The organism is Kitasatospora sp. MAA19 (assembly GCF_029894125.1).
Classification (GTDB): Bacteria; Actinomycetota; Actinomycetes; order Streptomycetales; family Streptomycetaceae; genus Kitasatospora.
The window spans coordinates 55,417-113,087 of sequence record NZ_JARXYZ010000023.1 but is presented as its reverse complement, the minus strand read 5'-3'; the positions used below and the strand labels follow the sequence as shown (position 1 = coordinate 113,087).

45 protein-coding genes (2 of these 45 only partly in view) are annotated in these 57,671 nt (G+C 74.8%); 14 read left to right on the top strand and 31 right to left on the bottom strand.

All coding sequences use genetic code 11. The features are described from left to right. From P3T27_RS28740 to P3T27_RS28665, 16 genes are all read right to left on the bottom strand, one after another. Positions 1 to 480: the 5' portion of a phage tail protein I gene (locus P3T27_RS28740; protein ID WP_280683645.1), read on the bottom strand. The gene continues 84 nt to the left of window position 1, outside the view; the window shows 480 of its 564 coding nt (coding positions 1-480); it begins with the start codon at positions 478 to 480; its stop codon lies off the left edge, out of view. A gap of 154 nt (positions 481 to 634) precedes the next feature. Beyond that, on the bottom strand, positions 635 to 2,599 hold the full coding sequence (locus P3T27_RS28735; RefSeq protein WP_280683643.1) for a putative baseplate assembly protein: 1,965 nt from the start codon (positions 2,597 to 2,599) through the stop codon (positions 635 to 637). Next, positions 2,599 to 3,036, bottom strand: coding sequence for a GPW/gp25 family protein (locus P3T27_RS28730; RefSeq protein ID WP_280683641.1), 438 nt, complete (start codon positions 3,034 to 3,036; stop codon positions 2,599 to 2,601). Before P3T27_RS28730 ends, P3T27_RS28735 begins: the two co-directional genes overlap by 1 nt. Positions 3,037 to 3,145: 109 nt before the next feature. Beyond that, a complete protein-coding gene (locus P3T27_RS28725; protein WP_280683639.1) occupies positions 3,146 to 3,457 on the bottom strand; it encodes a PAAR domain-containing protein in 312 nt (103 codons plus the stop codon). 57 nt (positions 3,458 to 3,514) lie between these two features. Then, entirely contained in the window at positions 3,515 to 5,296 is a 1,782-nt protein-coding gene (locus P3T27_RS28720; RefSeq protein ID WP_280683638.1) for a VgrG-related protein, read from the bottom strand. Beyond that, positions 5,293 to 6,015: a LysM peptidoglycan-binding domain-containing protein gene (locus tag P3T27_RS28715; RefSeq protein ID WP_280683636.1), complete on the bottom strand. Its 723-nt coding sequence runs from the start codon at positions 6,013 to 6,015 to the stop codon at positions 5,293 to 5,295. The genes P3T27_RS28720 and P3T27_RS28715 overlap by 4 nt, the downstream gene beginning before the upstream one ends. A 58-nt stretch (positions 6,016 to 6,073) precedes the next feature. Continuing rightward, the gene (locus tag P3T27_RS28710) at positions 6,074 to 6,499 is read right to left on the bottom strand and encodes a phage tail protein (RefSeq protein ID WP_280683634.1); all 426 of its coding nucleotides are present in this window, start codon (positions 6,497 to 6,499) and stop codon (positions 6,074 to 6,076) included. A 38-nt stretch (positions 6,500 to 6,537) separates the two neighbouring features. Beyond that, the gene (locus P3T27_RS28705) at positions 6,538 to 6,909 is read right to left on the bottom strand and encodes a hypothetical protein (RefSeq protein ID WP_280683633.1); all 372 of its coding nucleotides are present in this window, start codon (positions 6,907 to 6,909) and stop codon (positions 6,538 to 6,540) included. A gap of 3,356 nt (positions 6,910 to 10,265) precedes the next feature. Continuing rightward, positions 10,266 to 10,424, bottom strand: coding sequence for a DUF6760 family protein (locus P3T27_RS28700; RefSeq protein ID WP_348534143.1), 159 nt, complete (start codon positions 10,422 to 10,424; stop codon positions 10,266 to 10,268). Further along, positions 10,421 to 10,903 carry a hypothetical protein gene (locus tag P3T27_RS28695; protein WP_280683631.1) on the bottom strand — a complete coding sequence of 161 codons (483 nt, stop codon included), beginning with the start codon at positions 10,901 to 10,903 and terminating at the stop codon, positions 10,421 to 10,423. The genes P3T27_RS28700 and P3T27_RS28695 overlap by 4 nt, the downstream gene beginning before the upstream one ends. Then, positions 10,900 to 11,340, bottom strand: coding sequence for a phage tail protein (locus P3T27_RS28690; protein ID WP_280683629.1), 441 nt, complete (start codon positions 11,338 to 11,340; stop codon positions 10,900 to 10,902). Before P3T27_RS28690 ends, P3T27_RS28695 begins: the two co-directional genes overlap by 4 nt. A gap of 65 nt (positions 11,341 to 11,405) precedes the next feature. Continuing rightward, positions 11,406 to 12,947, bottom strand: a complete 1,542-nt coding sequence (locus tag P3T27_RS28685) for a phage tail sheath family protein (RefSeq protein ID WP_280683628.1) — start codon at positions 12,945 to 12,947, stop codon at positions 11,406 to 11,408. 205 nt (positions 12,948 to 13,152) lie between these two features. Next, complete coding sequence (locus P3T27_RS28680; protein ID WP_280683626.1) at positions 13,153 to 15,261, bottom strand: ATP-binding protein; 2,109 nt, start codon at positions 15,259 to 15,261, stop codon at positions 13,153 to 13,155. Further along, the gene (locus P3T27_RS28675; RefSeq protein ID WP_280683624.1) at positions 15,258 to 15,968 is read right to left on the bottom strand and encodes a DUF4255 domain-containing protein; all 711 of its coding nucleotides are present in this window, start codon (positions 15,966 to 15,968) and stop codon (positions 15,258 to 15,260) included. The genes P3T27_RS28680 and P3T27_RS28675 overlap by 4 nt, the downstream gene beginning before the upstream one ends. Further along, positions 15,965 to 19,213: a hypothetical protein gene (locus P3T27_RS28670; RefSeq protein WP_280683622.1), complete on the bottom strand. Its 3,249-nt coding sequence runs from the start codon at positions 19,211 to 19,213 to the stop codon at positions 15,965 to 15,967. The genes P3T27_RS28675 and P3T27_RS28670 overlap by 4 nt, the downstream gene beginning before the upstream one ends. 141 nt (positions 19,214 to 19,354) lie before the next feature. Continuing rightward, on the bottom strand, positions 19,355 to 20,080 hold the full coding sequence (locus tag P3T27_RS28665; RefSeq protein ID WP_280683620.1) for a LuxR C-terminal-related transcriptional regulator: 726 nt from the start codon (positions 20,078 to 20,080) through the stop codon (positions 19,355 to 19,357). A 219-nt stretch (positions 20,081 to 20,299) separates the two neighbouring features. Between P3T27_RS28665 and P3T27_RS28660 the strand changes: the two genes are divergently transcribed. Continuing rightward, a complete protein-coding gene (locus tag P3T27_RS28660; protein ID WP_280683617.1) occupies positions 20,300 to 21,652 on the top strand; it encodes a hydrolytic protein in 1,353 nt (450 codons plus the stop codon). A gap of 316 nt (positions 21,653 to 21,968) precedes the next feature. Here P3T27_RS28660 and P3T27_RS28655 read toward each other — a convergent pair whose 3' ends face one another. After that, positions 21,969 to 22,568 (bottom strand): TetR family transcriptional regulator C-terminal domain-containing protein, encoded by a 600-nt coding sequence (locus tag P3T27_RS28655; RefSeq protein ID WP_280683611.1) that lies wholly within the window; start codon positions 22,566 to 22,568, stop codon positions 21,969 to 21,971. Positions 22,569 to 22,654: 86 nt separating this feature from the next. Between P3T27_RS28655 and P3T27_RS28650 the strand changes: the two genes are divergently transcribed. After that, positions 22,655 to 24,160: a carboxylesterase family protein gene (locus P3T27_RS28650; protein WP_280683609.1), complete on the top strand. Its 1,506-nt coding sequence runs from the start codon at positions 22,655 to 22,657 to the stop codon at positions 24,158 to 24,160. A gap of 73 nt (positions 24,161 to 24,233) precedes the next feature. Here P3T27_RS28650 and P3T27_RS28645 read toward each other — a convergent pair whose 3' ends face one another. Continuing rightward, positions 24,234 to 25,808 (bottom strand): adenosine deaminase, encoded by a 1,575-nt coding sequence (locus P3T27_RS28645; protein WP_280683607.1) that lies wholly within the window; start codon positions 25,806 to 25,808, stop codon positions 24,234 to 24,236. A 143-nt stretch (positions 25,809 to 25,951) separates the two neighbouring features. Continuing rightward, on the bottom strand, positions 25,952 to 26,623 hold the full coding sequence (locus P3T27_RS28640) for a type 1 glutamine amidotransferase domain-containing protein (protein ID WP_280683605.1): 672 nt from the start codon (positions 26,621 to 26,623) through the stop codon (positions 25,952 to 25,954). Between the two features lie 174 nt (positions 26,624 to 26,797). On the opposite strand from P3T27_RS28640, the gene P3T27_RS28635 reads away from it, so the two are divergent. Beyond that, a complete protein-coding gene (locus P3T27_RS28635; RefSeq protein ID WP_280683603.1) occupies positions 26,798 to 27,712 on the top strand; it encodes a LysR family transcriptional regulator in 915 nt (304 codons plus the stop codon). A gap of 34 nt (positions 27,713 to 27,746) precedes the next feature. On the opposite strand, the gene P3T27_RS28630 is transcribed toward P3T27_RS28635, so the two are convergent. The 4 genes from P3T27_RS28630 to P3T27_RS28615 form a co-directional block, all read right to left on the bottom strand. Then, on the bottom strand, positions 27,747 to 28,580 hold the full coding sequence (locus P3T27_RS28630; RefSeq protein ID WP_280683601.1) for an ABC transporter permease subunit: 834 nt from the start codon (positions 28,578 to 28,580) through the stop codon (positions 27,747 to 27,749). Further along, the gene (locus tag P3T27_RS28625) at positions 28,577 to 29,569 is read right to left on the bottom strand and encodes an ABC transporter ATP-binding protein (RefSeq protein WP_280683599.1); all 993 of its coding nucleotides are present in this window, start codon (positions 29,567 to 29,569) and stop codon (positions 28,577 to 28,579) included. The genes P3T27_RS28630 and P3T27_RS28625 overlap by 4 nt, the downstream gene beginning before the upstream one ends. Positions 29,570 to 29,717: 148 nt before the next feature. Then, positions 29,718 to 30,956 carry a styrene monooxygenase/indole monooxygenase family protein gene (locus P3T27_RS28620; protein WP_280683597.1) on the bottom strand — a complete coding sequence of 413 codons (1,239 nt, stop codon included), beginning with the start codon at positions 30,954 to 30,956 and terminating at the stop codon, positions 29,718 to 29,720. Between the two features lie 137 nt (positions 30,957 to 31,093). Further along, positions 31,094 to 31,846, bottom strand: coding sequence for an alpha/beta fold hydrolase (locus P3T27_RS28615; RefSeq protein ID WP_280683596.1), 753 nt, complete (start codon positions 31,844 to 31,846; stop codon positions 31,094 to 31,096). Between the two features lie 255 nt (positions 31,847 to 32,101). On the opposite strand from P3T27_RS28615, the gene P3T27_RS28610 reads away from it, so the two are divergent. After that, the gene (locus P3T27_RS28610; RefSeq protein WP_280683594.1) at positions 32,102 to 33,052 is read left to right on the top strand and encodes an SDR family NAD(P)-dependent oxidoreductase; all 951 of its coding nucleotides are present in this window, start codon (positions 32,102 to 32,104) and stop codon (positions 33,050 to 33,052) included. 146 nt (positions 33,053 to 33,198) lie between these two features. Here P3T27_RS28610 and P3T27_RS28605 read toward each other — a convergent pair whose 3' ends face one another. Then, a complete protein-coding gene (locus tag P3T27_RS28605; protein WP_280683592.1) occupies positions 33,199 to 33,861 on the bottom strand; it encodes an AAA family ATPase in 663 nt (220 codons plus the stop codon). Positions 33,862 to 33,996: 135 nt separating this feature from the next. Between P3T27_RS28605 and P3T27_RS28600 the strand changes: the two genes are divergently transcribed. Both P3T27_RS28600 and P3T27_RS28595 read left to right on the top strand, forming a co-directional pair. Further along, on the top strand, positions 33,997 to 35,556 hold the full coding sequence (locus P3T27_RS28600) for an AMP-binding protein (protein ID WP_280683590.1): 1,560 nt from the start codon (positions 33,997 to 33,999) through the stop codon (positions 35,554 to 35,556). Between the two features lie 139 nt (positions 35,557 to 35,695). After that, positions 35,696 to 35,884: a hypothetical protein gene (locus P3T27_RS28595; RefSeq protein WP_280683588.1), complete on the top strand. Its 189-nt coding sequence runs from the start codon at positions 35,696 to 35,698 to the stop codon at positions 35,882 to 35,884. Positions 35,885 to 35,948: 64 nt separating this feature from the next. Here P3T27_RS28595 and P3T27_RS28590 read toward each other — a convergent pair whose 3' ends face one another. From P3T27_RS28590 to P3T27_RS28580, 3 genes are all read right to left on the bottom strand, one after another. Next, complete coding sequence (locus P3T27_RS28590) at positions 35,949 to 36,938, bottom strand: ABC transporter ATP-binding protein (RefSeq protein ID WP_280683586.1); 990 nt, start codon at positions 36,936 to 36,938, stop codon at positions 35,949 to 35,951. Positions 36,939 to 37,044: 106 nt separating this feature from the next. Then, positions 37,045 to 39,849 (bottom strand): FtsX-like permease family protein, encoded by a 2,805-nt coding sequence (locus P3T27_RS28585; RefSeq protein WP_280683584.1) that lies wholly within the window; start codon positions 39,847 to 39,849, stop codon positions 37,045 to 37,047. Continuing rightward, positions 39,846 to 43,184 (bottom strand): FtsX-like permease family protein, encoded by a 3,339-nt coding sequence (locus P3T27_RS28580; RefSeq protein ID WP_280683582.1) that lies wholly within the window; start codon positions 43,182 to 43,184, stop codon positions 39,846 to 39,848. The genes P3T27_RS28585 and P3T27_RS28580 overlap by 4 nt, the downstream gene beginning before the upstream one ends. A gap of 390 nt (positions 43,185 to 43,574) precedes the next feature. Here P3T27_RS28580 and P3T27_RS28575 point away from each other — a divergent pair, with 390 nt between their 5' ends. Next, the gene (locus P3T27_RS28575; RefSeq protein ID WP_280683580.1) at positions 43,575 to 44,303 is read left to right on the top strand and encodes an ABC transporter ATP-binding protein; all 729 of its coding nucleotides are present in this window, start codon (positions 43,575 to 43,577) and stop codon (positions 44,301 to 44,303) included. Positions 44,304 to 44,399: 96 nt separating this feature from the next. Here P3T27_RS28575 and P3T27_RS28570 read toward each other — a convergent pair whose 3' ends face one another. From P3T27_RS28570 to P3T27_RS28555, 4 genes are all read right to left on the bottom strand, one after another. After that, positions 44,400 to 44,675 (bottom strand): hypothetical protein, encoded by a 276-nt coding sequence (locus P3T27_RS28570; RefSeq protein ID WP_280683578.1) that lies wholly within the window; start codon positions 44,673 to 44,675, stop codon positions 44,400 to 44,402. Next, positions 44,672 to 44,968 carry a hypothetical protein gene (locus P3T27_RS28565; RefSeq protein WP_280683576.1) on the bottom strand — a complete coding sequence of 99 codons (297 nt, stop codon included), beginning with the start codon at positions 44,966 to 44,968 and terminating at the stop codon, positions 44,672 to 44,674. The genes P3T27_RS28570 and P3T27_RS28565 overlap by 4 nt, the downstream gene beginning before the upstream one ends. Positions 44,969 to 45,425: 457 nt before the next feature. Beyond that, entirely contained in the window at positions 45,426 to 47,048 is a 1,623-nt protein-coding gene (locus tag P3T27_RS28560) for an alpha/beta hydrolase (RefSeq protein ID WP_280683574.1), read from the bottom strand. Between the two features lie 213 nt (positions 47,049 to 47,261). Beyond that, entirely contained in the window at positions 47,262 to 47,876 is a 615-nt protein-coding gene (locus tag P3T27_RS28555; RefSeq protein WP_280683572.1) for a TetR family transcriptional regulator C-terminal domain-containing protein, read from the bottom strand. Between the two features lie 137 nt (positions 47,877 to 48,013). Between P3T27_RS28555 and P3T27_RS28550 the strand changes: the two genes are divergently transcribed. The 7 genes from P3T27_RS28550 to P3T27_RS28520 form a co-directional block, all read left to right on the top strand. After that, complete coding sequence (locus tag P3T27_RS28550) at positions 48,014 to 49,204, top strand: FAD-dependent monooxygenase (RefSeq protein WP_280683570.1); 1,191 nt, start codon at positions 48,014 to 48,016, stop codon at positions 49,202 to 49,204. Positions 49,205 to 49,342: 138 nt separating this feature from the next. Next, on the top strand, positions 49,343 to 49,864 hold the full coding sequence (locus tag P3T27_RS28545; protein ID WP_280683569.1) for a MarR family transcriptional regulator: 522 nt from the start codon (positions 49,343 to 49,345) through the stop codon (positions 49,862 to 49,864). A gap of 146 nt (positions 49,865 to 50,010) precedes the next feature. Continuing rightward, positions 50,011 to 50,493 carry a hypothetical protein gene (locus P3T27_RS28540; RefSeq protein WP_280683567.1) on the top strand — a complete coding sequence of 161 codons (483 nt, stop codon included), beginning with the start codon at positions 50,011 to 50,013 and terminating at the stop codon, positions 50,491 to 50,493. Beyond that, complete coding sequence (locus tag P3T27_RS28535) at positions 50,490 to 51,356, top strand: NmrA family NAD(P)-binding protein (RefSeq protein WP_280683565.1); 867 nt, start codon at positions 50,490 to 50,492, stop codon at positions 51,354 to 51,356. Before P3T27_RS28540 ends, P3T27_RS28535 begins: the two co-directional genes overlap by 4 nt. Positions 51,357 to 51,761: 405 nt before the next feature. Next, on the top strand, positions 51,762 to 55,649 hold the full coding sequence (locus P3T27_RS28530) for a Pls/PosA family non-ribosomal peptide synthetase (protein WP_280683563.1): 3,888 nt from the start codon (positions 51,762 to 51,764) through the stop codon (positions 55,647 to 55,649). Then, entirely contained in the window at positions 55,631 to 57,010 is a 1,380-nt protein-coding gene (locus P3T27_RS28525; RefSeq protein ID WP_280683561.1) for a M1 family metallopeptidase, read from the top strand. The genes P3T27_RS28530 and P3T27_RS28525 overlap by 19 nt, the downstream gene beginning before the upstream one ends. 176 nt (positions 57,011 to 57,186) lie before the next feature. Then, positions 57,187 to 57,671 carry the 5' portion of a serine hydrolase domain-containing protein gene (locus tag P3T27_RS28520; protein ID WP_280683560.1) on the top strand. The gene runs 895 nt beyond the window's last position, so only the first 485 of its 1,380 coding nucleotides appear in the window; its start codon is at positions 57,187 to 57,189; the stop codon falls past the right edge of the window.

The window sequence follows — 57,671 nt, the reverse complement described above, 5'->3', positions numbered from 1 at the left end:
CAGTACCTGCTCCTCGTCCACCGCCGGGGTGCGCTCGGGCCAGACCCGTACCAGCAGTTCCCCGGAAGGCGCGGGTGGCAGCGCGGCGTCCGGGGTGGTCGACCAGGCCACCCCGCCGCCGTCCACGATCTCCACACCGACGCCGAGGATCAGCCACAGCCGTTCCCGGAGCCCGCGCCGGGTGCCCCGCCACCGGTGCAGCTCCACCGCGCGCTCGACCACGCTGCGGCGCACCTCCTCCGGCCAGGCCGGGTCGGCCTCCACGGCGACCCAGGATGCCAGCCAGCCGAGGAAGTCGGCCGGGGCCAGCCGTGGTTGGAAGTAGGCGGGCAGGTTGTCCAGGGTGGCGAAGACCGGGGCGAGGACGGTGTCCAGCCCGGCGGTGAACCGCTGGGCGAAGTCGTCCTCGGCGTAGAGCGCGGGCAGCCACTCGCCGATCGGATGGGGGCTGGGCAGCCCGGGGACGGCGCCTCTGCTCATGCGTCCGCCCCGCCAAGCCCGGCAGCGGCGTCCGCCCGCCCCCACCACTTCACGACGAACCCGCGCCCCTCGACCACGCGCCCGCACCACTCCATGCCGAACCCACACCACTCCACGACGAACCCGCCCCGCCCGCCCATCGCACCCCGCCCGCTCATCGCACCTCTCCCGGAGGCAGCGTGGCGACCACGACCTGGTGCTGGTGGGAGAAGACCAGCGCGTCCGGGGCGACGTCGACCCGCTCGGCGGGCGCACCCCGGCGCCCGGTGATCGGGTCCGCCGGGAAGAGCCGCAGCTCCTCCACCGCCGTGACCCCGGCCACCTGCTGGAGCACCGCGAACATCTCCCCGTACTGCACGGCCCGGCCGAACGGCCAGCCCGAGCCGTCGGCGCCGCCGCCGCGCAACGGGTTGAGGTACCGGAACAGCGCCGCGAGCGCCGCCTCGCGGACCCGGTCGGCGTCCGGGGAGTTGGTCGCGAGCCGGGCGACCACCGTCACCCCCTGGTAGGCGGGGGGTTGGACGACGAGCCGGGTGCCGACGAGCCGCCGCTCGTCGAGGGCCGCCGCGATGGCGGACAGCATCTGCTCGCCGGGGATCAGCTGCTCGAACCGCAGGCGGTCACCCTCGTCCGCGACCGCGTCGGGGACCACCAGCACGCGCACGGCGCCCGCCTCCCCGGCGACGGCCGGCGCGCAGCGGACCCGGGCTGCGGAGGGCGCGGCCTGCCGGGCGATCAGCTCGAAGTCCTCGGCCGTGACGGCCCGTTCCTGGAGCCGCAGCAGGTGGGGGGCGCGCAGCTTGGCGTTGTCCACCGTCTCGCCGTCGACCCCGCCCCTGGCCGCCTCGCGGTTGTCGACCCGGGCCACGTACGGGACCGAGCTGCGCAGCACCGTGATCGTGCTCCGGGCGACGTTTCCGGCGGTGCCGCCGCCCGTGCGGTAGCGCGGCACGCGCAGTTGCGCCCCCTTGGGCGGGACGGCGCCGAAGGCGCGCAGGCTGCCGTCGGGCTCCCGGACGGCGGGCGGGAAGGCGAACTCGCCGGTGGTCGCGTCGATCACGACGTGCCGGTCGGTCGGTGCCGAGTCGCCGAAGTGCTCGACGGTCGTCCACCGTTCCCAGCCGTCCCCGCCCGAGACCTCGACCACCGGGGCCCCGCCGTCGAGCAGGACGGGCGGCCTGGCGAGCCGGAAGCGCTGGCCCGCGACGCCCTCCGAGGTACCGAGCGGTGCGTCGGTCACGGTCTGGGCGTGGACGACGGTCGCGGTGCCGCCGATCGTGAACACCTCCGCGCGGCGGATCGTGGGGGACTCCGCGTAGAACGGCTGGCCCGGCTCCGGCTCGGCCACCCGGCAGCGCAGCCAGCCCGCCCGGCGCCCGGCGACCACCGAGGCGACCTGCCCGGCGGGCACGAACACCACGACCTCACCGGGCCGGTTGAGGCCGCCGGTGGTGTCGGGGCCGGTCTCGCAGGCGATCCACCGCGCGCCGTCCCACACCTCCCACGCCAGTGGGGGCTGCCGCGGGTCGACGCCGACGCCCTCGACCCGGCTGTCCAGCCGGACGACGAGGATGCACCGCGGCACCACGGCCGGCAGCGCGAACATCATGGCGTCCCCGACCTGGGGGCGCGCCTGGAAGCAGGGCACGTCCACGCCGTCGGCCAGTCGGGACGTGGCGTCGCTCTGCTCCCCCGCGGCGGAGACGGTGACCAGCCGGTCGAGGGAGCTGGGGACCACCGGCAGGTCCTCGGCGGTGGAGAACACCACCGCCTCCTCGGTCTCGGTCCGCAGCGTGGACACCTCGGTGCCCGCCCGCAGGAGAACGGTCTCGGGCTGCGGGGCCGACAGCCAGAAGTCGACCTCCGCGGTCGCCGCGGCCGGCGGGAAGAGCCGGACGCCGAGCAGGTCGAGGAAGGCGGAGTAGTTCTTCTCCGGTACCCGGTTCAGCCGGTAGAGCAGCTGGTCCACCATGTACGCGAAGGTCTCGATGAGGGTGACCCCGGGGTCGGACACGTTGTGGTCGGTCCACTCCGGGGCCCGCTGCTGGACGTACCGCTTGGCCTCGTCGACGAGTTGCTGGAAGCGGCGGTCGTCCAGGTTCGGGGAGGGCAGCGCCATCAGTTCTCTCCCCCGTACGAGGCGTCCACGGTCTCCGGGGCGTCCGGCGAGCTCGGGATGGTGTAGAAGGGGAAGACGAGGTTCCGGCGGTCGTTGGTGGACCGCACGGTGTAGTGGATGTCGATGTAGAGCGTGCCGTCGTCGACGGTGTCGAAGGCGACCACGACGTCGTCGACCTCGATGCGGGGCTCCCAGCGCTCCAGCGCGGTGCGCACCTCGCGCGCGATCCGGCCGGCGGTGCTGCCGTCACTCGGTGCGAACACGTACTCGTGGATGCCGCAGCCGAACTCCGGACGCATCGGCCGCTCGCCGGGGGCCGTGCCGAGGATGAGCCGGATGGCCTCCTCGATCTCCCGGTCCCGATCGACCATGCCGATGCCGCCGGTGGCGTTCACCCGGAGCGGGAAGGCCCAGCCACGGCCGATGAAGCCGCTCATGCGCCCACCTCGCTGCGCTCGCCGCACTCGGCGGTCGCTTCGCGGGACACGCCCCTGACGAGGGACCCGCCCCTGTCGATGGACACGCCCCTGTCGATGGTCCGCTCGCTCACGCGACCCCTCCGATCAGCACGTTGAACGCGCCGGTGACGATCTTCGCGCCGCAGGCCGTCTGGTCCCCCACGCGCGCCGCGGGCAGCCCCCCGATCAGGACCAGACCCCCGGCCGCCGCCTTGGGGCTGGGCATGACGACGTTGGCGGGCCCGAGTTCCACGTGCGGAACGCACACGTGCAGGCTGCCGGTGACGGCGGCCGGGCGGCCGCCGATCAGCACGGTCTCCGCCGCGAGGGCGCCTGGCGGCGGGGTGGTGATGGCACCGCCGTCGCTGGTGGTGTCGCCCATCCGGGCTGCGGGGGGCATCTTCGTTCTCCGATCGGGTGGTTCGAGGGGTCCGGGTGCGGATGCGGTGACGGTGGTTCAGTTGATGCGTACGAGGGCCGCCTTGAGCACCGCGAGCGCGCCGCCGTCCACGGTGACCTCCGTGCGGCCGGTGACGTTCACCGATGCCCCGCGCAGGTTCACCGCTCCGGTACCGGCGTCGAGGGTGATGCCGGAGGAGGAGAGGCGCACCGAACTCGCCGCCGCCGCACCGGCCGCGCCGAAGACGGTCAGGACGATCTCGCCGCGCTGCTCGTCCAGCCTGACCTCCAACTTCCGGTCCCCGCTGGCCAACCGGACGCCGGACTGGCCGCCCGGCACGTCCAGCAGCTCCAGGCGGTGGCCCGAACGGGAGACCAGCGAGCGGCGGTTGACCTTCCCGCCGGCCGCGTCGACCAGCGGGACCTCGTGCGGCGAGGGTTTGTCGACGCCGTTGTAGAGGCCGCCCAGCACGTACGGGCTGTCCAGGCAGCCCTGCTCGAAGCCGACCAGCACCTCGTCGTTCACCTCCGGACTGAACACGCCGCCGCCTCCCTGCCCGCCCCACTGGACGGTGCGCACCCAGTCGGAGACGTAGGTGTCGTCCAGCCACGGGAACTTCAGCCGCACCCCGCCGCGCTCGGCGCCGCCCGGCTCCCGGACGTCGGTGACCACCGCGATGGCCAGACCGGGCATCCGCGGCCCGCGCGGGGGCGCGCCGCCCCCGCTGACCAGCCCCGCGAGGGAGCGGTCCGGCGCCGCGCTGACCACCACGGTGGTCCGGTAGCCGCGGTACGGCTCGATCAGGTGGCGCACCGCGGTGGCGGTGTAGCGACCGGAGAAGGCGGCGCCGACGTTGCCCAGCGCGACCGGAGTGCCCGCCCGCAGCCTCGGGTTGCCCTCGGCGACCACCTCCAACTCGCCGAATCCGGCGGCCACCGAGGAGGCGACCGACCCGGCCGCGGCCGTCGCCTCCGCCTGCGTGCGGTACGGGGTGTCGGTGACGGTCATCCGTGCCGGTCCGGCGAAGGCCGCGCCCACCACCGACGGGCTGAGCCCCGGCAGCACCGTCCGGCTGGTCACCGACGGCTCCGTGGCGACCAGGGCGTTCTTGGTGACGACGTTCCAGCCGCGCACCTCGACCGTGTCCGCCCCGCCGCCGCCCGTCAGCACGCCGCGCAGCTCCAGCAGGTTGCGGCCGTACTCCAGCACCATCGGGTTCTGCGGGGCGGGCGTCGAGGGGGCCGGGGCGGAGGAGGCCGGCTCGGGCTTGACGAACTCCAGCAGCCCGTCGTCGTCCACGCGCACCTGCGCACCGCTCTCCTGCGCCAGGTACTGGAGGAACTCCCAGTCCGACACGTTGGCCTGCGACAGCTGCTGGTGGACGACGGGGAACGCGTCGACCCGGCCGCAGCCGAGCCCCGCGCCCGCGGCGACCTGACGGACGATGTCCGCCGTCGACATGTTGCGGAACCCCTTCACCCGGCGCCCGCGCATCAGCCGGTGGGTGACCGCGGACGCCCGGACCACGGTGAACGAACCGGTGGTGTCCACGTCCAGCTCCAGCGCGGTCACCTCGCCGGTGAACAGCCGCACCTGCGCCTGGCCCTGCACCGTCACCACGGAGACCCGCAGCCGGGTGCCGATGGTGACCCCGGTCGCGGAGAGGAAGGTGTGGTCCGCGTCGCGGAACGACAGCACGGCGGTGTCGGGCAGGCCGACGCTCTCCTCGATGTCGCAGGAGACCAGCTGGGTCGCCCAGACCGGCGGCAGCGGCCCGGGCGCCTCGATGATCGGGTCCGCGGCGAAGGAGCGGCCGCCGCGTGCCTCGGGGGTGCTCATGGCCGTCCGCCTCGGGTGAGTTCGTCGAGCGCCGGAACGATCAGTTCCGTCCCGGGGACGAGCACCATCGGGTCGTCGATGTCGTTGGCCTCGGCGATGGTGCGCCAGGCCGTCGCGTCGCCGTACTCGCGCCAGGCGAGCAGCGCCAGGCTGTCGCCCGCGATCACCCGGTGGGTGCTGCGCGCCTCCATCGAACCGGAGGTCGGGTTCTGGCCCGGCGGGTCGACGCTGGCCTCGTCGATGGAGAACGAGCAGGTGGCCCGCAGCGGCTTGCCGTCGACGTCGAAGAGCGAGTAGGTGACCTGGAGATCGCTCATCACCCCGTTGAAGGACGTCGTCTTCGACGTGCCCCAGTCCAGCCGGATCCACGGGCTCGCCGGCTTCTTGCGCGCCAGGCTGGCCGGAGTGGGGACACAGGCCGTCATCAGCTGCTCCACCGCCCGTTCCACGGAGTTGTCGTGCTTGGCCGTCGCATCGAGGAACACCTCCAGGGAGAGCGAGCGGGGCCCGCTGCCGACGAACTCGGGCAGCGCGGACTCGCTGGCCATCCGGGACGGGGTGCGGCGCCACTCCGAGGACTTCCGCAGCACCAGGGTCGACGGGTTGAACTGGAGCGGAAGCCTCGCGATCACCCCGCCGGGTTGGGCGCCGACCGTCGCCGGGGGCTCCATGATGGCCAGTTGGGCCCGGGTGACACTCGCGGGAACCGCTGAGGACATCCCGCACCTCCTTCCGTTGGTCGTCCGAAGCGTGGTCTGGGTCGGGTACCGCGCGCCGTCATGACGGACGCAGGCCGGCGTGGGCGATCTCCAGGGACTCCATGGCCGCCTGCGAGTTCATCGGGTCGAAGGACGGGCCCTGCCACCGCACGGGGACGATGCCGAGCACCTGCCAGCTGACGATGCGGCTCAAGTCGGGCCGCAGGGCGACGATCTCGCCGTCCTTGGGCTCGACCCGCCGCACGATCTCGTCCAGCCAGCGCGCGATCTTGGCGGTGTCCGCCGTGACCGCGCGGGTGAGCGTGATGTTCGACCAGGTGATGCGGCCCGGCAGTTGCCAGGAGAAGCCGTTGTTGCCGCCCTCCGCGTACTGGTGGATCTCGACCTCGGCGCCCAGCCCCGAGCAGGTCGTGAACTCCCCCAGGTCGTTGCCGCCGATCGTGAGCTTGAAGAACACGCTCGTCGCGAAGATGTTGTCGGTCATTCCTGCCTCCGTCGCCTGCCCGCCCCTGCCGTACGCGCTCAGCGGCGGCCGTCGTACGGCCGCCCGGCGCGTTCCCTTCCTCTGCGCAGTTCGGCGCGCAGCAGCCGTCCGACGGGTTCGATCAGGCGTCGGGCCAGTTCGTCGAGGTCGGTCCCGTCCGGCGATCCGTGGCCCGCCTGCGAGGGCGGGGCCGGGGGCGGGACGGTGATCGGGGGCGGGGCGGCCCTGGTCTGGACGGCCGGCTGGGAGCGGGCCGGTACGGCGGTCAACGGCACCCCGGACAGGCCCGCCTGCTCCGCCACCCGCTGCAGCACCCGCGCCGTCTCGGCCGACGGCCCCGGCGACGCGGCCGGCCGGGGAGGCGTGCCCGCGCCGCCCTGGGGCTGCGCGACCCACGACACGGTGCGCACCGGCGGCTCCCCGCCCGCCCCGGGCGCGCCGAGGCCGCCCGGTGCGCCGCCCGACGTCCAGCTTCCACCGCTCGGCGGCGGCATCGTCGGGGAGGCGGGCACGGACGCGGGCGGGCCGGCGACCGGCAGCCGCTGGACCGCCGGGGCCGCCGACGGTCCCGGCGGCGCGAGACGCACCAGCGGCACGTTCGAGGCGCGACCGCCGGGCCCAGCGGACACGGCCACGGCATCGCCGCCGACCGCCGGGGCCGAAGGCGCCGGGCGCTCCCCGCGTCGCGCGCGCCCGGCGGGAGCCGTGGCAGACGCCGGAGCGCCTTCGGACAGCGCAGGTCGGACGACCGGGACCGCCGGGCCGGAGGCCGAAGCAGGGCCGTCGGCAGCGGAACGCTGCACGCTCGCGGCCTGCCCGGCCCGGGCGGCGGTCACCACCGGCGTGCCACCGTCGACCGCGACGGCCGGGGCGGCGACCGGCAGCACCGGGGACTCCCCCCTCGGTACCCGCCCGGCGGAGACCACCGCAGGCGCCGCGGCACCTCGGGCCTCCGCCGCACGGGCGTCTGGGTCCACGGGACTCGGACCGCCGGACACGGCTCGCTGCACCTCCGGGGCGCGACCGCCGCGTGATCCGGGCGCCGGAGCGGCCGGAGTCACGGCGGCGGCGGGTGACCCGGGGGTCCCTGCCGGGCGCGCGAGGACCACGGCAGGCACCGAAGCGGCCCCGGGCGGCGCAGGCCGCGTACCCGACGCCTCCGGAGGCGGGCCGGCGGCCGTCGACCGCTGCACACTGGGACGCCCCGTCGGCGCAGCACCGCGCTCCGACGACGACCGCGCACCGGGCCCCGTCACACCGTCCGGGCCGACGGGCGTCGACGGCTGCGCCCCCGGCTCGACCGAGCCAGGACCACCGGACGCCGGGCGCCGCACAGGAGCACCGCCGTCCTGCGATGACCGCGACGCCGCACCACGCGGGCCGTCGGTCGTCGACCGCTGCACACTCGGACGCACCTCAGCAGCACCGTCACGGGCGGACGATCGCGACGCCACCGCACGCGGGCCCACGGCCGCCGACCGCTGCACGCTCCCGCGTCCCTCCTCGGAAACACCGCCACGCGGGCCCACGGCCGCCGACCGCTGCACGCTCGCGCGCCCCTCAGCAGAACCGCCACGGACGGTCGCCTCCGCCGCCGGGCCCGCCGAGCGCGCGACATCGGGTCGGCGCGCCGGTTCGCGCCGCGGGAGCCGTAGGACGGCGGCAGCCCGGCTCCGCCAGGTCGCGGGGGCGACGGGGGCCACAGGCTCCACGGCCGACGGGCCGTCGGCGCGCGCGGGCGGGTCCTGCCGCCAGGCGGCCCTGACCACGGGTGGGGCGGGCGCGGGGCCGGGTGCAGCGCCGGCGCGCGACACGGGAGCCGTCGCCGGTGTGACGAGCGCGGACGTCATGCTGCGCTCGCCGAGCAGGCCCCGGGTGCGGTGGCCGGGCGCGGCCGCCGTGCGGGCGGCGGTGCCGCCGATCGGCGCGCGCAGCACGACCAGCGGGCCGTGGCCGTCCGGCGACGCGGCGGGCCGCGCGCTCGCGCCACCGCCGGTGCCCCCGGGGCGCCGGGCGGCGCCCTGCGGTGCCGGGGCGGCGGATGGCTGCGGCACGGCGGCGGGCCCGGGCGTGCCGGAGCCGCCCTGCCCGCTCGCGTCCGCGCCTCGTGCGCCTGCGGCCGACGTCGCGGCCGGCGCCGAAGTCGGGACTGCGTCGCGCCGGGGACCGGATCGGCCCGCGTCGACCGCACGCTGGACCGCCGCTGTACCCGACCCGGCGCCGCCGCTGCGCGGGGCGCCTTCCGGGCCCGGCGCCGCCCCGCTCCGATCGGTCGGCTGCGGCGGTGCGGCGGACGTGGGAGCCGCGGGTGCGCCGGAGTCCGGGGCGGTGCCGCCCGGGGTCCTCGCCGCCGGGGCCGTGGTCCGCTGAACGGGTCCGCGCCGGCTGTCGGCCGCACGGGTGCCGGGCGAGCCGCTCGCCGTCGGCGGCAGCGCGGCGAGCGGTGCGCCCAGGCCGCCGTGGGTGCGCGCGGAGGACGATCCGGCGCCTGACCGGGTGGCGCGCTGGGTACGGGGGGCCGCCGTGGGCGGCGTGGCGGACGGGCCACCGCCCGGCTGGGCGGCGCGCTGCACGGCGGCGGTGTCGCGGGGGCCGGGCTCCGGGCGAGCCGGCCTCCCCGGTGCGGACGGCCCCGCAGCGTCGGGCCCGCCCGCCGTCGGACCGGTCGGCTGCGCGGGCGAGGCGACGATCGGCATCGGCCCGTCCGCGGGGCCTGCCGTGTCGTCGGTGTTGAGCCGCGGCGAGGCGCTGGTGGGCAGCGAGGTCAGCGGGGCGCCGAGGACCGGTCGGCCCGGTGCCGCGCCGCCGGTCGCAGCGCGCTGCACGGCCGTGCCCGGCTGCGCCACCGTGCCGGACGGCCGGGCCTGGGCACCGGTCCGTTGCACCGAGGCAGGCTCGGAGGTCCTGGAAGTCGTGGAGGTCTCGGAGGTCCTGGAAGTCTTGGAGGTCTCGGAGGTTCTCGGGGTCTCGGACGTCTTGGGGCTCTCCGACGGCCGGGCGCCGACGCCCGGTTCCACTGCCGACCCGGACGCCCCGGGGGCGTCGGAAGATCCCGCCGAGCGTCCTACCGGACGCTCCGCCGCGCGTTGCTCCGAGCGGGGCGGGATCACGGCCACCGCGCGCGTGGGCAGCGACCGGGGGCGCGGCGCCACCGTCAGCGGCGCCCCGACCCGGCGCGGCAGCACCGGCCGGTCCTGCCCGGCGGACGACCCCGCAGCTCCCTCGGCGGCCGCGGGAAGCGCCGGAGCGCCGCCGTCCCCGGTGGCCGCCGACCGTACGGGCAGCCGTCGGGGTGTGGCGCCGGACCGCTGGACCTGCCGTACCTCCCCGCGCCCGACCGCCACCTCCGGCCCGTCCGCGAGCGGTTGCGCGGCAGGCTCCGGCGCGGCCGCGGGCCCCGCCGCCACGGCGTACCGCAGCGCAGGCCCGTCCGCCCCGCCGACGGCCGCCGGGCCGAGGGGCCGGGCGACCGCCCGCAGGATTCCCGCCGGGGCCGACGGCAGCACCGCGTGGCCGAGCGCGCCGGACAGCGAGGGGTTCTGCCAGGAGGCGAGCCGGGACCGGAACCGCAGGCCGTCGCTGACCCCGGTCGCCGGGCCCGCGAGGGTCGGGGCCAGCGGCGCGACCGCGCGCCAGCCGCCGTCCGGGGCGGGCGCGTCGGCCTGGGGCACGTCAGACCGGGGCACGTCGGACCGGGGCGCGGGGGCGGCCTCGCCCTCGTCGCCCGTCCGCCGGCGCCCGAACCTGCTCCGGATCCCCATGCCGCTCACCCGCCTTCGTTGACGCGGGTGTTGATCCGCGCGATCTCCCGTACCCACTCGCGGCGTTCGTGGTGGGACAGGTCGAGGATGTCCTCCCGCTGCCAGTGGAAGTGGTAGGCGATGTACGCGACCTCCTCATACAGCCGGGCGGTCGCGTACGTCACCATTCCCCCAGGCGCCCACCAGCGAGGTCGACTTCGAAGGAGCCCTCGCAGTGCGGGCAGGTCACCGCGGCGCGGGTGTGGCCCTCGCTGTTGATCCGCTGGTAGAAGTCCTGGAGGAACGCGACGTCGGTGGCGTACATGCGCTCGACGACGCCGGCGTGCACGTCGGTGATGGTGCCGAGCCGGGTGATCACATGGCTGAGCAGCACCACGCTCAGGTACGCCGGGTTCTCCTTGACCCGCAGATCGATCTGGGGCATGAGTTCGTCCCGCGCGGTGGCCAGGCGCATGGCGCCGTGCCGGTGCAGGGTGCCCTCGTCGTCGAGGTACCCGCGCGGGAGCTCGAACTCGAACTCCGTGTGCAGCCCGTGCCCCTGGGGGCCCCGACCCCGCTGCGGCGCGGAGGCCTGCGGGGTCGGGGCCGGGGCGGGTGCCGGGGCCTGCTCCAGGAGTTCGTCAAGGCTGATCCGTCGCCTCATTCGACGGTGATCTCCTCGAACACGATGGTCACCGTCTCCGTCGCGGGGCTGGATTCACCGGCGGTGAGGGTGGGGCCCTCCCACCGGCTGGCCCAGGCGTTCATCAGCTGGATCCGCCGGAGCGTGGCACCGGTGGTGTCCTTGACCTCGATGGTGAGGTTCTGCCGCGCGGTGTTGATCGCACCGTTGTTGAGCGTCTCGTTGATCCACTTGGTGAACGCCCCGCTCTTGTCGAGGCCGCGGGTGATCGTCACCTCGCCCGGCAGTCGCGCGCCGGGCTGCTTGCGGACGATCAGCTTGCCCTGCTGGGTCACCTGCTTGTACTCGACGACGTCCTGGTCAACGGTCAGGTTGCTGACCTCCTTGACCGACTCGACGTTGTAGCCGCCGAGTTGGACGCCGAATATATGTGTGGAGAGCGGATCGCCTTCAGCCATGACTCCCTGTCACCTTCCCTTCCGGTCTGTGCTGGCCTGCTGGTCACTCGTGGACGAGGCGCGTGTCACTCGTTGACGAGGCTGGTGCTGTCGGAGAACTGGGAGAGCCGGAACACCACGAACTCGGCGGGCTTCACCGGAGCGACCCCGATCTCGCACACCACCTGTCCGAGGTCGATGGACTCCTGCGGGTTGTTCTCACGGTCGCACTTGACGTAGAAGGCCTCCGCGGCCGTGCTGCCGAACAGCGCCCCGCGCCGCCACTCCTCGGTCAGGAACGCGGTGATGTTGCGGCGGATGCTGGACCAGAGGCGGTCGTCGTTGGGCTCGAACACCACCCACTGGGTCCCCAGGAGGATCGACTCCTCCAGGTAGTTGAACAGCCGTCGGACGTTGAGGTAGCGCCACGCCGGGTCCGAGGAGAGGGTCCGGGCACCCCAGATCCGGATGCCGCGCCCGGGGAAGGCCCGCACGCAGTTGACGCCGATCGGGTTCAGCAGGTCCTGCTCGCCCTTGCTGAGACGGATCTCCAGGTCCACCGCGCCGCGGATGACCTCGTTGGCCGGCGCCTTGTGCACGCCGCGCTCGGCGTCACTGCGCGCCCACACCCCGGCGACGTGCCCGCTCGGGGGGACCATCGAGTTGCGGCCGGTCGCCGGGTCGAACACCTTGATCCACGGGTAGTACAGGGTCGCGTAGCGGGAGTCGTAACCCGCCTCCTCGTTGCGCCAGTTGCGCACCTGCTGGGCGTTCAGCCCGGGCGGGGCGTCCAGGACGGCGATCCGGTCACCCATCTGCTCGCAGTGCGACATCACCGCGAGCTGGACGGTCCTGACCCCCTCGGCGTCGATGTCCCCGCGCTCGAAGGCGCTCATCAGGTCGGGCACCGCGACCATGGTGATCTCGTCGATCGCCTCCAGGCCGGCGAAGCCGGTCCGGGCCGAGGCGTCGCCCACGTACTCGGCGGGGTCCAGCCGCGTCGCGGGGGCCACCGGCCCGGCCGCGGGGGCGGCGGCGAGGGTGAGGGTCTGCCGCTCGGGGCGGCTCGGCGCGGTGCCGGGCTGCTCGCCGACCGCGACGAGCTTGGACTCCCGCAGCTGGGTGACGACGTAGCCCTTGGTGTTCTTGCGGGTCGAGACCTCGTACGTCTCGGCGACCTCGGTGCCCTTGCGGACCACCAGCCGGAACCGGTCGTCGGGGACGTTCTCCCCCTCGGCGTCGGCGATCTCGACGGACACGTCGCCGCCCGCGGCGGGCAGGGCCGAGTACAGGAAGCCCGCGACCGCGGTGGGCGCGGGCGCCGGTCGGACGGCCGCCGGCCTGCCGCCGCCCGTCGCGCCGCCTTCGCGGCCGATCCGGACGACGTAGACGGCGCCGCCGCCGTTGGCGAAGAAGCCGTAGACGGCGTGCGGCAGGTAGGTGCCTTCGGTGAAGCCGCCGAACTGCTGGACGTACTGGTCCCAGTTGGTCACCAGGGTGGGCTCGTGGAAGGGGCCGGTCTCGGCGAAGCCGACCAGAGCGGCGACGGCTGTGCCGACGCCCTCGATCGGCCGGGCACCGGACTGGACCTCCTCCACGTACACGCCCGGTGTGAGGTACGACGGCATGCTCGCTCCTTCGGGGTGGCCGATCAATCACCACCGAGTCTGCTGCCGGGACCACCCCCCGCGACATGTCCCCGGGTCCTGACCAGGGGCAGGCTCGCTGCCCCGACGGGCACTCCGCAGGGAACGACCGGTCCTCGGCGTCAGCCCCGGCCCGCGTTCCACCGAGCGTGTCCGACCGTTCGGGCCGGGCCTGCGACGCGCATGGTCAGACCCGCCCGGCGGCGCTCGACCACGGCCCGAACTCGCTCTCCAGGACCAGGCGGCCGAGCTTGCGGTACTCCTGCTTGATCGCGGACACCAGCTGCGCCATGCCCAGCGGCCGGCCCGTCTCGGCCGCCAGGTACGCCGCCGTCACCGCGCACGCCCGGATGGAGCCGCCGGCGAGTTCGAAGTGCCGCGCGCAGAAGGCCAGGTCGAGGTCCTCGTCGCGGGGGATCCGCGGGCCCAGGCAGCGGTCCCACAGGGCATGCCGCTGCTCCTCGTCCGGCACGGGGAACTCCGCGATGACGTCCAGCCGCCGGGTGAAGGCCTCGTCGAGGTTGGCGCGCAGATTGGTCGTCAGCACCGCGATCCCGTCGAAGGACTCCATGCGCTGCAGCAGGTACGCCGACTCCACGTTGGCGTGCCGGTCGTGGGCGTCCTTGACCTGCGACCGCTTGCCGAAGATCGCGTCGGCCTCGTCGAACAGCAGGACGCCGTTCACCTGCGAGGCCTCGGTGAAGATCCGTTCCAGGTTCTTCTCCGTCTCGCCGATGTACTTGTCCACGACGGTGGACAGGTCCACGACGTACAGCTCCATGCCGAGTTCCGCGGCGACCACCTCGGCCGACATGGTCTTTCCGGTGCCCGACTCCCCGGCGAACAGCGCGATCACCCCGCGTCCGCGCCCTCCGCCCGGCCGCATCCGCCACTGGCCGAGCACCTGGTCGCGATGCCGGGCTCTCAGCACCAGTTCGTGCAGTTGGCGCGCGGTGGGCTCGGGCAGCACCAGGTCGTCCCACCCGACGGCGGGCTCGATCCGGCGGGCCAGGCGGGCGAGCCCCGCACCGTTCTGCGCCCGGACGGCGGCCCGCAGGTCGTCGGCGGTCACCGGGCGGTGCTCGGCCGCGGCCGTCCTGGTCGCCACACCGGCGGCCCTGGTCACCTGGTCCTCGTCGAGCTGGTACGGGGCGACCGCCTCGGCCAGGTCGTGGCTCAGCGCACCCTCGTCCGGCGCGCCCTCGTCCGGCCCGCCCGTCGCCGTCCGCAGCGCGTGCGCCCAGCGTTCGGCGCGCTGTCCCGGGTCCAGCGGCGGGGCGACCAGCACCACCGGGCTCTCCCGCGCCCAGACCGGATCCCAGGCACGGGTACCGTGCACGAGCAGCGGCACCCCGGCGAGCTCCGTGCAGAGTTCGCGCAACAGCCGGGCCTGCTCCGGGCGTTCGGGTTCGAGCCGCTCCAGGGGGCCGAGCACCACTCCGCTGCCGGTCAGCCGTGTCTCCCGGGCGAGCGCGCGCACCGCGGCGTCCGGGGGCCGGGCGGCGAGCGCGGCGACGTCGACGACCAGGGCCTGGCGGCCGATGCCCGCGAGGGCGTCGACCGCGAGCCGTCCGGCGCTGCCGCCCCGGTCCAGCAGGTGCACCAGTGCGCCGCCGTTCGCCACGGCGGCGCGCAGACGGCGGGCGGCCTCCGGCGGGACGCCGGCGCCGGCCCGGCCGATGCGGACCAGCCCGCTCAGCGCGCCGTCGAGCTCGTCCGCCCCGAGCAGATGGGCCGTCACCCGGTCGGGCAGGCGCAGGCCCCGGGAGAGCAGCGGGCGCTCCGGCTCGGTGACCTCCAGCAGCCCGCCGGCGATCAGCGGGGCCTGGGCGGAGAAGCGGAACCGGCCGGCGCCCGCCCCGGGCAGGCCGCACAGGTCGAGCGCGAGCCCGATGGTGGGCCGGCGCAGGGTCAGGTCGTCGTTGAGGTAGCCGTAGAGCCGTTCGAAGCGGGTGTCGAGGTCGGGGGCGAGCGCCACCAGCAGGAGTTCGAGGTCGACCGGCAGCAGCCCGAAGCCGTCGACGAGCCGTTCGAGCCTCGACCCGGGCGGCGGCGGCACCAGCTCACCGGGATCGGCGTCGGCCCGACCCACCGCGGCGGGCGCCGCCAGGATCCGCTCGACCGCCTCCGGGGTGAGGTACTGGCCCCGGTACGGGTCGTCCGGGTCCGGGTCGTCGGCCCTGCGCTCGCGGACGGCGGCGCGGATCCGCTGTTCGACGCGGCGCAGCCGCTCCCACAGGTCGGCGACGTCGACGGCCGGCGCGCTGGTGGCCGTCGGCTCAAGGTCGAGGGTCATCGCACCGCTCCGCCGCGCCGTCGGCGGCCGGGCGGCAACGGGCGTTCCCGGGGCGCCGCGAAGCCGTCCGCGCCGGGGTCCGTGGCGCCGTCGTAGCGCAGGCGGCGGCCCGGGTCGTCGGACGGGTCGGCCTGGTCGGCCGTGTCGACGGTGCGCAGCACGAGCCCCTCGGTGACCGGGGGCCCGGCCGGGGCGCGCTCGCCGGACAGCGGGGCGAGCACCCTGAGGTCGATCGAGGGCTTCAGCTCGCCCCCGAGGGCCGACCACACGTCGGACACCGACGGCATGCCCTCACTGCGCCCGGCGGTCTCCAGCCCGACGGTGAGCCCGAGTTCGGCGAGCGTGCCGGTGAGCAGCCGGGCGGGGAGCGCGTCCGTCGCCGTCAGGCAGCGGAGCACCTCGGACAGCAGCCGGTGCTCGTCCTGCGGCCGGTTGGTCCACGCCGTCACCAGGTAGGCCAGCTCGAACCAGCGGGGTGCGGTGCGCCAGGCCACCACCACGCCGTCCGCGTCGTGCTGTTCGGCGGCGCCGCTCTGCCGGCGGGCCACGTCCTCGCGGATGCCGTACAGGAAGACGCTGACCGTCGGCGCGTTGCGCCGGGCGGCCCAGTCCCGGGTGGGCGAGTCGAAGACCAGCTCGACCCCGCGCTCCTGCAGGCCGCTCTCGGCGAGCAGGAGCCGCAGCCCCTCGTCGACTTCGTGGATCACCGGCGCTGCACCTCCCCCGGCGGGCCGATGCTGCCGGTCACCACCAGGAAGGGGGTGGTCACCGGGGAGAATCCGGGGCCGCTCGCGGTGATGGTCCGCGGACCCGTCTCGTCCTTGGGGAGGATGAGCAGCTGGGCGGCGAAGGTGCCGTTGGCGGCCGGGTGGGTGGGCGCCGCGGCGGCGGTGATGCCGGGCGTCCAGGTGAGGGTCACCGGCACGCCGGGCGGGAAGTCCACGCCGCGGACGGAGGTCACGAAGCCGGGCTTGCCGATCGGCGGCACCGCGACGATGCGGGGCTGCAGGATGCGCAGCGGGGTCCGCGCGACGTGGTCGCCCGGGTTGGCATCGGTGCCGGTGGTGGTCAGGACGGAGGTGATGGTGGTGTCCAGGGTGGCCTCGGGTGCCAGCACCACCTGGACGACGGCGCTGGCGCCCGGGAGCAGGTCGGCCACGTCACAGACGCCGCCGGTGCAGCCGGGTGGCAGCGGTCCGGTCGGGACCCCGGCGGGCAGGCCGAGCGACAGCCGCAGTCCGGTGGCGAGGGCCTGGCCGTCGTTGCGCACGGCGTAGGTGACGGTCACCCGGCCGCCGACGTAGCCGGGATTCGGCTGGGCGCCGACCGTCACGGCCGGTCCGGCCTTGGGCGCGGGAGGCGCCGGCGGTGCGGGGGCCGGGGCGGGCGCCGGTGGCGGCGGGGCGGGCGGTGACGAGGCGGGCGGGGCGGACGGCGACGGAGAGGGTGACGCGGACGGGGAGGGCGACGGCGAGGCCGACGGAGACTGTGACGGGGACGGCGACGCGGCCTGGACGGGTACGACCGTCTGCCCCGCGTTGTCCTCGGGCCGCGGGTCGACCACCGCTCCGGTGACCCACCAGCCGAACCGCTGGTCCCCGCTCTGGGTGGCGACCACGGTGGCGGTCACCCGGACGACCGCGCCCGGGGCCAGCGTGCCGAGCTCGCAGCGCAGCGCCACGGCGTCGCAGGTGCCGGCCGAGGCCTTCAGCCCGCCGAGCCGGGCGCCCGCCGGCACCGAGGCCGTGAACACGGTGCCGGGCGAGGGCGCCGGGCCCCGGTTGGTGACGGTGATGTCCACGGTGGTGCTGCCGCCGGCCGGGACCGGGGGCGTGCTGGCCGGCGCGCTCAGCGCCAGGTCGACGGACTGCTGGACGCTCGGCTCCTTCTGCCGCCCCGGCAGCCGGGAGTTGATGGAGGTGAGCCGGCCGGTCGCGAGGTCGAGGCTCGACAGCGCCTCGGGCGAGTTCGCCGGCAGGGCCCGGCGCGAGGTCAGCACCAGCTGCGCGCCGTCCGCCGTCCAGGCGACGTCGCGGGGCTGGAACGGTCCGGCGTCGGGGGTGTCCGGCAGCGGGCGGCGGCAGGCGTTGCGGTCCTGGCCGGGCCCGGCGGGCAGGGCCACCGTGCAGCCGTCGCCGGTCGCCGAGGCGACGAGGACGCCGTTCCGCTCGTTGGGCCCGCCGTTGCCGGTCTTGCGGTTGAAGGCGACGCGCCGGCCGTCCGGCGAGAACGCGGGGCTGTCGTCGATGACCTCGCAGGCACCCGGGCAGGCCGTCCGGCTGAGGTCGGTCGGCCGGTCGAGGGCGTCGGCGGGCACGGTCCACACGTGCTTGTTGGCGCCGCTGCCGTTGATGACCTCGGTCTTGGTGTAGGCGATCAGTTTGCCGTCCGGGGACCAGGAGGGTTGGGCCACCGACGCGGCCGGCTGGTCGCTGGTCGGCTCGACGGTGCCGACGATCGCGCCGGTCGACACGTTCGCGATCAGCACCCGCCCGGGGCCGGAGGCCGCGCCGATGCCGCCGGGCGAGGTCCTGGTGAAGGCCACCAGCCGGCCGTCGGGCGAGAGCGCCGGGTCGGTGTCCCAGTCCTTCGGCCCGCGCCCGGCGAGGTTCATCGGGCGCGGGTTGGAGCCGTCGACGCCGGTCTGCCAGATCCGTTCGATCCGGCCGGCGGGCGAGTCCTCGAAGCGGGTCACCACGATCCCCCGGCCGTCCGGCGTGTAGGTCTGCCGTTCGAACCACGGGTCGTAGCCGGGGCGGGGGTTGAACAGCGGGTCGGTCGCGGGGTCGGTGTTGGTGTCGGCGGCCGGGTCCTCCCGGAGCACGCTGACGCCCAGGTCGCGCGGGTCCACTCCGTCGGGGCGGATGTCCGACAGGTCGGCCACGTCGGGCGTCTCGGCGCTGTTGCGGTCCACGACGGGCCCGCCGCCGTTCTGCGGGCCGAGCCAGACCGGGGTGCGGACGGCGCGCTCCTCGCTCAGCACCAGTTCGGCCCCGCCGCAGAAGCAGGTCTTGGCGCGGTACACGCTCTCGTGCGCCGTCGGGTTGCCGTTGAGCCGGTTGGGGCTGAGGAAGAGCACCCCGCTGCCGTCGGGCAGCCAGCCGGCGGACCTGGTCCGCCAGTCGGCGCCGACGCCGGGGAAGAACGCCCGGTCGTTGGCGCCGGTGGGCGTCATGACCCGCAGCTGCGGTCCGGTCTGGCCGCCCTGGTCCCAGGTGTAGACGATCTGGTCACGGAGGTCGGGCGCGTCCACCGGGTTCCACGCCGGTTCGATGGCGTTGCCGGCGGTGACCGCGGTGATCCGCTGCGCCGCACCGCCGGCCAGGGGCATGACGTAGATCTGGGTGTGCTCCCGGTCGACGTTGCAGGTGTACGCGACCCACTTGCCGTCGGGTGAGACCGTCGGGTGCGCCTCGGAGTCCGCGGTGTCGGTCAGTCTGCGCAGCCCGGTGCCGTCGGTGTTGACCACCCAGAGGTCGCGCTGGGTCTGCCCGTCGCGTCCGCCGGGCTCCACCGCGTCGAACACGACGGCGCGGCCGTCCGGGGTCAGCGTCGGCTCCGCGGTGTCCATGCCCGTGGTGAGCCGGCGCACCGCGCCGGACTGCTCGCGCAGGTAGACCTGGGGCAGCGTCTCGTCCCGCAGGCTGGTGAACACCAACTGCTCACCGCGGGCCGAGGGTTCGGTGTCGAAGTGGACGGGCCCCGGCCCGAACAGCGGCGTGCTGGACGCCGTGCCGGTGACCCGCGCCAGGCTGCGGTGGCCCGTACCCGCATAGACGATCCGCCCGCTCTCCGCCGCGGCCCCGGCGGCCACCGGGGCGGGCCCTCTTCCCTTCCCGTCGGAGTTCGCGGTGCCCAGCGTCACCACGGCCACGGCCAGGGACAGCAGCAGCGCGGCGGCGGCTCGCGCCGAGCGCCGGACGGGGCGGGGGGTGCCGGTGGCGCCGATCACGCTCAACCTCACAGACCGAGAAGGCGGTACATCCGGCAGTCTCCCCGGCCCGGGAACGCGGGGACAGGCCCCGGGCACCCGAGCCGGGGGTAGCGACCGGTGCCCCTGAGGGCAATCCGGCGGCGACGATCCGGCCCGGCCTCAGATCAGGCCGTGGCGCATCGCGTACCCGACGGCGTGGGCGCGGTTGCGCAGTCCCAGCCGCGTGGTGATCTCGTGCAGCACGTTCTTGACGGTGCGTTCGGAGTACGAGGTCTGGGCCGCTATCTCGCTGGTGTCGAGGCCGTCGGCGACCAGCCGGAGCATCTCCGCCTCCCGGGCGGTCAGGGTCGACAGGGTCAGGCCGCGCGGGTCGAGCATGGTGCGCTGGAGGCTCCCGACCCGGTCGAGCAGCTTGCCGAGGAGGTCCCCGGGCATGACGCCCTCACCGTTGGCCAGGGCGGTGATGAGGTGGACGAGCCGGTCCTGGTCGGCGTCCGAGCGGCGCAGCACGGCGCCGACGCCGCACTCGATGATGGTCTGCAGCCCGCCGGCCTCGAAGTGGCCCACCACCAGCCCGGTCCGGCTCTGCGTGTTGAGGCGGAGTCGGCGCAGCCGGTCGGTCACGGCGTCGTTCAGCCCGTCGACCACCATCAGGGACACCTGTGCCCGCGCGACGTCGCCCTCGGCCAGCAGCTCCACCTCCGGCCGCTGCCTCAGCTGCTGGACGACGCCCGTGTGGAGGATGATGTCCTCCGCGTACACCGCCACCGCGACCCGGCCCGGCTTGACGCGCACCGCGGCGGGCTCGGCCGATCCACGCGGTCGGGCCTGGACGGACCTGGTCGCCCCGGCGGCCTCGTGGGTGGTGGTCTCGATCATCGTCATCAACTGTTCCGTTCTGCTTCGTGGGCGTCACTGGACGCGTGGTGAGGGCAGCCGGGCGCCGTGTCGTGGAGCCGGCCGCGGGCGTTGGCGGGGGGCGCCGGCGGGGAGCGGGGCTGTGGCACCGGGCAGGGCCCGGTTGTTCCTGCGGGCAAGGCGTGTGCCCGCGGCTTGCCCGCGGGGCTCTCTCCTCGGGGTGTCCTCCGGCCCTACCGTCACGGCATGACCGCATCTCCCGAACTCGGCCTTCCCGCGCTGACGGTGTCGCCCGGCGACGCAGCCTCGATGACCTTGACGGTTCGCAATGAGACCGACATCGTTGAGGCGTACTCGCTGGAAGTGGTCGGGGAGTGCGCCCCGTGGACGACGGTCGAGCCGGCCCGTCTCTCGCTCTATCCGGGGACGTCCGAGACGGTGACGATACGGCTGGCGCCGCCCCGTTCCCACGAGGTGCGGGCCGGTGAGTTCCCGCTCGGCATCCGGGTGTTGCCCGCCGAGCGCCCCGAGCTGGTGACCGTGCCCGAGACCACCGTCACGGTGACGCCGTTCCGGGAGCTGCGCACCGCGCTCGCCCCCCGGCGCCGTCGGGGCTGGCTGCGCGCCCGCTACCGGACGTCGGTGCGCAACCTGGGGAACACGGCCACCGTCGTGACCTTCTCCCCGGCCCAGCCCGGCGAGGAACTGCGCTTCGGATTCGCCCCGGAGAAGCTGCGCCTCGAACCGGGCGAGTCCGCCGAGACCCGACTGAAGGTCCGCGCGCGCAAGTTGATCTGGTTCGGCAAGCCGGCCACCTGGCCCTTCGAGGTCACCGTCGACCATGAGGGCGACGCCGCCGAGCCGGACGGCCCGCAGCCGAGCGGCCCGCAGCCGGCCGGCGCACAGCCGGCCGACCGCCGGAACGTGCTGGACGGCGAGTTCGTCCAGCACGCGCTGCTGCCCACGTGGCTGCTCGCGCTGCTCGCGGCGCTGATCGCGCTGATCCTGGCCTGGCTCACGCTGGTCCGGCCGGCGGTGCGCAGCTCGGCGAAGCAGGCCGCGAACCAGGCCGTCGAGCAGAAGGCCGCCTCGTTCACCCCGGCGCCCGTCCCCGTCCCGACCCCGTCGGCTCCGGCTGCCGGGGCGACTCCGAGCGGTCAGGGCCAGCAGGGCGGTACGACGGGCGGCGGCTCCGGCGGCGGTTCGGGCGGCGGCTCCGGTCGGGCGGTCCCGGGGACGGAGCAGCAGTTCTCCACCACGGTCGACGTGACCACCAACAGCGGCGGCTCCGCGGTGGGCGCCTACAAGGTGGAGCACGGCAAGGTCTTCCGGATCACCGACATCGTGGCCGCCAACTTCCAGGGCGACCAGGGGCTGTTGACCATCAAGTTCGGTGAGCAGACGATCACGACGATCGCCTTGGAAACCTTCCGGAACCAGGACTACCACTGGGTGACTCCCATCGAGGTCCCCGAGGACCAGACCGTGACGGCGAGCGTGATCTGCCAGCAGCCGGGCACGCCCGCCTCGGGGAAGCAGTCCTCCCAGTGCCACGAATTGCTGAACGTCAGTGGGCAGTTGAGCGATATCAAGCGCTGAAGCCGCACGTCTCCCCCACGTCTCGTTCACACCATGCACCTGCCAATAGAGGTGGTCTCATCGGCCGCTTTCAGAAGCCTACCGGCGGGTTTAGAACTCGTTTCTAACACCAACCCGACCTCGATGGGACAGAGAGTGACGCGAGTGACACTCGCCCGGAAGCCTGGCGGGCCCCATCGGGCCCGCCAGGGCCGGACTTTCGCCCGAACGGGCAGGCGGCACGTCCCGTTCGTACAGTGAAACCTGCCCTTTCGCCCATGCTTGACACCTCGTCAACCACACGACGGGGAGGCCGGATCGCCGACCGGGCGGTCGGTCAGAAACGGGCGAACAGGCCGTCCAGGTGCCGGTCGACGGCCGCCAGCACGGCCACCGGCTCGATCACGCGCAGTTCGAGCAGGGTGGTGAACCCGGTGAGCGCGAGCAGCAGGTCGGTCTCCACGACCGCGTCGCGGTCGGGGGCGATCAGCCCGTCGGCGATCGCCTGCCGGACCACCTGCTCGACCATCGCCCGCCCCTGCAGCAGGCCGCCCCGCGCCCGCGCGAGGACGTCCTCGTCGTGCAGCGCCTCCAGGACGTAGGCGGCGCCCATCCGGCTGGTCGCCCGCGCGTCGGCGTGCAGCGGCAGCATCTCGACCAGCGTCACCCGCAGCACGTCACGCGGGTGCGGCCGCTCGCCGAGCTCCGCCAGGCCCCGGCCGACCCGCCGGGCCGTCTGCTCGCCGGCGAGGTCCATCGCGAAGGCGAGCATGGCCGCCCGTGAGGTGAAGTAGTGCTGGAGCTGACCGAGCGAGATGCCCGCCTCCTGGGCGACCTCACGCATGGTCAGGTGCGTGGCGCCGCGCCGCTCCACCACCCGCCACAGCGCACGGGCGATCGTCTCGCGGCGCTCCTGGTGGTCCACCTGCTTCGGCATCGTCGGCCACTCCCCGAATCTTTTCCATACAGTTGACATAATACAGCTGACCGATAACCCTGGGGGCAGTCGGACCGAGGAGCACCATGCCTGAGCACGACCTGCCCGAATACCCGACCGTACGCGCCGCCGAGGGCCTGTTGCGCGGCCGCCGCCACGGCGGACACGCCGTCTTCCGCGGCATCCCGTACGCCCGGCCCCCGGTGGGCGCGCTTCGCTTCGCCGCCCCCGCGCCGGTCGAGCCCTGGCACGGCGTCCGCGAGGCGGCGGAGTTCGGCCCGACACCGCCGCAGTCCGGCCCGGTGGCCGCCGCCCCCACCGAGGGCACCGACTGGCTGACGCTCAACGTCCACACCCCCGACCCGGGCTCGGCGGGGCTGCCCGTCCTGGTCTGGATCCCCGGCGGCGGCTACATCGCGGCGGCCTCGGACGACCCCATGTACGACGCGACGGCCCTGGCCTCCGCCGGGCTCGTCGTGGTCAGCCTCAACTACCGGGCCGGCGTCGAGGGTTTCGCCCTCCTCGACGGCGTCCCGGCCAACCGCGCGCTGCTCGACCAGATCGCCGCGCTGCACTGGATCCGGCGCAACATCGCCGCGTTCGGCGGCGACCCCGACCAGGTCACGGTGGCCGGCCAGTCCGCCGGAGCCGGGTCGATCGCCGCCCTGCTCACCATGGAGCCGGTGCGCGGCCTGTTCCGACGTGCCGTCACCCACTCGGTGCCGGGCAGCCACTGCACCCCCGCGCTGGCCGCCGAGGTCACCGCCGCGCTGGCAGGCCGGCTCGGCACCGCGCCCACGGCCGCCGCCCTGTCGACCGTCGCCCCCTGGCACCTCGCCGAAACGCTCACCGCACTCAGCGCCGACCTGCCCGGACACGGCGGGCGCTGGGGGGCCTTCGCCCAGTCCGGCGCCGCGGTCTGCCCGGTCGTCGACGGCGAGGTCCTGCCCGAGGCGCCCTGGCCCGCCCTGGCCTCCGGCCGGGCCGCCGGCATCGACCTGCTCGTCGGTCACACCCGGGACGAGTTCCGGCTGTTCACCGTCATGACCGGCCTGCTGGGCACCTTCACCGAACAGGACGCCGCCACCGCGCTCGACCTCTTCGCCCCGCAACCGGACGGCCCCGACGCCTACCTCGCCGCGTACCCGCAGGCCTCCCCGGACGAACTGCTGGAGGCCGTCCGCTCCGACGCGCTGTTCCGGATGCCCTCGCTCCAGCTCGCCGAGGCCAACACCGCCGCCGGCGGCACCTCGTACCTGTTCGAGCTGGCCCTGCCCTCCCCCGCACTCGGCGGGGCCCTGGGCGCCTGCCACAGCCTCGACGTCCCGCTGGCCTTCGGCACCCTGGACAGCCCGATCGGCCGTCAACTGCTCGGCGACACCCCCTCCCCGGAGGCCCGCGCGGTGTCCGCCGAGCTCCACCGGGCCTGGGTCGCCTTCGCCACCACCGGTGACCCCGGCTGGCCCGCCTTCCAGACCGAAGGGCAACTCACCCGCGTCCTGGACGCCCACCCCCGGACGATCCGCTACCCCGAGCAGGACGCCCGCCGGATCTGGGCCGGACACCACCCCGCCGCCTTCGACCTCCACTGAAGCCGGACCGGGAGCCGCGCCGCCGCCGTCCGAGGCCGGTCGAACCCTCCGGAAGGCGGCGGCGCCGTCACCCTCAGGCGCTGCGGCGCAGCACCGCCGCCTCGAACTCACCGAAGCCGCACTCCTGCTGCCACTCCTGCTCCGCTTTGGGGCTGGCCGCCAGGAGCGCCTCGCAGCCCGCGCTGGGGTGGGCACTGCCGAGGGTGTCGGCCGCGCACTCGGGGGCGGGGCGGAAGTGGTCGCGGTCCTGCCAGAGGCTGCGGCCGGGCAGGAAGGCGTATTCCAGCGACGTCCGGGCCAGGTCCTTCAGGTCGCGGTAGCCCAACCGGTAGCGGGTGGCGGCCTTCTGGTACTCCTCGGTGATGTCGCCGCGCGAGACGCCCGGGTCGTCGGTGGCCAGGGCGGTCGGGACGCCGTGGCGGCGGTAGAGCGGGAAGGGGTGGTCCGGCCCGGCGACCTGGAGGATCTGCTCGTTGCTGGTCAGCGGCACCTCGATCAGGACGTGCCGCTCGGCCAGGGTGTCCAGCAACCCGGCGGAGTCGTCCTCGTGGACGACGTCGACGCCGTGGCCGATCCGCTCGGCGTGGCCGGTCACCACGGCCTCGCGGATGTGGAAGCGCAGGTCCTCGGGCTTGACCAGTCCGGGCACCAACTCGCCCGCGTGCAGGGTGATGTGGGCCTTGGGGTAGAGCGGGTGCAGGAAGTCCAGCATCCGCATCTGGAGGTCGTAGTTCTCCAGCGAGGCCGGGTAGTCCTCGGGCTGGACGAGGTTGACGGCGACGAACCGGTCGTCCCGGCTGGCGAGTTCCATGCCGAGCAGCAGTTGGGTGAACACCCGGGCGGGAGTGGAGGCGCGGGAGGCCTGGGAGATGATCCGGACGGTGACGGCGCAGCCGGGCGCCGGGCGGTCCCCGTCGCAGTCGGCGGAGGCACGGTACTCGGCGAGCATCTGGTCGGCGTCCGAGCCGGCCTGGGTGACGAGTTGGTCGATGCCGCCGTCGGCGAGCAGCTTGTCGCGCAGCTTGGCGAAGTCGGGGTCGAAGCCGACCTTGGCGGCGAGCGCGGCGGCGCCGGCCGAGGCCGGGGTGAGCATCGTCTCCAGGTAGCTCTGGTGCTGCTCGGCCATGGTGTCGGTGACCTCGGCCAGCATCCGGCCCGGGTGGCGCCAGCTGGCCTCGCCGAACTTGCCGAAGGTGGCGAAGAAGTGGTCGTGGCCCGACTCGGCGCCGGGCACGAAGTCCTGCATCGACCAGGCGCGGATCACCTGCTGCCGGAAGTCGGGGTCGGACACGGCGTCGGCGGCCGGGCGGGCGGTGGCCGAGCAGGGCGCGACCTGCGCGGTGAGGGTCGCGGTGTCGATACAGAGGCCGTCCTCGGCGGCGAGTCGGATCAGCAGTTCGGTGGAGACCGCACCGGACAGGTGGTTGTGCAGGTCGCCGCCCTTGGGCAGGTCGTGGAGGAAGCGGCGCAGCTCGTCGGGGTTGTCGCGGATGCCGTCCAGGTAGGCGGCGACCCGCTGCTCGGCGCCGCCGCGGAAGGCCTGGGCGACGGGCACCGGTGCGGCCTGGGCGGCGGCGGGGACCAGGGGTGCCAGCAGCGCCGCGCAGGCGGCGACCGCGGCGATGGTGGTTCGGCGTAGCGTGATCATGACCGTATGCTCACGTCCGCCCCCGGTCCCCGCCGCCCTCCCGGGCCCTTGTCCCGCTGACACCACCCGGACGGGTGATCAGTGGCATGGCCGGTACGACGCGTCCGTCCGAACCACCGCTCGTACGTCCGGGCGGTCCGGTGCTACCGCGCCAGCAGCTTCTGCAGCTCGGCGGCCACCAGGGCCGAGGAGGCCGGGTTCTGACCGGTCACCAGGTTGCGGTCGACGACCACGTGCGGCGCCCAGGGCTCGCCCTCCTGGAAGTCCGCACCGAGGTCCACCAGGCGGTCCTGGAGCAGCCACTTCGCCCGGTCCGCCAGACCGCCCTGGACCTCCTCGGCGTTGGTGAAGGCGGTCATCCGGTACCCGGCGAACGGCGAGCTTCCGTCCTCGCCGCGGGCCGCCAGCAGCGCCGCCGGGCCGTGGCAGACCACGCCGAGCGGCCGGCCGGAGGCCAGCACCCGGGTGAGCAGCCGACCGGAGTCGGCGTCGACCGCCAGGTCCTCCATCGGGCCGTGGCCGCCGGGGTAGAACACGGCGGCGTAGTCCGCCGGGTCGACCTCCGCCAGCTTCACCGGTCGGCGGAACTCCTCGACGGCCTCCAGGGCCGCAGCCGTCGCCGGGTCGGTCAGGCTGGCCCGGTCGGCCACCGGGACGACGCCGCCCGGGGTGGCGACGGTGATCCGGTGACCGGCGGCGGTGAGCGCCTGGTACGGGACGAGGGCCTCCTCGGCCCAGAAGCCGGTCGGGTGTTCGGTGCCGTCGTTGAGCGTCCAGACCTTCGCGCCGGTCAGGACGAACAGGATGTCGGCCATGGTGCTGCCTCCAGGGTTGCGGTCCCCGCCACGGCTCTCCCGCCGCAGCGATCACGCCGCCGAACCTAGACCGGCCGCCCCACGGGGGACCAATGGACACGACGATGCCTGGCATCGAAATTCCGATGTCTCCGACGGGCCGCCGAGCCATCGGAATCCCGTACGCTCGCGACCATGACCGATCGGGTGACGCCTGGCTCCGGCCCGCTGGACCTCAACCAGCTGCGGACCTTCCTCGCGGTGCACCGCGCGGGTTCGCTCACCGCGGCCGCACACCAGCTGGGCCTGTCCCAGTCGACGGTGACCGCGCAGGTCCGGGCACTGGAGCAACGGCTCGGCCGGGAGCTGTTCGAGCGCCGGGCGCGCGGGGTCAGCCCGCTGCCGTACGCCGACGACCTGGCGGCCCGGCTGTCGGCCCCGCTGGACCAGCTGGCGGGCGTCGCCGCCGGACCCGACGGCGCCGCGCCGGAGCCGGTGCACCTCGCCGGGCCGGCGGAATTCCTCGGCACCGTGCTGCTCGGCGCGCTGGCCCCGCTGGTCGCCGAGGGCGTCCAACTGCGGGTCACCACCGGGCTCACCGACCCGCTGCTGGACGAACTGCGAACCGGGCGGCATGACCTGGTGGTCGCCACTCGGCGCCCGCGCGGCCGCACGCTGCTCGCCGAACCGCTGGCCGACGAGGAGTTCGTCCTGGTCGCGGCCCCGGTGTGGGCCGAACGGCTGGCCGGCCGGGAACTGCCGGCCGCCCTCGCCGAAGTGCCGCTGCTCAGCTACGCCGAGGATCTGCCGATCGCCCGCCGCTACTGGCGGCACGTCTTCGACCGGCGCCTGCACGCCCGGGCGGCCGTCACCGTGCCGGACCTGCGGGCGGTGCTCGCCGCGGTGACGGCGGGCGCCGGCTGGAGCGTGCTGCCCGGCTACCTGTGCCGGTCCGAACTCGCCTCCGGGGCCCTGCGGTTGCTGCACCAGCCGGCCGACCCGCCGATCAACACCGCCTACCTGGTCCGGCGCCCGGCCGGCTCCGCCAACCCGCACGTCGCCCTGGTCCGCGAGCGCCTGCTCGACGCCGCGCGCAGGTGCGGCTGCTGAACGCCTGGCGCGACAGCCGTCAGATCGCCAGCCGTCAGATCGCCAGGTCCCGCCGTTCCAGCAGCCGGAAGGCCGCCAGCAGGCCGAGCAGGCCGACACCGGTGAGCACGCCCAGCGACAGCCACGGGACGCCGCCGTGGGCCAGCACGTCGCCCGGCGTGTAGTAGTGGAACGGGCTGAGGTAGCGCAGCGACCGGGCCGGGGACCAGGCCAGGGCGACGAAGTTGAGGGCGAAGCCGACCGCACCGAAGGCGACGGCGGCACCGATCACGTACGCCCGCCGCCGGGTGAGCGCGGACACCGCGAGCACCGGCCCGGTGAGGCAGAACGCGAGGGCGCAGCCCAGCAGCCCGGCGGCGAACACCCCGCCCTCCGGCACGGCCGCGTGCAGCTCGGGCGAGAGCGCCACCCCGAGCGCGACGGTGAGCGTGGCGGCGGCGTTGAGCAGAACCGTGGCGGCGACCAGGGCGCCGGCTCGTTCGGCGAGCAGGCGTCGCCGGGAGACCGGGCGGGTCATCAGCAGTTCGATGGTGCCGGACTCGACGTCGGCCGCGACGGCGGCGGCGCCGAGCGAGCCGATCACGGTCAGCTGCAGCGCGATCCAGAACGGGTGGGTGAGTCCGGCGCCGAGCAGCCCGGGGTAGCTGGCGATCGAGACGTCGCCGTTGGAGCCGCTGAAGGCCTTGAACGCGCCCGGCGGGCTGCTGCGGGCGCCGAACAGGTCGGTGGGCGGGATGGTGCCGGCGATCACCACGATCAGGGTCTCGAAGACGATCATTCCGAGCAGCAGGCTGATCAGCATCCGGCGCCGCCGGTGCAGGGCGAGCCAGACCAGTGGGAGGTGGCGGCTGACGGTCCCGGCGCTCACGGGCGCTCCTCCGATCCGGCGTCGGCGGCTTCGGTCGCGTCAGCGCCGTCGGCGGCTTCGGTGCCGTCGGTCGCGCGGTAGAGGTCGAGGAAGGCCTCGTCCAACCCCGCCTCCTCGACGGTGAGGTCCGCCACCGGCAGCTCGGCCAGCAGCGTGCGGACGGCCGCGACCACGTCGTCCGGCGGCACCAGCAGTTCGACCCGGTCGTCCTCCCAGCGCGGCGACCACCGCTCGGCCCGCCCCAGTGGCCGGGCGCCCCGCCCGTCGGCGAAGGCCAGCCGGACCCTGCGGGCCCGGGCCTGGCGCAGTTCGGCCACCGAGCGGACGGTCACCAGGCGGCCCCGGCGGACGATCGCGACCCGGCCGCAGGTCCGCTGCACCTCGGGCAGCACGTGGCTGGAGAGCAGGACGGTCCGCCCGGCCGCGGTCTCCTCGGCGAGCAGCTCGAAGAAGGTCTCCTGGACCAGCGGGTCCAGCCCCTCGGTCGGCTCGTCCAGCACCACGACGGCGGGCCGGTGCTGGAGCGACTGGACGAGCCCGAGCTTCTGCTTCATACCGCGCGAGTACTCCCCCACCGGCCGCGCCAGATCGGCCCGGGAGAGCTTCAGCCGCTCGCAGAGGTCGCGCTGGCCCGGCACCGGGGCGCCCTGGAGCGCGGCGAGCAGGTCGAGGGTCTGCTGCCCGGTGAGCTCGGGGTAGAGGCGCAGTTCGCCGGGCAGGTAGCCGATCGACGGGGCGAGGCTGCGGTGGTCGGCCACCGGGTCCAGGCCGAGGACCCGCACCTGCCCGGCAGTGGGGCTGAGCAACCCGACCAGGCAGCGCAACGTGGTGGTCTTGCCGGCGCCGTTCGGGCCCAGCAGGCCGAACACCTCTCCGGCGGTGACGGTGACGTCCAGCCGGTCGATGCCGACCGTGGCGCCGTAGCGTTTGGTGAGCGACCGCAGTTCGATCACCGGCCGCCCGCCGGTCGCGGTCCCGTTCGTCGGCATCGCCCACCTCCTGTCACGGGTGCGACGCACATCAAAGCGCGTACGGCCGGGTGAGTCGAGAGACGCGGCCGAATTCGCCGCGCCCGGGTCGATCCCCGATCACGCCGACCACCGTCCGGCGGCCTGCCGACAACCCTGCCGGAGATCCCTAGCCGCGGACCGAGGCCAGGTAGGCGGCGGTCAGGTCGGGCGTGGCCAGCCAGGCGGCGTGGTCGCTCGGCTCCGCGTAGGTGTTGGCCAGTCGGCGGGCGACCGGCTCGTGCTCGGCGGCGGCCACGAACACGCCCTGCACGTGGTCGGGCACGGTGAGCATCGCGGCGGTGAACCCGACCGCGTGCCGGGCGTGCCGGCGCCAGAACCGCTCGGCGGTGCGGCACATCCAGTCCGCCGTGAAGGGGGCGTCGCCGTGCTCGACGATCGCCCGCAGGTACGCCTGCGCCGCCAGCGCGGCGCTGTTGGCGCCCTGGCCGGCGATCGGGTCGTTCACCACCACCGCGTCGCCGAGGCCGAGCACGTGGACGGCGTCGACGCCCGCGCCCAGCTCCGCCACCGGCCGGCGGACCACCGGGGTCACCGCGCCGGACAGGCCGGCCCCGGCGTCGGTCGGCTCGGCGTCCGCCCACAGCTCCGCCTCCCACGGCAGGTGCTCCTTCAGCAGCGAGCGGATCCGGGCGAGTTGGACGTCAGGCGCCGGGCCGTCGCCGAACACGTCGAGCGGCCCGCCGGGCAGCGCCTCCCACAGCAGGATCGCGCAGGGGCCGGAGAGGGTCAGCGCCGGCTGCAGGTACAGCTCACCGAGGCCGGGCAGCGCGTGCATCCGGGCCCGCGGCTCGGTGGCCGGATCAGGCGAGCCCACCCCGTGGACGTACAGGCAGGACAGCGCCCGCTGCGGCCGGTCGAACGGCGAGCGGGCGGCGTCGCGCTCGAAGACCTCGGCCAGTTCGCCGCGCCCGGCCGCGACCACCGTCAGCTCGTGCCGCCGGGCCAGCTCGCGCAGGCCGTCCCGGTCCAGCGAGCGGTACTCGACCCGGCCGCCGCGCTCCGCCAGCAGTTCCAGCCAGCGCGCCAGCTTCAGCCGCTGGTCCACCGACTGGGCGGGCTCGTCGAGCGTCATGGTGAACTCCAGCGCCCGTACGCCGGGCGGCACGGCGAGCACCGCCCGGACGGCGTGGACCGCCGGCGCCTCGCCGGCCCACAGGTCCAGCCCGGCCGCCGCCTCGGTGCGCAGCGCCGGGCCGAACATCGCCTGCGTGGACAGCACCCGCCCGCCGCGCACCTGTTCGGGCGTGCGCTCGGCGACCAGCGTCACCTCGTAGCCGGCGGCCACCAGCCCCAGTGCGAGCTGCAGGCCGGCCTGGCCCGCTCCGACGACGGCGATCCGGCGCATGGCGGCCTCCCGGTGGGCGGTTGCGACTGAGGGGTGCGGCTGACGGGCCGTCGGCGGCGCGGCCGACGGCCCGTCACGCAGGCACAGTAGCCGAGCCGCCGGGGCGCGTCACCGGGGCCGGGACGGGCCCGGCCGCCTCAGCCGCGCAGGTGCGCGGTGAGCACCTCGACCACGGCCGCGGTCTGGTCCGCCACGTAGAAGTGCCCGCCCGGGAAGACCCGCAGGTCGAAGCCGCCGGTGGTGTGCCGGTCCCACTGGGCGGCCTGGTCGACCGTGGCGTTCGCGTCGGTCTCCCCCACCAGGGCGGTGATCGGCTGCGGCACGGTCGCGTCCGGCGCACAGCGGTAGGTCTCGATGGCGGTGTAGTCGGCCCGCAGCGCCGGAAGGATCAGCTCGCGCAGCGCCGGGACGGAGAGGATCCGCTCGTCCGTCCCGCCGAGGCGGACGATCGTGTCGAGCAGCCCGTCGTCCGACATCCGGTAGACGGCGGTCTCCCGGGGCAGCGAGGGCGCGCGGCCCGCCGAGACGAACAGGCGCTCGGGCCCCGGGAGGCCGTCGCGGGCGAAGCAGCGGGCGGTCTCGAAGGCGACGGCCGCGCCCATGCTGTGCCCGAAGAAGGTCATCGGACGGTCCGTCCACTCGCGCAGCTCCCGGTAGAGCTGTTCGGCGAGTTCCGCCACCGAGTCGATCGGCGGCTCGGCGAAGCGGTTCTGGCGGCCCGGGTACTGGACGGTGAGCACGTCGGCGTGGGGCGCGAGCGCGTTGGCGTACTCCATGTAGTAGCTCGCGGAGCCGCCTGCGTGCGGGAAGATCACGATCCGGGCCGGGGCGGAGTCGGACGGGCTGAAGCGGCGGAACCACGGGTTGTCGACGGCGGCGCTGCTGGGCATGCGGATGCTGACCTCTCTCCGTAACGGACTCTGCTGGTTCCAGTCTCGCAGGGGTCCGAGCGGTGCGGGTCCCGAACGGGGCGGTTCGATGATCTTGGAGTGCTGTCGGTGGGTGACGGCGATCTGTCAGCGGTATGCCGGTTCCGCCTGTGACGGTGGGGTGCTGACGGTGCCCGCGGTCCCGAGCGTTCGGAGCCCCCGCGGGTTCCGTGCTCCCGCGGGTTCCGTGCTCCCGAGCGTCAGGAGATCGTCGTCATGTCGTCCGTAAGCCCGAACCGGTCGTGGGACGCCCGTCGGCCGCCGTCCGGCGCCGGGAGGAGCGTCCTGGTCACCGGGGGCAACGCCGGTATCGGCTACTTCGTCGCCGAGCAGCTCGCCGGCACCGGTGCCGGGGTCGTGCTCGGCTGTCGGGACGCCGGCCGGGCCGAGGCCGCCATGGCCTCGATCCGCTCCCGCGTCCCCGGGGCGTCGGTGCGCCACCTCCCCTTGGACCTCGTCGACCTGCCGTCCCTGCGGACCGCCGTCGACGGACTCGCCCTCGACCGCCTCGACGCGGTCGTCCACAACGCCGGGGTCGCGCTGGACGATCCGCCGCGTCGGGAGACCCCGGCGGGGCACGAGCTGATGTTCGCGACCAACCACCTCGGGCACCTCGCGCTCACCCGGTGGCTCGCGCCCCTGTTGGCGGCCGCTCCGGCGGGCCGGATCGTGACGGTCGGCAGCTTCGCGGCACGCTCGGAGCGGCTGGACCCGGACGATCTCCAGTCGGCCGTGGACTACCGGCCCAAACGCGCCTACGGCCGCTCGAAGCTTGCGCAGATGACCTTCGGTTTCGAACTCGACCGGCGCCTCCGCGCCGTCGGCAGCACCGTACTCAGCGTGGTGGCGCACCCCGGCGGCGCCCTCGACTCCCTCACCCCGTCCCGCCCGCCGGTGCACGTGCGCACCACCGGCGAACGGTTGCGCGGCCTGCCGGCCGGGCTCCTGGTCCAGGGCAAGCACCGCGGGGCGTGGCCCATCGTCCGGGCCGTCCTCGACCCGGAGGTACGAGGCGGAGAGCTCTGGGGCCCGGGCATCCTCGGCCTGCGCGGGGCGCCCCGCCGTGAGCCGGTTCAGGCCCACATGGCCGACCGTGCCGTCGCCGCCCGCCTGTGGGCGGCCGGCTGCGAACTGGCGGGCGTCGAGCCGCACCTCGGGCTTGTGTAGGGCGTGTCCGGTCGTGTCGGACAGGTCCTCACCGGCGCTTCGTACCGCCGGCACTCCCAGTCGGCCCCCTCCGCAACCGTCACCGAGCGCTCCCCGCCCGCCTGGTGGAACGCGGCGACAGAAGGACGCCGCGGCCGGCAGGGGCCTCAACCCGCCGTCCCGAAACGGACGGCCGCCGCCCGGGAGCGGGAGACGGCATCCAGGAGCAGCACGGACGCCGCCTCCGGGGTCGGCATCGGCCCACCGGAGCGCACGTGCCGGGTGAACGCGGCGAGCAGGCGGTCCAGGCCCCGGCGGTGGCGGGCGAAGGCGCGGGCGGAGGCGCGGCGGCCCCGGGCGCGCTGGCCGTCGAGGGCGGTGGCGGCGCCGACGTCGAGCAGCACCAGGTGCAGCCGTCGGCCCTGTCCGGCGGCCTCCCGGGCGAGCCAGCGGCGCATCCAGGCACGGCTGCCGCAGTCGTGCACCAGCAGCGGCCCACCGCGCCGGACGGAGGCGCGCAACAGCCGGAAGTGCTCCAGCCGGGCCCACGGCCGGTAGACCGCGTAGGGCAGGCGCGCGGGCATGACGGCCTCGCAGGCCTCGTGCACGGCGCGCGGGTCCACGGTCGGCACCGCCCCCGCGCCGGACCAGCGCCGCAGCAGCGTGCTCTTGCCCGCGCCCGGCAGGCCCGACACGACCACGACGGCATCGGACGGATAGTGCACGGTGAACGCCGCCCCGGCCACGCCCCGCAGGTCGACGACACCGCGCGGCCGTTCCTCGCACCCCGGCCCGCCCGGCGCCTCGGCCGTGCCCTTGCTGGTGCCCACCTGTCCCCCGTCCGTGTCCGACCGGGAACCCTAGCAACTCCCGGCCGCCGCCGCGTCCCGCCCGCGCCGGACCAGAGGTGAGATCCACTGCGTCACCCCACCTATGCTGACGACCCATCAGAAGGAGGCTGGGGCATGGCGGAGTCGGATCCGACGTACACCGGGCGGGTGTTGGCAGGGCTGGAGCGGGATCCGGGGCGGGTGGCGGTCCGCTGCGGGGAGCGGGCGCTGACGGCGCGGGAGTGCCTGGACGGGGTGTACCGGCTGGCGCGGGCGCTGGAGGGGGCCGGGCTCGGGCGCGGGGACGGGGTGACGGTGCTGGCCGGGAACCGGCCGGAGGCGGTGCTGGTGCGGTTGGCGGCGAACCTGCTGGGGTGCCGGGTGGCGATGCTGCATCCGGACGGCCCGGTCGGGGAGTCGGTGGCGCTGGCCGGGTTCGCCGGGACGTCGGCGCTGGTCTTCGATCCGGCCCGGTGTTCGGCCGCCGCCGAGGGGATCGCCCGGGCGCTGCCCTCGGTCGGCCTGTTCGCGCTGGGCCCGTCGGCCCTCGGGACGGACCTGTCGGCGGCGGCCGCGTCCTGCCCGCCCGGGCCGCTGGCGCCGCGGTACCGCCCGGAGGACGTGATGGCGGTGCGGTTCACCGGCGGGACGACCGGTCGGCCGAAGGGGGTGGTGCGCCGGTTCGCCCGGCCGCCGCGACCTCCGCTGCTGTCCGGCGCGACGTTCCTGCTCTGTACGGCGCTGTGCCACGGCGGCGGGACGACGGCGGATCTGGCGCTGGCGGCGGGCGGCACGGTGGTGCTGCAGGAGGGCTTCGCCGCCGAGGCCGTGCTGGCCGCGATCGAGCGGTTCCGGGTGTCCCGGGTGTACCTGCCGCCGCATCTGCTCTACCGGGTGCTGGACCACCCGCTGCTGTCCAGGACGGACACCGGCAGCCTGCGGCGCGTCACGTACACGGGCTGCCCCCCGTCGCCGCGCCGGTTGGCGGAGGCGACCCGGCGGCTGGGCCGGGTGCTGCACCAGACGTACAGCCTGACGGAGTGCGGGCCGGTCACCCGGCTGAGCCCGGACGAGCATCTGGACCCGCGGCTCCTGCTGACCGCCGGGCGCCCGTTCCCGGACACCGAGGTGCGGATCGTGGACGAGGACGGCGCCGTGCTGGCGCCGGGCCGGACCGGGGAGATCTGCGTCCGCACCCCGACCGCGATGGTCGGCTACTGGCGCGACCCGGAGCTGACCGCCCGGGTGCTGCGGGACGGCTGGCTGCACACCGGCGATCTGGGCAGCCTGGACGCAGCCGGCTATCTGACGGTGGCCGGGCGGCGCGATCCGATGGCGATCGTGAACGGGCACAACGTGTTTCCCCGGGACGTCGAGGAGCCGCTGCGCGCGCACCCGGAGGTACGGGAGGCGGTGATGTTCGCGACGGTCGACGCGGACCGGCTGGAGCGGGTGCACGCGGCCGTGGTCACCGTGCCGGGCTCGCGGGCGACGGCGGCGGAGCTGCACCGCTGGGCCCGGGAGCACGGGGGGCGGCGGCGGTGTGCCCCGGACACCGTCCTGGTCGTGCCGGGGATCCCGCTGACCGGGGCGGGGAAGCCGGACCTCGGCGCGCTGCGGGCGTTGGCGGAGCGCCCGGAGGGGAGGGCCGTCACTACCGCAGGGGCGCGCGAGGGAGCATGGCGCGCCGTGTAGATGCTTCGAGCGCCCGCGCGGGCGACCTCTCGCGCGGCGGGCGACGGGAAGAACCGCTTTTGGACACTCGACCGTGCGGGCCGAACTGCCGATACCTCCCCGGCGGCGTTCCTCCGCACCGTCCCCAGGAGGCACTTCCTTGACCTGGCTACGCGTCCTGACCGCCCTCGGAATCCTCGCCGTCGCGGCCAGTGCACTGCTCGTCTTCGCCCTCTGCACCGCCACGGCCCGAGGCGAGCGCGCCGGCGAGGACGCGCCCGACCTCCGCGCCGACGCCGAGGGCAGCGGGCTCTTCCAGCGGATGGGCGGCGACAACCAGCGGCAGTAGCGGCAGCCGACGCCCGCCCCTCCCCGGCACCCGCCCCTCGGTGCCCGGGCCTCGTACCCGCCCCTCAGTGCCCGGCGATGTCGTCCGGGCGGACCTCGATGTGGTCGGCCACGAGGTCGACCGCCACCCGGTGCTCCATCCCCAGCGCCTCCAGGAACTTGACCGGCAGCTGCACCCGCCCGGTACGGTCCAGCATCACGTACTCGCGCTCGTTGACCGACTCCTCGCCGTGCTCGTCCGTGACGGTGCGGCGCAGCACCTCGCTGCTGGTCCGGCCGTCCCGGATGGCGACCGTGCGGCGGACCTCGCCCGCGACCATCGGGTCGTGGGTGACGATCACGACCGTGGCTCCGAGTTCCCGGTTGACGGTGCGGAAGGACTCGAAGATCACCCCCGCGGTCTCGGAGTCCAGCTCACCGGTGGGCTCGTCGGCGAGCAGCACCGGCGGGTTGTTGGCCATCGCCACCGCGATCGCGACCCGCTGCTGCTGGCCGCCGGAGAGCTCGTTGGGGCGGCGGTGGGCGAGCTCGCCGATCTCCAGCGCCTCCATCAACTCGGCCACCCGGCCGGCCTGCTGCTTGGCCCGACCGGCCCCGCCCCGGCGGCCGCGCAGTTGCATGGGCAGGGCGATGTTCTCGGCGGCGGTGAGGAACGGCAGCAGGTTGCGGGCGGTCTGCTGCCAGATGAAGCCCACCACCTCCCGCCGGTAGCGCAGCCGCTCCCGTGCGGGCATCTCCAGCAGGTCGCAGCCGGCGACGGTGGCGCTGCCGGCGGTCGGCACGTCGAGCCCGGCCAGGATGGTCAGCAGGGTGGACTTGCCGCTGCCGGAGGCACCGACCAGGGCGACCAGGTCGCCCTGCTGGATGGTCAGCTCCAGCCCCTGCAGCGCCTGGACCTCGACGCCCTCGGCGCTGAAGATCCGCACCAGCCGGTCGCAGACGATGGCCGCACCCTCGCCGTACGCCCTGGGCGCTGCGGCAGCGAGTGCCCGCTGTTGGAGCTCCTGCAGGCTGGGGGCCTCGGCGGTCGGCCGCTCCTGGGGAGTGCTCTTCACCGCTCGTCTCCTGTCTTCACAGTCCTGGAAATCTCAACGACCTTGACGGTCTTCACAGTTCCGGCGGTCCGCACCGGTGTCACGACCGGTACCGCTGTTCCCGGCGTCACCGCTGGTCCCCCGCCCGTAGTTCGGCGGAGATCTGGCGCCGGCCGGTCACGGCCGTCTCCAGCATCACCGCGAGGCAGACCACCAGGGCCAGGCCGGTCGTGGGCAGCAGCACCGGCAGCAGGGCCGGGGTCAGCGCGTCGCCGATGTCCGCACCGACCAGCGCCGACAGGTTGAAGGCGGGCCCGAGCAGCCAGACCGCCGCCACCGCGACCAACCCGCCGCCGACGGCCGCCGCCAGGGCCTGCGGCAGCGTCTCGGTGACGATCAGCGCCAGCCCCTGCCGGGGCCGCAGGCCCATGGTGCGCAGCCGGGCCAGCAGGGCCGCCCGCTCGGGGGCCGCCCGCACCAGCGTCAGCAGGACGGCGAGCAGGGCGAAGCCCGCGCCGGCGGCGCCCGCGTACCAGAACATCTGGACGGCCGAGTGCTGGAGCGGATCGGCGGCGAGCACGGCGGCCGCCTCGCGGCTGCTGCGCACCGTGTACCCGGGCGGCAGGCCGTGCGAGCCCTTGCCGGCGGCCGCGGCCTCGTCCCTGATCAGCTTGGCGAGGCCCTCCGCGGCGGTCAGGCCCCGCTCCAGGACCAGTCCCCTGACCTGCTCGGGGTCGACGTCGCCGACGGACAGCCACTTGTTCGTCCGCTTGAGCTCCGGGAGACGCTCGGCGGCGGGCCCGGCCGGCACGACCATGAACGGCTTGCCGGGGTCCGGCAGGGCGGGGGTGCCGGCGACGATCCCGGCGACGGTGGTGCGCAGTTGGCCCCCGTTGGGCGTCCGCAGCCGGGGCGGCCCGGCGGCCAGTTGCTTGGACAGGCCGGTGCTGAACAGCGCCGGTACCGGGGTGTCCGGACCGCCGGGGGCGCCGGCGAGCAGCGCCGGGTCGAACTCGCCCATCCCGAAGGTCCGGGCGATCTCGGCGTACGCCTTCGGCTCGGCCACCACCAGGATGGCCGAGACGGACTCCTGCTCGGCACTGATGAGGCTGGCCCCGTTCTCGACCCAGACCCCGGTCGAGGCCCGCACGCCCGGCAGCTGGGCGGCCGCCGTGGTGAACGTCTCCGGCAGGGTCGCGTAGATCGGGACGGAGACGGAGACGTCTCCGCCGGTCGCGATCCGGGCGGCGCGCAGCCGGACGGTGTCCACGGTGTCGAGCACGGTGGCCCCGAAACCGGTCGTGGTGACGGCGATCACCAGGGCGAGCAGCGGCAGCGCGGAGGGTCGCCGGCGGCCCGAGGTGTCGCGGGAGGCACGGGCCAGCCCGAGGAACCCGATCAGGCCGCGGCCGCGCCCGGCGAGGGCGGCCAGCCAGCCGACCACCACCGGCTGGACCCGGGCCAGCAGCAGGCCGCCGGTGACGGCGAGCAGCAGCGGCGCGGCCACCACCAGCGGGTCCAGGCCGGCACCGGCGGGGGCGGCGCCGCGCCGGCGGACCTCGGCCACCGCCGCGGCGGTGACGGCCAGGAAGGCGAGCTCGCCGACGAGCCGGCGCCATCCGGCGACGGCCTTCGGCGGCGTCAGCAGCACGGCGGCGCGGGCCGGGAAGGCCAGCACGGCGAGCAGGGTCGCCACCAGGGCCGCGAGCACCGCGTCGCCCCACCGGGGGGTGGGCAGCAGCACCAGGGCGAGCGCGGCCCCGAGTGCGGCGGCGGGCAGCACGGTCGCCACGCCCTCGCCGAGCAGGCGCAGCAACACGCCGCCGCGCGAGCCGCCGCGGGCCTGGAGCAGCCGGATCTCGGCGGTGCGCCGGTCGGCGGTGAGGGCCGCGGCCAGGCACAGCACCACCACGGCGACACCCGCCACCCCGGCCGGGCCGATCGCCGCCAGCGGCGCCGAGGCCTCGTACCGGGCGGTGGCCCGGGTGAAGGCCTCGGGCAGCAGGGAACTGACGCGCAGGTCGACGCGGTTGGTCTGGCGCGCGAGGCCGGTGGCGCCGCTCCCGCTCAGGTAGGAGCCGACCGTGCTGCGGGTCTGGGCCAGTTGGTCGGCCCGCAGGACACCCGGATCGATGGGCAGCCGCCAGAAGTTCTGGACGTTCTTGCCCCAGCGGACCAGCCCGGGCAGGCTGCCACCGTCGATGAGACCGGTGGTCTTCCACCCGAGCTCGGCGCCCCCGCCGTCCAGGCAGGCACGGGCCGGGCAGCCGGCGTCCTCCCAGCTCGGGTCGTCGGGGTTGTTGACGCGGTAGAGGCCGACCACGCGGGACCGGACCGGGCCGGTCACCTCGCTGCCGTTGTCGATGACGTCGCCGAGCTTGACGCCGATGGTTTCGGCGGCCTTCTGGCTGATGACGATCGGCAGGGGCGCGCCCTCGTCCGCGGGGCTCGGCCAGGCCCCGTCGACCAGGGTCACGCGGTCGGTGAAGCCGTGCACGTACATCAGGTCGAGCTGCGGCGCACGGTTGTCCGACAGCTTGGCGTAGCCCGTGTTCAGCATGCCCCGCGAGGTCTTGGTCCGGGTGCCGTAGAGCTGGCCGGACTGGCTGAGCGTCAGGTTCCGGCCGATCTCCGCGGTCAGCTTCTGCTGCACGGTGTCGAGATCCGTGGCGGTGTCGCTCAGGTTCGGCTGGGCCGTGGCCAGCAGGCTGGTCGAGGTGACGCCCAGGTGGCGGACGAAGTCCCGTAGTGCGCTGTCCGCGCTGCGGTCGGTGATGCGCGGGATGGCCGCCGCCATGAACACGGTGACGAAGGCGAGTGCCGCCGTGAGCAGGGCGGCCAGCGGCGTCGCGCGCAGCCGGGTGCGGACCCAGGGCGCGGGCCGCCGGGCGGCCGAGGGGGTGGGCACGGTGGTGCCGGCCTTGGTGGTCACATCTCCTCCACGTGGCGCAGCCGGGCGGCCACGTCTCGACGGCGGCGTCCGATCAGGAAGGCCGACAGCAGGGGGACGACGGCGATCGCGGCCGCGAGCAGGAGGGCCTGGCCGAGCGGCAGTTCGATCAGCGCCTCGGGTACCGGGCGGCGGGCTGCGGACGTCAGCACGACGAACGGAACGATCAGGTGGACGAGCAGGGCGCCGAGGCCGAGGCCGACGGCCCCGCCGAGGACGACCAGGACGCCCTGTTCGGCGGCGATGGTTCGGGTGATCTGCTTGCGGGGGGTGCCCAGGGCGAGCAGCAGGGCGGAGTCCCGGGACCGTTCGCGGGCGGAGGCGGCCACGGCGGCGCCGAAGCCGATCGCGGCGAGCACCGCGGTGACGACCGCGATGACCATGAGCGCGCTCTGCGGGGCGGCGCCGACCGGGTCCCCGAGGAGGCCTTCGGAGACCTCCTCGTAGAGCTGGATGTCCTGGGTGCCCGGGGCGGCGCGCAGGGCGGCGGCGGCCTCGGCGGGGGTCCGGTCGCCGGGGCCGGTGGCGGGCAGCCACCACTCGGCGCGGTTGGGCAGCTCCTGGCCCTGCGCCGCCAGGACGCGGGCCGTGCTGGCGAGGTCGACGACGAGGGTGCTGGGGCCGGACGCGGGCAGGGCGTTGACCACGGCGGTGATCTTGACCGGGAGGGAGGATCCGCCGAACGGCACCTGGACGGTGTCGCCGACCGAGGCGCTGACGGCCTTCAGGTAGTCGTGGGTGGCGACGCCGGGCACGGTGGCCGTCGCGCTCGTCCCGGCCGGGCTGACGATCGCGCGGAGCGTCTCGCCGAGGCCGTTCGCGAAGCGGTAGCGGATGGTGAACAGCCGGTCGGCGCCGGTCGGTTCGGATCCGAGGGCGGCTGCGGGCCCGGGCGCGACCTCACGGCTGTCCCGGACGCCGGGTGCCGTCGCCGTCCAGGCGAGTCCGGCCGGCACCGGGACGGCGGTCGCGGGCCCGTCGGCGCTGTCGGAGACGGACAGCCGGCGGATGGTCACCTCGCCGTCGGTCCGGTCACCGAAGGAGACGATCGCGCCGACCATGGTCAGTGGCGCGGCGACCGAACCGATCGGGGCGTCGACCAGCGTGGTCAGTGAAGCCGAGACCGTGGTGTCGCCGTTGAACGGCAGCGTGGAGAGCGAGGCCTTGTGGACGAGGCCGAAGCGGTCGCGCAGCAGCAACCGGACCTCCGGGCGGACCGGCGGGCGGGTCGTCCCGTTGGCCATCTGGACCTGCTGCTCCGGCTGGTGGACGGAGAGCTCGGCGTCGATCCGCAGCGGATGGCCGGGCAGTTCCAGTCCGCCCTTCGAGGTGGCCGCGGGCGGGGCGAGCGGCGCGAACGCCTCCTCGCGGGTGTGCCCGCCGAGCAGGTCGGCGCGGACCGGGACGCGCTCCGCGAAGGCGGCGGTGTCCAGGGCCACCAGCTGGCCGTTGCCCTCGGGCAGGGACTGGTCCGAGCGCACCACCGGGATCAGCCGGTCGCCGCCGGGCAGGGCCCCGTAGCGGCCGCCCTGGCCCATCAGGGAGCTGTGCGCGGCGGAGATGCGCAGGCCGCCGAGCGTGCTGAAGGCGGCCTGGTCCCGCTGGGAGGCGGTCCAGGTGGCGTGCTGGCCGAGCGCCAGCACACCGGTGGCGACGGCCATCACGAGCAGCAGCACCGGGCCGGTGGCGCGGCCGGGCCGGCGGGCCAGCTGCCAGCCGACCATGGCCGGGCCGAGGCCGCGGCCGCGGGCGGCCATCCGGGCGCCGAGCCGGGCGACCAGCGGCAGCAGGCGCAGCACCACCAGGGTGCCCGCGCACAGCGCCAGGGTCGGGGTGGCGACCAGCAGCAGGTCCACGCCGAGCCGACCGGAGGAGTCGGTGGACAGCCCGCTGCCGTACTGGCCGAGCTGCTGGTAGGCGAGCACGGCCAGGGCCAGCACGGCGAGGTCGCCGCCGTTGCGCGCGAGGCCGGAGACCAGGGCCTGGCGGCGGCCGGAGCGGCTGCGCAGGGCGGCTCCGGCACCGCGCAGCAGGCTGGGCAGGGTGGCCAGCAGGATGCAGGCGAGCGCGCAGAGCGCCGCGATCGGCCAGAGCGTCCAGCTGACGGCGGTCGTCAGGCGCACCTCGTGGGCGCTCCCGAAGCCTGCCAGGGCGCGGACCAGGTACGGCGTCAGCAGCGGCGCGAGCAGCGCGGCCGGGAGTGCCAGCAGCAGCGACTCCAGGGCGGTGAAGGAGCCGAGCCGGGCGCCGGAGGCGCCGCGGGCGGCGAGCAACTCGTTCTCGGCCGTCTGCCGGGTCGCGATCAGATTGACCACCAGCAGCAGGGCCGCGATGGCGAGGACGGTCAGCTGCAGGGCGCCGATCAGCAGGGTGGACCGGGCGACCATCATGCTGGAGGACAACTCGCGCATGATGTCGGGCAGCTCGGTCCGCGCGCTGAGCCCGGCGCGCGACTGCAGGTCGTCGGCGAGGGGCTGGGCGCGGTTGCCCATGGCCTCGGCCGTGGACCGGTCGACGCCCGCGAAGTCGGCGTCGAGCAGCCAGCTGCGGCTGCTCTGCAGCAATCCGGCGGTGGTGAAGGCGCTCTGGTCGACCAGCATCGGACCGTAGGTGGTGAAGCCGCCGACCTCGACCTCGTGGCCGCCGACCGGGTCGATGTGCCAGTACGCGTCGGTCGGGTCCGCCGCGCGGTAGACACCGGTGATGCGGACGGTCAGCGGCTTGCCGTCGAGGCGGTCGGTCAACTGGACGTCGGCGGGCAGCGCCTGGTCGGTGAGGCCGAGCCGGGCCAGCATGGTCTGCGGGACGGCGGCCTGTGGGGCAGTGGTCTGGACCGGGCCGGAGGCGGCGGCGGGCCAGGCTCCGGCGACCAGTCGGGCCCGGCCGCGGTCGACGTCCGCGAGGACCGTCAGGTCGGGCTGGGGCGCGGCGCCCCGACCCGGGGTCGAGCCCGGAGCCGGGGTCGCACCGGAGGGCGCGGGCTCGCCCGCACCGGAGGTGGCGGCCGGCAGGCCGTAGGAGCGGCTGCGCAGCAGGCTGTCGGTGCGTACGGGCAGGTCGCCGAAGAGGTGGCCGCGGTAGGCGGCGATCTCCGCCTCGTCCTTCGCCCGCTGGTCGAGCCCGTGCCCGGCGACCACCATGACCGTGGTCCGGGCATGGCCGGCCCCTTGGAGCGTCTGCCGCAGGCCGGCCTCGCCGACGCTGCGGTTGAACGCCACCAACGCGGTCAGCACCGCCGTGGTGATCAGTACTGCGAGCAGCACGGCAGCAGCCAGCGGCAGTCGCCCGCGCAGTCTGCGCACGACGAAGCCGAGCATCAAGTTCCTCCCCCGGTCACGTCCCAGGTAGCATCCCGGCCCACCCATCGACCCGATCTCGGCACACTTCTGCCGCAGATGGACACACGTGGGGCACAGCAATGCAATGATCACCGGCATTTGATCACCGGATAGCGGACGACTCTGTCAGATCCGATCCAGGAACGGAAGGGACTTGCGCGAATCAAGTAAGTAGTGAGCAAATTCCTTGCATTGGCAGCACCAACACTCGGGCCGCCCGCAAAAATGCCATGCACATTTCACAACTCAGGCCCCACGGCCCGACTTTGGGAGCGCGGATCCGCTCGTCGGAATCGCGACCCGGAACCGTGAACCCGTGGCGCCGCGAATCCGTTGACACCGGGTAGAGACCCATAGGGGGAAGTCGCAATGACGCAGCCTCAGGCCACCGCCACCACCACCGCGCCCATGGTGGCCGCGACCGACCTCCGGCGCAGTTTCGGCACCGGCGAGCGGACCGTGCACGCGCTGCGCGGTGTCTCCTTCTCCATCGGCCGCGGCGAACTCACCGCACTCAAGGGGCGCTCGGGCTCCGGCAAGACCACCCTGCTCAACCTGGTCGGCGGCCTGGACGCCCCGACCGGTGGCAGCATCGCCCTGGACGGCACCGACCTCGCCGGACTGAACGAGGACGGCCGGCTCGCCCTGCGCCGGGAGCGGATCGGCTTCGTCTTCCAGTCCTTCGGGCTGATCCCGATGCTCACCGCCGCCGAGAACGTCGGCGTGCCGATGCGGCTGCGCAAGGTCTCGGCCGCCGAGCGCGAGGAGCGCGCGCACACCCTGCTGGCCCTGGTAGGCCTCGCCGACCACGCCAACCAGCGGCCCGGCGAGCTCTCCGGCGGCCAGCAGCAGCGGGTCGCCATCGCCCGCGCGCTCGCCAACGACCCCGGCCTGATCATCGCCGACGAGCCGACCGGACAGCTGGACTCGGAGACCGGCCGCTCGATCATGCAGCTGCTGCGCGCCGTGGTCCGCAGCGAGGGCGTCACCGTGCTGGTCGCCACCCACGACCCGACGCTGATGGAGCTCGCCGACCGGGTGATCGAACTCCGCGACGGACGGATCGTCGAGGAGGAGGCCACCGGGCAGGCCGCCTAGCGCATCCCGACGGACCGGGGCACCCGGCGGCGGACCGGCCACGTGGGGTGCTTGGTGGCGCTTCGGAACGGGCCGGCGCATCCGCCGGCCCGTTCCTCAGAGCGCCTTGAGGGCCGCCTCGCAGGCGCGGCACCGCCGGGTGCGCTGGGACGGCGGGTACCACGGCTCGCCGGGCCCGGCCGGGCGGTAGGGCTCCCGTTCGAGGCCCGCGGTGTCGATGCCGCAGAAGGTGAGCGGCCCCGGATCCTCCGGCACGTCCGGATCGGGCGGGGCCGCGTGCACCCAGCGCACCCGCGCGCTCACGTCGACCTCGCCCGCGTCCAGCACCTCCGTGGACGGCTCCAGCTCGACCAGCACGATCACTCCGCTCATACCTCGACCCTGCGCCCCGCCGACGGCTCGCGCATCCGGTGGGGCCCGGACCGGCGCCGGTCCGGGCGGCTCGGACGCCGGCGCCGGCGCGGGGCCAGTCGTGGCGGCTGTCGTGGCGGCAGCCGTGGGGCCACCCCGTGCTCGACGGCCGCCACGAACGCGTCCAGCGGCGCGGGGTCGTCGCCGTCCCACTGGGTCAGCAGGACGACGTTCCCGTTGGAGCGGCGGTCCACGGTGAGCCCGCGCCGCCGGGAGAGCAGGCCGTACCCGCCGCCGCGGACGGTCGGCGTCACCCGGGAATCCCGGTTCGGAGAATTCGCGCCGCATGACCCGACCTCACGTTCTCGGCGATGAGAGAAGCTGGCGGCGGCACGCTGGCACGGGTATTCACGTTTGTGAATCTGTTAACGAATTAGTGTGACAGTACGTCATTTTCTGCGAATACTCGCAGCTTCCGGGCTGGTCCAGGCCTCGACAGCCGGCTGTCAGTGGCGTCGGATATGGTCCCCGGCAACTGAGGGAATCCCGATCCGAGGAGGTTCGATGACGATCTCCCGCCTTATCGACGCCGTCATCCGAGGCCTCCGCCGGAATGCCCAGAATACGCGGATGTGGTGGCCGGCGCCGCCGACCACCACATCCGTTCACGCACACCTCAGGCGTCCGAGGGCCGGTCGGCCAGACCTGCCGGACCTACCAGACCTGCCGGACCAGCCGTGCCGGCCGGGTCCGACCCGCCCCTCAGCCCCTTCAGACCGCCGGGAAGATCTCCGCGTCCGGCTTCAGCAGCTGGCCCGGCTTCGGCGCGGTGCCGTCCACCAGGTAACGGGTGACCAGCGTGTTCAGCGCCGTGCTGCGGCCGACGGCGCAGTGCTCGATCGAGTCGACGCTGACCAGCACGGCGTTGCCCAGCTGCTGCTGCATCCGCTGGGCGAACTTGTACTGGGTGGCCGGGTCGTAGAGGTTGCCGATCACCATGACGGTGTTCGAGGTCTTCTTGTTCCACGGACCGCTGAAGCGCTCGGCGTCGCGGGCCGGGGCCGGCCAGCTCGCGCAGGCGGGCGCGTCGAAGGCCTGGTAGCGGCCGAAGGTCGGCGACTCCTTCTCCCACGCCTTGGCCGCGTTCGCGAAGACCCGGTCGTTCGACGGGTACGGCTTGTCCTGGCAGTTGACACCCATGTAGGAGTCGTCACCGGTGTACTCGGAGTCGGCCGGAGCCTCGCGCAGCGCCCGCGGGGCGTTCACCGCGAGGATGTTGGCGTCCTCGTCCGAGACGGTCGCCTTCGGCGCGAGCAGGGTGGCCGCGGCCGGCTTCTGGATCAGCTGGTACGTCGCCTGCAGCGACTTGGCCAGCGGCGCCAGCTTGGCCTGCGAGTACAGCGCGCTGGCCACCTCGCTGGTGAAGGTGCTCAGCGTCACCTGGGAGCCGTTCGGCAGGGTGACCGGGCTGGTCCGCAGGTGGTCGCGGAGCTGGTCGAACTTGGCCCGGGTGTCACCCTCGCCGAAGGCGCAGCGCGGGGCGCCTGCCGTCTGGCAGCGCTTCAGGAACTCGTCCAGGGCCAGCTCGAAGCCGCCCGCCCGCTGACGGTCGTACTCCAGGCCGTTGTGCAGGCGCAGGTTCGGGTCGACGTTGCCGTCGACGATGACCGCGCGCACCTTGTTCGGGTACATGCCGGCGTAGGTCGCGCCGATCAGGGTGCCGTAGGAGAAGCCGGCGAAGGTGAGCTGGGAGTCACCGACGGCGCGGCGCATCCGGTCGAGGTCGCGGACGACGTTGATGGTCGACATGTGCTCGATCAGCGGGCCGGCGTTCTTGCTGCACGCGTCGGTGTAGTCCTGGTCCGCGTCCAGCGTCTCGTTGATCTCGGCCTTGGTGACCGGCACGCCGACCATGCGGCCGTTGACGGCGTCGGCGTCCTCCTGGGTCTTGAAGCACTTGAGCGGGTTGCTCCGGGCCACGCCACGGGGGTCAAAGCCGATCAGGTCGAACTTCGACTGCACCTCGGCGCCGAAGCGGGTGGTCGTCGCCCACAGGTAGCCACTACCGCCCGGGCCGCCCGGGTTGAGGAACAGCGAGCCGATCCGCTTCGACGGGTCGCTCGCCCGCCGGCGCATCATGGCGATGCCGACCTTCTCGCCCGACGGGTTGTCGTAGTCCAACGGCACCGGGTACACGGCACAGTCGTAGATTCCGGGGTCCGGCTTGGTCGGATCGGGGTTGCACGGGGTCCAGTTGACAGGGTCGACCTTCGCCTCGGCCGCAGCCGCACCCGGCACCTGGTCTATCGGCGCCGCCGATGCCGCGACGGCACTGCCGGTAACGAGGGCGAGGGCGCAGCTGACCGCTCCGGCCAGCTTGGTTATACGGGACAAGGAACCTCCTCCGTACCTGAAAGGGCGGCCCCAGCCTGTCAGTCTGAGATCTCCATGTGAAGACCTGGAAGCACCGTAAATGTTTCGATGTGATTCCGTTCTCGACCGGATTATTCTGTGAATGAACCAACTTGACGGTTGATTGACCTAACGATTGGTCATCACAGCCCCCCACCAGCCGCGTCGGCGCGACCCGCGGCGGGCTCCGCGATTCTAGGCTCCGCCCGCTCCGCGCAGCGCGGCCGCCACCAGGCCCTGGATCTCGTCCGTCCGGACTTCTCCGCCGCCCACCAGCCGGTCGAAGACCAGCCCGTCGATGCAGGCCAGCAGTGCGGTGGTCCGCCCGTCGGGATCAGGCACGCCCCGGCCGGACAGGAAGGTCCGAACGGCGGCGCGCGCGGCGTTCTCGCGGGGGACGAGGATCTCGCGAAGTTCGGGGTCGCGCACGCTCTCCACCGCGCAGGCGTACCGTGCGAGCGAGCGCCGTCGCCCCTCACCGGTCAGCCGCCGTCGCGTCAACTCCCCTAGACCCTGGATCAGTTCATCGGCCGACCGGACCGTCGCCCGCTCCCCCATCATCTGCAGCTCGCCCTGGTCCAGCTCGACCAGGCGCCGTACCAGCGCGGTGAGCAGCGCCTGCCTGGTTCGCAGGTAGGCCGAGGTGGTCCCGACCGGCAGTCCAGCCGCCGCGTCGACGGCCCGGTGCGTGAGGCCGCGCACGCCCGCGTCCGCCAGTACGCCGATCGCCGCGTCCGCGAGCACGGTCCTCCGGTCCGCCCGCCCCTCGCCGCGCGCCTCGCCCTGCCTCTGGTCCCCGTCTCGCCTCATCCCCCCTTTTTACCCGCACCCCGGCCCCGGCCCGCACGCCCTGCCACCACCCCCGGCCTCGACGGCTGCGCGTGAGCCCGTAGTACGCTCCTTCTACAGATGTAGAAGACAGTGCGGTGACACGGGAAGGACCGGGCATGAGCAGCAACAGCGCGGTGGTGGTCGGGGGCGGGATCAGCGGGCTGGCGAGCGCCATCGGTCTCCGGCTGGCGGGCTGGCACGTGACCGTGGTCGAGCGGGCGGCCGTCCTCGACGACGCGGGCGCGGGCATCTCGCTGGCCGCCAACGGGATGCGCGCGCTCGCCACCCTCGGGGTCGGCGAGGCCGTCGAGGCGGCCGCGCGACGCCAGTACACCGGCGGAACCCGCACGCCGGACGGCCGCCGGCTCGCCCTGATGGACGGCGCCGCACTGGAGCGCGAGCTGGGCGCCCCGATCGTGGGCATCCCCCGCGCCGCACTGCACCGGATCCTGCGCGAGGCGCTGCCCGCCGAGTCGCTGGTGATCGGCGCGGAGGTGACCGATGTGGAGGTGACCGATGTGGACACCGCACAACCCTCCCGGGTCCGGGTGACGTACGGGGACACCACCCTGGACGCCGACCTGGTGGTAGCGGCCGACGGCATCCACAGCCGCATCCGGCGCCGCCTCTTTCCCACCCACCCCGGGCCGGCGTACAACGGCTCGACGGTGCTGCGGGCGATCACCGAACGCCCCGTCGACGGACTGACCGCCGACTTCGAACTGACCTGGGGACACGGCGCCGAGTTCGGCCACATCGCCTTCCCGGACGGGCGGGCCGAGTGGCACGCCGTCCTCAACGCCCCGGCCGGGGTCCGCTACCAGGACCCGCTGACCGAGGTGCGCCGCCGCTTCGCGCACTGGCACGAGCCGATCCCGGCACTGCTGGCCGCGACCCGGCCGGAGGCCGTACTGCACCACGACGTCAACGAGTTGGCCACCCCGCTGCCCTCGTACGTCGCGGGCCGGATCGCCCTGCTCGGCGACGCGGCGCACGCCATGGCCCCGCACCTCGGGCAGGGTGCCTGCCAAGCCCTGGAGGACGCGGTGACCCTCGCGGCTGCCGTGGCCGAGGCCCGGAGCGTCGAGGCGGCGCTCGCCCGCTACGACGCGCAGCGGCGCCCGCGCAGCCAGACGGTGGCCCGGGACGCGCGCCGGGCCGGCCGGATGGGGCAGCAACTGGCCAACCCGCTGGCGGTCGGCCTGCGCAACGCCGCGATCCGCCTCACCCCGCCCGGCGCGATGGTCCGGACCGCCCTGAAGCACGCCGACTGGACGCCGCCCCGGATCACCCCCCGCGCGGCCTAGACCAGCCCCGGCCACGCCCAGGCCCGGACCCACGCACCCACGCACCCACGCACCCCGTGCTCCGTACTCCCGTGCCACCCGGACACAAGTCGACCGGTCGACTTGACCGGGAAACTGATGAGGCGCCATATTACTTTCATGACGCAACACCCCGACGCCGGCGGCGGCGCCCCCACCCTCGATCAGGCGCGGCGCCAGATCGCCCGGTACGGCCTCACGGCCGACCCGCAGGCGGTCCTGGTCGCGGCCCGGCTGATGGCGGCGGGCGCCCGGATCGGCCAGGCCGGGGAGGTGCACTTCGCCCGCTTCGGCCTCTCCACCGGCCGCTACCGACTGCTGGCCGACCTGGAGGACCACGGCGGCGAGAAGTCGCCCTCCCAGCTCGCGGCCGGCCTCGGCGTGTCGCGGGCGACCGTGACCGGTCTGGTGGACGGCCTGGAGCGGGAAGGCCTGGTGGTCCGCCGCCCGTCCGCCGAGGACGGCCGCGCCAACGTGGTGGTCCTCACCGCACGCGGCGCGCAGCGGCTGCGCGATCTGGCGCCCGAGCACTTCGCCCGGATGCAGGCGCTGGTCGGTGGGCTCTCGGTCGAGGAGCGCACCACCTTCCTCGACCTCCTGGCCAGGGTGGTCGCGGGCGCCGACGCCCTGACCGCGGACTGACCGCGGGCCGAGCGCAGACCGACCGCGAACCGACCCGGGCGACAACGGCGGGCCGCCCCATCGGCGGCCCGCCACCTCACGACCCAATAGTTAGCCACCTAAGCACAAATGGTTAGGTGGCTCATCACCATGCCGAGAAGGAACCCGTGAGCAAGAAAACATCCGGCGCACCGCCGCCCTTCACCCTGTGGCGGGAGGTCCTGGCCGCCTACGCGATGCCCGCCGTGATGGCCGGCATCGGCGGAGCCGTCACCCGCCAGCCGCAGCTGATGATCGCCGCGGCCACCACGATCGGCGGCACCTCGGCCGTCGTCGCCACCCTGGTCGGCTCCGCACTGCGTCGCCGTCCCGCCCACTCCCTGGCCGGCCGGGCACCGCGCGCCCTGCTGGCCCCCGCCCTCGGCTTGGCCGCCGCGGCGGTCGCACTCGCCGTCGGCCTCACGGCCGCGCACTGGCTGCCACAGCTCCCCGGACTCGCCGCCAACCCGTGGCCCGGCCGCCTCCCGGTCGACCTGCCGGTCTCGTCCGCGATCGCGGCCACCGTGATCGCCTGGCGGTGGCGCGGCAGCCGCCCGGCCCGCTCCCCGCAGCACCGACTCTCCGTCCAACCGGAAAGGCAGACAACGTGATCGTCATCATGGGCGCCGCAGGCGCCACCGGCGGTGCCACCCTGCGCAGCCTCGCCGCCCTCGGCGCACCGAGCCGCGCGCTCAGCCGCGACCCCGCCCGCCTCGCCGCCGGGCTCGACGACCGGACCCTCGCGCTGACCGAGACGCTCCCGGCCGACGCCGCCGACCCCGGCTCGCTGCGCGCGGCCTTCCGCGGCGCGCACCAGCTCTTCCTCACCATGGCCAACGGCCCGCGCCAGGTCGAGCACGAGCTGGCCGCGATCGACGCGGCGGTCGAGGGCGGCGTGGAGCACATCGTCAAGGTCTCCGCACCCGCCGCCGAACCGGACTCCCCCGTGGCCGTCTCCCGCGGCCACCACCTGATCGAGGAGCGCCTGCGCACCTCCGGCCTCACCGCGACGGTGCTGCGGCCGTACGCGTTCATGCAGAAGCTGCTGCTCCTGGCGCCCGGTGTCGCCGCCGCCGGGGTGGTGCACGGCGCCCTGGGGCAGGCCCGGTGCAACTACGTCGACGCCCGGGACATCGGCGATGCCGCGGCCGAGGTGCTCACCCGCCCGGAGCTCGCCGGCGGGACGTATCCGCTCACCGGCGGCCGGGCGTACAGCCACCCGGAGCTCACCGGGCTGCTCGGCGAGCTGCTCGGCCGACCGGTCCGCTACCTCGATCTGCCACCGGCCGGACTGCACGCCCACCTGATCGAGCGGGCCGGGATGCCGCCGTGGCTGGCCGCCCACGTGGTGGAGATCCAGCAGCTCGCGGTGGTCCGCAGGGAGACTCCCGACGACACCCTGACCCGCCTCACCGGGCGCGCCCCGCGCACGCTGGAGGCGTTCCTCCGCGAGTACCTGCACCGCTTCCGCTGACCCCTCCGACATCGTGGTGGGCCTGGTGAACGGGCCGGTGCCAGCCTGGCGAACAGGCCGAAACCGGGCCGGACGCCGGGCCCACCACCCGAAAGGAGCAGCATTCGCTGTGGCATGGATCACGATGGGGAATTCGACCTGACGATCCGTCAATTCGACTGACATCCAGTCACATCACTACCAATCGCGCTCAGTTATTGACTGACGAAACGTCAGATTCGGCCATTTACGGCCGAGTTGGGTCGGGTGTCGGGCCGTACGGTGCCTCATGCCCGGGGCTACCATCGATCGGGTTGTCCGCTCCGGCCCCGGAGTGGGGTCACCCGGTCAGGCGAGTGCTCCCACCGCCCCCAAGGGCCGGGCATTGGTCGGAACGGGGCGAGGACGAGGAGCGTACGGGCTGCCATGACAGCTGAACCGAGCCAGCCGGAGCAGTCCGCCACACCGCCGCAAGCCCTGTTCCCGGGGCGCCCGGCCGCCGCACCGCGCACCCTGGTCGACGTCCTGGACGCCACCGTCCGCGCCCACCCGAACGAGCCGGCCCTGGACGACGGGCACACCGTCCTCAGCTACCGCGCCCTGGCCGCCGAGATCGAGCAGCTGCGCCGCCGACTGGCCTCCGCCGGGATCGGCCCGGGCGACCGGGTGGGCGTGCGGGTGCCGTCGGGCACCAACGACCTGTACGTCTCGATCCTCGCCGTACTCGCCGCCGGCGCCGCTTACGTCCCGGTCGACGCCGAGGACCCGGACGAGCGCGCCCAGCTGGTCTTCGGCGAGGCCGACGTCGCCGCGGTGCTCGGCGCCGAGCGCACCCTGACCGTTCACCGCGAGCGCGAGGCCGCCCAGCCCGATCACTCGACCATCCGCCCCGCCCCCGCCGACGACGCCTGGATCATCTTCACCTCCGGCTCCACCGGTCGCCCCAAGGGCGTGGCCGTCACCCACCGCAACGCCGCCGCCTTCGTCGACGCCGAGGCCGCGCTCTTCCTCCAGGACGAGCCGATCGGCCCCGGCGACCGGGTGATGGCCGGGCTGTCCGTCGCCTTCGACGCCTCCTGCGAGGAGATGTGGCTGGCCTGGCGGCACGGCGCCTGCCTGGTGCCCGTGCCCCGCTCCCAGGTCCGCAGCGGCGCCGACCTCGGCCCCTGGCTGGCGGAGCAGGAGATCACCGTGGTCTCCACCGTCCCGACACTGGCCGCGCTCTGGCCGGCCGAGGCGCTCAACGAGGTGCGGCTGCTGATCTTCGGCGGCGAGGCCTGCCCGCCCGAGCTGGTCCAGCGCCTGGTCACCGAGGGTCGCGAGGTCTGGAACACCTACGGGCCCACCGAGGCCACCGTGGTCGCCTGCGCCGCACTGCTGACCGGCGACGGCCCGGTCCGGATCGGCCTGCCGCTGGACGGCTGGGACCTGGCCGTGGTCGACGAGGCCGGCGCGCCGGTCGCGGCCGGCGGCACCGGCCAGCTGGTGATCGGCGGCGTCGGCCTGGCCCGCTACCTCGACCCGGCGAAGGACGCCGAGAAGTACGCGCCGCTGCCCTCGCTCGGCTGGGAGCGCGCGTACCGCAGCGGTGACCTGGTCCAGGCCGACCCGGCGGGCCTGCTGTTCCTCGGCCGCACCGACGAGCAGATCAAGCTCGGCGGCCGCCGGATCGAGCTCGGTGAGGTCGACGCGGCGCTGCAGGCCCTGCCCGGCGTGGCCGGTGCGGCCGCCGCCGTCCGCACCGCGCGCGGCGGCAACCAACTGCTGGTCGGCTACCTGGTCGTCCAGGACGGCTACGACCGCGAGCAGGCCGTCGAGCGGCTGCGCGCCGAGCTGCCGGCCGCCCTGGTGCCGTTGCTCGCGCCGGTCGACACCCTGCCCACCCGCACCTCCGGCAAGGTCGACCGCGACGCCCTGCCCTGGCCGCTGCCCGAGCTGGAGAGCGCCGGGCCGAGCGAGCAGCTGTACGGCACCGAGGCCTGGCTGGCCGAGCAGTGGGCCGAGATCCTCGGCGTGACGGTGAGCGGCCCGCGCGACGACTTCTTCGCCATCGGCGGCGGCAGCCTGGCCGCTGCCCGGCTCACCACCCTGCTGCGCACCCGCTACCCGAACGCCGCCGTGCTGGACGTCTACCAGCACTCGACGCTGCGCAAGCTCGCCCGGCACCTGGAGCGCTCCGCCGCGCAGGGCGGCGAGACCCGCATCATCACCCTGGTGCCGACCAGGGCCAAGCTGCTCCAGCTGCTCCTGCTGATCCCGCTGTTCACGGTGGTCGGCCTGCGCTGGACGGTCGCCCTGCTGGCCGCCGGCAACCTGCTCTCCCACCTCGGCGACTACCCGTGGGCGCCCACCGCCTCCTGGTGGGCGGTCGGCGCGGGCGCCCTGGCGCTGTACACCCCGGCAGGCCGGCTGGCCATCGCGGCCGGCGGTGCCCGGCTGCTGCTGCGCGGCCTGCGCCCGGGCAGCCACCCGCGCGGCGGCGCCACCCACCTGCGGCTCTGGGCCGCCGAGCGGCTCGCCGAGATCAGCGGCGCCACCTCGCTGTCCGGCGCCTGGCTGGTCCGCTACGCCCGCGCCCTGGGCGCCAAGGTCGCGCCCGAGGTGGACCTGCACTCGCTGCCGTCGGTCACCGGGATGCTGAAGCTGGGCCGCGGCTGTGCCGTCGAGGCCGAGGTGGACCTGTGCGGCTACTGGCTGGACGGCGACCGGCTGGAGGTCGGCCAGGTCAAGGTCGGCTCCGGCGCCGTGGTCGGCACCCGTTCGACCCTGCTGCCCGGCGCCCGGGTCGGCAAGCGCGCCCAGGTGGTGGCCGGCTCCAGCGTCACCGGCCAGGTGCCGACCGGCCAGCGCTGGGGCGGGGCGCCGGCCGTCAAGCTGGGCCGCGCCGAGCGGGCCTGGCCCAAGGAGCGCCCGCCGCACCGGACCTTCTGGGCCGCGCTGTACGGCGCCAGCGGCACGGCGCTCGGCCTGCTGCCGGTGCCGCCCGCGCTGGCCGCACTCGCGGTGCTCTCCCGCTTCGTCCACCAGGGCGACGGCCTCGGCGCGGCGCTCGGCGGCGCGCTGCTCGGCCTGCTGCCCGCCACCCTGGCCTACGGCGCGGTGTACGCGGCGCAGCTGGTGGCCGCCGTCCGGCTGCTCAGCCGAGGCCTCGTCCCCGGGGTGCACCCGCTGCACGGCCGGGTCGGCTGGCAGGCGTGGACCGTCACCCAGCTGATGGACCAGGCCCGGGAGGTGCTGTTCCCGCTGTACGCGGGGCTGATCACGCCGCTGTGGCTGCGGGCGCTCGGGATGCGGGTCGGCCGGGGCGCGGAGGTGTCCACGGTGCTGGCGCTGCCCAGCCTGACCACCGTCGGCGACGGCGCGTTCCTGGCCGACGACACCCTGATCGCGCCGTACGAGCTGGGCGGCGGCTGGGTGCGGCTCGGTGAGGCGAAGGTCGGCGAGCGGGCGTTCCTCGGGAACTCGGGGATGACCGCGCCGGGACGGGCGGTGCCCAAGCGGGGCCTGGTGGGCGTGCTGTCGGCGACGCCGGCGAAGGCCAAGAAGGGCGGCTCGTACCTGGGCATGCCGCCGATGCGGCTGCCGCGCGCGGCGGACGAGGCCGACCAGAGCCTGACCTACGAGCCGCCGGCCCGGCTGCTCTGGGCGCGCGGGCTGGTCGAGCTGGCCCGGCTGCTGCCGGTGCTGGCCTCGGGGGCGCTCGGCGTGCTGACCGTCGCGGCGCTGTCCCGGCTGGCCTCCTCCTGGTCGGCGGGCGTGGCCGCGCTGCTGTCGGGCCTGCTGCTGCTGGCGGCCGGTGCGGCGGCCTGCACGGTCGCGGTGGCCGCCAAGTGGCTGCTGGTGGGCCGGTTCCGGGCGGTGGAGCACCCGCTGTGGAGCGGCTTCGTGTGGCGCAACGAGCTCGCGGACACCTTCGTCGAGGTGCTGGCGGTGCCGTGGCTGGTCGGCGCGGTGCCGGGCACGCCGGTGCTGAACCTCTGGCTGCGCGCGCTCGGTGCGCACGTCGGGCGCGGCGTCTGGTGCGAGAGCTACTGGCTGCCGGAGGCGGACCTGGTCACCCTCGGGGACGGCGTCACCATCAACCGGGGCTGTGTGGTGCAGACGCACCTCTTCCACGACCGGATCATGCGGATGGATACTGTGGTCCTCCGCGAGGGCGCCACCCTGGGCCCGGGCGGCATCGTGCTGCCCGGCAGCACGGTGGGCGCGCGCAGCACGCTGGGCCCGGCCTCGCTGGTGATGCGCGCCGAGTCCGTCCCCGCCGACACGCGGTGGCTGGGCAACCCCATCGAGGCGTGGCAGCCCACGTCATGACCACCCGTCCCGGCCCGCAGGAAGCGCACGTCCCCGTGAAGCCCAAGCACGCCCCGGCGGCCGCCGCCACCCCGGATCCGTACTTCCCGACCAGCGGCGACCACCGCTACCGGGTCCACCGTTACGAACTCGCACTGGACTACCGGCCCGGGCCGAACCGGCTGGCGGCCTCGGCCCGGCTGAGCGCCGTGGCGGACGCGGCGCTGGCCGAGTTCGCACTGGACCTGGCCGAGTTCCGGCTCGGGCGGGTGCTGGTCAACAGCAAGGCCGCCCGCTACACCCACCGCGGCGGCAAGCTGCGGATCCGCCCGGCCAAGGCCCTGGCGGCGGGCGCGGCGTTCACCGTCGAGGTGCACTACACCGGCAACCCCCGCCCGGTGCGCAGCCCGTGGGGCGGCCTGGGCTGGGAGGAGCTGACCGAGGGCTCGCTGGTCGCCAGCCAGCCGATCGGCGCGCCGTCCTGGTTCCCGTGCAACGACCGGCCCGCCGACAAGGCGACGTACCAGATAGCGGTCACCACCCCGTCCCCGTTCACCGTGGTGGCGAGTGGCCGGCTGCTCACCCGCACCACCCGGGCCTCCAGCACCACCTGGGTGTACGAGCAGACTGCGCCGACCTCGCCGTACCTGGTGACGGTGTCGATCGGCCACTACCGGCCGGTGCCGCTGGCGACGCGTCCGGCCGTGCCGCAGACCGGCTACGTCCCGGAGCGGCTGGTCCCCGAGTTCACCCGGGACTTCGGCCGGCAGCCGGAGATGATGGCGTACTTCACCGAGGTCTTCGGGCCGTACCCGTTCGGCGAGTACGCGGTGGTCGTCGCCGACGAGGAGTTGGACGTCCCGGTGGAGGCGCAGGGCGTCGCCACCTTCGGGACGAACCACCTCGGCGGCGGTTGGGAGCGCGAGCGGCTGGTCGCCCACGAGCTGTCCCACCAGTGGTTCGGCAACAGCGTGACGATCGCCGACTGGCGGCACATCTGGCTGAACGAGGGCTTCGCCAAGTACGCCGAGTGGCTGTGGTCCGAGCACGCCGGCGGCCCCGCCGCGGCCACCCACGCCGCCGCCGCGCACGGTCTGCTGACCGGGCTCCCGCAGGACCTCAGGCTCGCCGACCCGGGCCGGAAGCTGATGTTCGACGACCGGCTGTACCAGCGCGGCGGCCTGGCCGTGCACGCGCTGCGGCGGGCCCTGGGCGAGGACGCCTTCTTCGCGATGCTGCGGGACTGGACGAGCGTCCACCGGCACGGTGTCGTCGGCACCGCCGAGCTGCTCGGGCACGCCTCCCGGTACGCCGCCGCCCCGCTCGGCCCGCTCTTCGAGGCCTGGCTGGAGCGGCCCGAACTGCCGCCGCTGCCGGGCTGACCGGGCTGCCCGGGCTGCCCGGGCACGAGGGTCCGGACCCTGGGTGATATAGCCGGGCGTTCGCGGAAATAACGGGTGGATCCGCCGAAGCGGCGTGACTAGGTTGAGTTCGTTTGCCGCCCGCGTTCGCCGACCGGCCCCGTCGACGGACCTCGCCGAAGGATTCAGAGGATCAGATGACCGATCAGCCCGACGAACTGCTGCCGACCACCCGCCGCGCCCTGCTGCACCGGATCGCCGTCGCCCAGGCCGAAGGCCGCACGCCCTCACTGGCCGCCGGCGTGGTCCGGGACGGTCAGCTGGTCTGGAGCGGCGCCCGCAGCATGGTCGACGGGCACGCGCCGACCCCGGACGTCCAGTACCGGATCGGCTCGCTCACCAAGACCTTCGTCGCCGTGCTGGTGCTGCGGCTGCGTGACGAGGGCCTGCTCGACCTCGCCGACCAGCTGGCCCGCCACCTGCCCGGCACCCCGGCCGACGACGCGACCATCGCGCAGCTGCTCGCCCACACCGCCGGGCTCGCCGCCGAGACCCCCGGGCCCTGGTGGGAGCGGACCGACGGCTCCCTGCGGCCCGGCCTCGACGACCTGCTGGAGCCCGGCGCCGCCGTCAAGCACCCGGCCGGGCGCCTCCACCACTACTCCAACCCCGGCTACGCGCT

Excerpts from the sequence above, each read along its gene's own strand:
- P3T27_RS28735 (WP_280683643.1), bottom strand. The coding sequence starts at position 2,599 with ATGGCGCTGCCCTCCCCGAACCTGGACGACCGCCGCTTCCAGCAACTC.
- P3T27_RS28730 (WP_280683641.1), bottom strand. The coding sequence starts at position 3,036 with ATGAGCGGCTTCATCGGCCGTGGCTGGGCCTTCCCGCTCCGGGTGAAC.
- P3T27_RS28725 (WP_280683639.1), bottom strand. The coding sequence starts at position 3,457 with ATGCCCCCCGCAGCCCGGATGGGCGACACCACCAGCGACGGCGGTGCC.
- P3T27_RS28720 (WP_280683638.1), bottom strand. The coding sequence starts at position 5,296 with ATGAGCACCCCCGAGGCACGCGGCGGCCGCTCCTTCGCCGCGGACCCG.
- P3T27_RS28715 (WP_280683636.1), bottom strand. The coding sequence starts at position 6,015 with ATGTCCTCAGCGGTTCCCGCGAGTGTCACCCGGGCCCAACTGGCCATC.
- P3T27_RS28710 (WP_280683634.1), bottom strand. The coding sequence starts at position 6,499 with ATGACCGACAACATCTTCGCGACGAGCGTGTTCTTCAAGCTCACGATC.
- P3T27_RS28695 (WP_280683631.1), bottom strand. The coding sequence starts at position 10,903 with ATGAGGCGACGGATCAGCCTTGACGAACTCCTGGAGCAGGCCCCGGCA.
- P3T27_RS28690 (WP_280683629.1), bottom strand. The coding sequence starts at position 11,340 with ATGGCTGAAGGCGATCCGCTCTCCACACATATATTCGGCGTCCAACTC.
- P3T27_RS28685 (WP_280683628.1), bottom strand. The coding sequence starts at position 12,947 with ATGCCGTCGTACCTCACACCGGGCGTGTACGTGGAGGAGGTCCAGTCC.
- P3T27_RS28680 (WP_280683626.1), bottom strand. The coding sequence starts at position 15,261 with ATGACCCTCGACCTTGAGCCGACGGCCACCAGCGCGCCGGCCGTCGAC.
- P3T27_RS28665 (WP_280683620.1), bottom strand. The coding sequence starts at position 20,080 with ATGACGATGATCGAGACCACCACCCACGAGGCCGCCGGGGCGACCAGG.
- P3T27_RS28660 (WP_280683617.1), top strand. The coding sequence starts at position 20,300 with ATGACCGCATCTCCCGAACTCGGCCTTCCCGCGCTGACGGTGTCGCCC.
- P3T27_RS28655 (WP_280683611.1), bottom strand. The coding sequence starts at position 22,568 with ATGCCGAAGCAGGTGGACCACCAGGAGCGCCGCGAGACGATCGCCCGT.
- P3T27_RS28650 (WP_280683609.1), top strand. The coding sequence starts at position 22,655 with ATGCCTGAGCACGACCTGCCCGAATACCCGACCGTACGCGCCGCCGAG.
- P3T27_RS28645 (WP_280683607.1), bottom strand. The coding sequence starts at position 25,808 with ATGATCACGCTACGCCGAACCACCATCGCCGCGGTCGCCGCCTGCGCG.
- P3T27_RS28640 (WP_280683605.1), bottom strand. The coding sequence starts at position 26,623 with ATGGCCGACATCCTGTTCGTCCTGACCGGCGCGAAGGTCTGGACGCTC.
- P3T27_RS28635 (WP_280683603.1), top strand. The coding sequence starts at position 26,798 with ATGACCGATCGGGTGACGCCTGGCTCCGGCCCGCTGGACCTCAACCAG.
- P3T27_RS28625 (WP_280683599.1), bottom strand. The coding sequence starts at position 29,569 with ATGCCGACGAACGGGACCGCGACCGGCGGGCGGCCGGTGATCGAACTG.
- P3T27_RS28620 (WP_280683597.1), bottom strand. The coding sequence starts at position 30,956 with ATGCGCCGGATCGCCGTCGTCGGAGCGGGCCAGGCCGGCCTGCAGCTC.
- P3T27_RS28615 (WP_280683596.1), bottom strand. The coding sequence starts at position 31,846 with ATGCCCAGCAGCGCCGCCGTCGACAACCCGTGGTTCCGCCGCTTCAGC.
- P3T27_RS28610 (WP_280683594.1), top strand. The coding sequence starts at position 32,102 with ATGTCGTCCGTAAGCCCGAACCGGTCGTGGGACGCCCGTCGGCCGCCG.
- P3T27_RS28600 (WP_280683590.1), top strand. The coding sequence starts at position 33,997 with ATGGCGGAGTCGGATCCGACGTACACCGGGCGGGTGTTGGCAGGGCTG.
- P3T27_RS28580 (WP_280683582.1), bottom strand. The coding sequence starts at position 43,184 with ATGCTCGGCTTCGTCGTGCGCAGACTGCGCGGGCGACTGCCGCTGGCT.
- P3T27_RS28575 (WP_280683580.1), top strand. The coding sequence starts at position 43,575 with ATGACGCAGCCTCAGGCCACCGCCACCACCACCGCGCCCATGGTGGCC.
- P3T27_RS28570 (WP_280683578.1), bottom strand. The coding sequence starts at position 44,675 with ATGAGCGGAGTGATCGTGCTGGTCGAGCTGGAGCCGTCCACGGAGGTG.
- P3T27_RS28555 (WP_280683572.1), bottom strand. The coding sequence starts at position 47,876 with ATGAGGCGAGACGGGGACCAGAGGCAGGGCGAGGCGCGCGGCGAGGGG.
- P3T27_RS28550 (WP_280683570.1), top strand. The coding sequence starts at position 48,014 with ATGAGCAGCAACAGCGCGGTGGTGGTCGGGGGCGGGATCAGCGGGCTG.
- P3T27_RS28545 (WP_280683569.1), top strand. The coding sequence starts at position 49,343 with ATGACGCAACACCCCGACGCCGGCGGCGGCGCCCCCACCCTCGATCAG.
- P3T27_RS28530 (WP_280683563.1), top strand. The coding sequence starts at position 51,762 with ATGACAGCTGAACCGAGCCAGCCGGAGCAGTCCGCCACACCGCCGCAA.